The sequence below is a fragment of the Pandoraea cepalis genome, from assembly GCF_902459625.1.
GTDB lineage: Bacteria > Pseudomonadota > Gammaproteobacteria > Burkholderiales > Burkholderiaceae > Pandoraea > Pandoraea cepalis.
The window spans coordinates 169,349-225,540 of the sequence record NZ_CABPRY010000004.1 but is presented as its reverse complement, the minus strand read 5'-3'; the positions used below and the strand labels follow the sequence as shown (position 1 = coordinate 225,540).

53 protein-coding genes (2 of these 53 running past the window's edge) are annotated in these 56,192 nt (G+C 64.5%); 34 read left to right on the top strand and 19 right to left on the bottom strand.

Annotated elements, in window-relative coordinates; genetic code table 11:
* From PCE31107_RS12220 to PCE31107_RS12195, 6 genes are all read left to right on the top strand, one after another.
* On the top strand, positions 1-91 hold the end of the coding sequence (locus PCE31107_RS12220) for an ABC transporter substrate-binding protein (RefSeq protein WP_130025507.1). It extends 1,061 nt beyond the left edge of the window; only the last 91 of its 1,152 coding nucleotides appear in the window; the start codon falls outside the window, past its left edge; its stop codon occupies positions 89-91.
* 130 nt (positions 92-221) lie between these two features.
* Positions 222-1,103, top strand: a complete 882-nt coding sequence (locus PCE31107_RS12215) for a branched-chain amino acid ABC transporter permease (protein ID WP_017234878.1) — start codon at positions 222-224, stop codon at positions 1,101-1,103.
* A 13-nt stretch (positions 1,104-1,116) separates the two neighbouring features.
* Positions 1,117-1,992 (top strand): branched-chain amino acid ABC transporter permease, encoded by an 876-nt coding sequence (locus PCE31107_RS12210; protein ID WP_150608691.1) that lies wholly within the window; start codon positions 1,117-1,119, stop codon positions 1,990-1,992.
* An 18-nt stretch (positions 1,993-2,010) separates the two neighbouring features.
* A complete protein-coding gene (locus PCE31107_RS12205) occupies positions 2,011-2,814 on the top strand; it encodes an ABC transporter ATP-binding protein (protein WP_017234880.1) in 804 nt (267 codons plus the stop codon).
* Positions 2,811-3,524, top strand: a complete 714-nt coding sequence (locus tag PCE31107_RS12200; protein ID WP_017234881.1) for an ABC transporter ATP-binding protein — start codon at positions 2,811-2,813, stop codon at positions 3,522-3,524. The genes PCE31107_RS12205 and PCE31107_RS12200 overlap by 4 nt, the downstream gene beginning before the upstream one ends.
* Before the next feature lie 382 nt (positions 3,525-3,906).
* A complete protein-coding gene (locus PCE31107_RS12195) occupies positions 3,907-5,346 on the top strand; it encodes a sensor domain-containing diguanylate cyclase (protein WP_150608689.1) in 1,440 nt (479 codons plus the stop codon).
* Positions 5,347-5,564: 218 nt separating this feature from the next.
* Here PCE31107_RS12195 and PCE31107_RS12190 read toward each other — a convergent pair whose 3' ends face one another.
* The 3 genes from PCE31107_RS12190 to PCE31107_RS12180 are packed head-to-tail and all read right to left on the bottom strand — an operon-like array spanning position 5,565 to position 8,013.
* Positions 5,565-6,053: a dihydrofolate reductase gene (locus PCE31107_RS12190; protein WP_150608687.1), complete on the bottom strand. Its 489-nt coding sequence runs from the start codon at positions 6,051-6,053 to the stop codon at positions 5,565-5,567.
* Positions 6,050-6,844, bottom strand: a complete 795-nt coding sequence (locus tag PCE31107_RS12185; protein ID WP_130025512.1) for a thymidylate synthase — start codon at positions 6,842-6,844, stop codon at positions 6,050-6,052. The genes PCE31107_RS12190 and PCE31107_RS12185 overlap by 4 nt, the downstream gene beginning before the upstream one ends.
* A 59-nt stretch (positions 6,845-6,903) precedes the next feature.
* A complete protein-coding gene (locus PCE31107_RS12180) occupies positions 6,904-8,013 on the bottom strand; it encodes an ABC transporter ATP-binding protein (protein WP_130025513.1) in 1,110 nt (369 codons plus the stop codon).
* A 301-nt stretch (positions 8,014-8,314) separates the two neighbouring features.
* Between PCE31107_RS12180 and PCE31107_RS12175 the strand changes: the two genes are divergently transcribed.
* The 10 genes from PCE31107_RS12175 to PCE31107_RS12135 all read left to right on the top strand — a co-directional run bounded on the left by PCE31107_RS12175 (position 8,315) and on the right by PCE31107_RS12135 (position 19,850).
* Positions 8,315-10,036, top strand: a complete 1,722-nt coding sequence (locus tag PCE31107_RS12175) for an ABC transporter permease (protein ID WP_130025514.1) — start codon at positions 8,315-8,317, stop codon at positions 10,034-10,036.
* A 65-nt stretch (positions 10,037-10,101) separates the two neighbouring features.
* Positions 10,102-10,257, top strand: coding sequence for a hypothetical protein (locus tag PCE31107_RS23350; RefSeq protein ID WP_157211514.1), 156 nt, complete (start codon positions 10,102-10,104; stop codon positions 10,255-10,257).
* A 370-nt stretch (positions 10,258-10,627) separates the two neighbouring features.
* Positions 10,628-11,539 carry a LysR substrate-binding domain-containing protein gene (locus PCE31107_RS12170; protein WP_150608685.1) on the top strand — a complete coding sequence of 304 codons (912 nt, stop codon included), beginning with the start codon at positions 10,628-10,630 and terminating at the stop codon, positions 11,537-11,539.
* 180 nt (positions 11,540-11,719) lie between these two features.
* Positions 11,720-12,796 carry an ABC transporter substrate-binding protein gene (locus PCE31107_RS12165; protein ID WP_150608683.1) on the top strand — a complete coding sequence of 359 codons (1,077 nt, stop codon included), beginning with the start codon at positions 11,720-11,722 and terminating at the stop codon, positions 12,794-12,796.
* A gap of 128 nt (positions 12,797-12,924) precedes the next feature.
* Positions 12,925-14,943, top strand: a complete 2,019-nt coding sequence (locus tag PCE31107_RS12160; protein ID WP_150608681.1) for an aconitase family protein — start codon at positions 12,925-12,927, stop codon at positions 14,941-14,943.
* 12 nt (positions 14,944-14,955) lie between these two features.
* Positions 14,956-16,239 (top strand): CaiB/BaiF CoA transferase family protein, encoded by a 1,284-nt coding sequence (locus tag PCE31107_RS12155; protein WP_150608679.1) that lies wholly within the window; start codon positions 14,956-14,958, stop codon positions 16,237-16,239.
* Between the two features lie 102 nt (positions 16,240-16,341).
* On the top strand, positions 16,342-17,424 hold the full coding sequence (locus PCE31107_RS12150; RefSeq protein ID WP_150608795.1) for a CaiB/BaiF CoA transferase family protein: 1,083 nt from the start codon (positions 16,342-16,344) through the stop codon (positions 17,422-17,424).
* A gap of 188 nt (positions 17,425-17,612) precedes the next feature.
* On the top strand, positions 17,613-18,326 hold the full coding sequence (locus tag PCE31107_RS12145) for a hypothetical protein (RefSeq protein WP_246181811.1): 714 nt from the start codon (positions 17,613-17,615) through the stop codon (positions 18,324-18,326).
* Between the two features lie 135 nt (positions 18,327-18,461).
* A complete protein-coding gene (gene dinB / locus PCE31107_RS12140) occupies positions 18,462-19,592 on the top strand; it encodes a DNA polymerase IV (protein WP_150608677.1) in 1,131 nt (376 codons plus the stop codon).
* Positions 19,593-19,850 (top strand): MgtC/SapB family protein, encoded by a 258-nt coding sequence (locus PCE31107_RS12135; RefSeq protein ID WP_150608676.1) that lies wholly within the window; start codon positions 19,593-19,595, stop codon positions 19,848-19,850.
* A gap of 251 nt (positions 19,851-20,101) precedes the next feature.
* On the opposite strand, the gene PCE31107_RS12130 is transcribed toward PCE31107_RS12135, so the two are convergent.
* Positions 20,102-20,557 carry a hypothetical protein gene (locus PCE31107_RS12130; protein ID WP_150608674.1) on the bottom strand — a complete coding sequence of 152 codons (456 nt, stop codon included), beginning with the start codon at positions 20,555-20,557 and terminating at the stop codon, positions 20,102-20,104.
* A gap of 97 nt (positions 20,558-20,654) precedes the next feature.
* Between PCE31107_RS12130 and PCE31107_RS12125 the strand changes: the two genes are divergently transcribed.
* The gene (locus PCE31107_RS12125) at positions 20,655-22,151 is read left to right on the top strand and encodes a cryptochrome/photolyase family protein (RefSeq protein ID WP_150608672.1); all 1,497 of its coding nucleotides are present in this window, start codon (positions 20,655-20,657) and stop codon (positions 22,149-22,151) included.
* A 286-nt stretch (positions 22,152-22,437) separates the two neighbouring features.
* On the opposite strand, the gene PCE31107_RS12120 is transcribed toward PCE31107_RS12125, so the two are convergent.
* The 3 genes from PCE31107_RS12120 to PCE31107_RS12110 all read right to left on the bottom strand — a co-directional run bounded on the left by PCE31107_RS12120 (position 22,438) and on the right by PCE31107_RS12110 (position 25,688).
* The gene (locus tag PCE31107_RS12120) at positions 22,438-23,376 is read right to left on the bottom strand and encodes an urea transporter (protein ID WP_150608670.1); all 939 of its coding nucleotides are present in this window, start codon (positions 23,374-23,376) and stop codon (positions 22,438-22,440) included.
* A 286-nt stretch (positions 23,377-23,662) separates the two neighbouring features.
* A complete protein-coding gene (locus PCE31107_RS12115) occupies positions 23,663-25,381 on the bottom strand; it encodes a glutamine--tRNA ligase/YqeY domain fusion protein (protein ID WP_150551386.1) in 1,719 nt (572 codons plus the stop codon).
* A 109-nt stretch (positions 25,382-25,490) separates the two neighbouring features.
* Positions 25,491-25,688 (bottom strand): hypothetical protein, encoded by a 198-nt coding sequence (locus tag PCE31107_RS12110; protein ID WP_150608668.1) that lies wholly within the window; start codon positions 25,686-25,688, stop codon positions 25,491-25,493.
* 154 nt (positions 25,689-25,842) lie between these two features.
* On the opposite strand from PCE31107_RS12110, the gene PCE31107_RS12105 reads away from it, so the two are divergent.
* From PCE31107_RS12105 to PCE31107_RS12065, 9 genes are all read left to right on the top strand, one after another.
* Positions 25,843-26,358 (top strand): hypothetical protein, encoded by a 516-nt coding sequence (locus PCE31107_RS12105; RefSeq protein ID WP_150608666.1) that lies wholly within the window; start codon positions 25,843-25,845, stop codon positions 26,356-26,358.
* A gap of 554 nt (positions 26,359-26,912) precedes the next feature.
* A complete protein-coding gene (locus PCE31107_RS12100) occupies positions 26,913-27,146 on the top strand; it encodes a hypothetical protein (protein ID WP_130025524.1) in 234 nt (77 codons plus the stop codon).
* A gap of 101 nt (positions 27,147-27,247) precedes the next feature.
* Positions 27,248-27,736: a GNAT family N-acetyltransferase gene (locus PCE31107_RS12095; protein WP_150608664.1), complete on the top strand. Its 489-nt coding sequence runs from the start codon at positions 27,248-27,250 to the stop codon at positions 27,734-27,736.
* Positions 27,737-27,822: 86 nt separating this feature from the next.
* Positions 27,823-29,754, top strand: a complete 1,932-nt coding sequence (locus tag PCE31107_RS12090) for an ATP-binding cassette domain-containing protein (RefSeq protein WP_150608662.1) — start codon at positions 27,823-27,825, stop codon at positions 29,752-29,754.
* A gap of 305 nt (positions 29,755-30,059) precedes the next feature.
* Positions 30,060-32,039 (top strand): DNA topoisomerase IV subunit B, encoded by a 1,980-nt coding sequence (locus PCE31107_RS12085; protein WP_130025527.1) that lies wholly within the window; start codon positions 30,060-30,062, stop codon positions 32,037-32,039.
* A 108-nt stretch (positions 32,040-32,147) separates the two neighbouring features.
* Positions 32,148-32,564 carry a DUF4399 domain-containing protein gene (locus PCE31107_RS12080; RefSeq protein ID WP_217425198.1) on the top strand — a complete coding sequence of 139 codons (417 nt, stop codon included), beginning with the start codon at positions 32,148-32,150 and terminating at the stop codon, positions 32,562-32,564.
* Positions 32,548-33,510, top strand: a complete 963-nt coding sequence (locus PCE31107_RS12075) for a lytic transglycosylase domain-containing protein (protein WP_246181810.1) — start codon at positions 32,548-32,550, stop codon at positions 33,508-33,510. Before PCE31107_RS12080 ends, PCE31107_RS12075 begins: the two co-directional genes overlap by 17 nt.
* A gap of 262 nt (positions 33,511-33,772) precedes the next feature.
* Positions 33,773-36,109, top strand: coding sequence for a DNA topoisomerase IV subunit A (gene parC, locus PCE31107_RS12070; protein WP_150608659.1), 2,337 nt, complete (start codon positions 33,773-33,775; stop codon positions 36,107-36,109).
* Between the two features lie 12 nt (positions 36,110-36,121).
* Positions 36,122-36,574: a CopD family protein gene (locus PCE31107_RS12065; RefSeq protein WP_150608657.1), complete on the top strand. Its 453-nt coding sequence runs from the start codon at positions 36,122-36,124 to the stop codon at positions 36,572-36,574.
* A gap of 19 nt (positions 36,575-36,593) precedes the next feature.
* Here PCE31107_RS12065 and PCE31107_RS12060 read toward each other — a convergent pair whose 3' ends face one another.
* Entirely contained in the window at positions 36,594-37,517 is a 924-nt protein-coding gene (locus tag PCE31107_RS12060; RefSeq protein ID WP_130025530.1) for a LysR substrate-binding domain-containing protein, read from the bottom strand.
* 131 nt (positions 37,518-37,648) lie between these two features.
* Between PCE31107_RS12060 and PCE31107_RS12055 the strand changes: the two genes are divergently transcribed.
* Complete coding sequence (locus tag PCE31107_RS12055; RefSeq protein WP_150608655.1) at positions 37,649-38,917, top strand: MFS transporter; 1,269 nt, start codon at positions 37,649-37,651, stop codon at positions 38,915-38,917.
* A gap of 94 nt (positions 38,918-39,011) precedes the next feature.
* Here PCE31107_RS12055 and PCE31107_RS12050 read toward each other — a convergent pair whose 3' ends face one another.
* On the bottom strand, positions 39,012-39,956 hold the full coding sequence (locus PCE31107_RS12050; protein ID WP_150608652.1) for a LysR family transcriptional regulator: 945 nt from the start codon (positions 39,954-39,956) through the stop codon (positions 39,012-39,014).
* A gap of 138 nt (positions 39,957-40,094) precedes the next feature.
* On the opposite strand from PCE31107_RS12050, the gene PCE31107_RS12045 reads away from it, so the two are divergent.
* Together PCE31107_RS12045 and PCE31107_RS12040 are read left to right on the top strand one after the other, a co-directional pair.
* Positions 40,095-40,859, top strand: a complete 765-nt coding sequence (locus PCE31107_RS12045; RefSeq protein ID WP_150608650.1) for an SDR family oxidoreductase — start codon at positions 40,095-40,097, stop codon at positions 40,857-40,859.
* Positions 40,860-40,933: 74 nt separating this feature from the next.
* Entirely contained in the window at positions 40,934-41,725 is a 792-nt protein-coding gene (locus PCE31107_RS12040; protein WP_150608648.1) for an SDR family NAD(P)-dependent oxidoreductase, read from the top strand.
* A gap of 153 nt (positions 41,726-41,878) precedes the next feature.
* On the opposite strand, the gene PCE31107_RS12035 is transcribed toward PCE31107_RS12040, so the two are convergent.
* From PCE31107_RS12035 to PCE31107_RS12015, 5 genes are all read right to left on the bottom strand, one after another.
* Positions 41,879-42,334 (bottom strand): RidA family protein, encoded by a 456-nt coding sequence (locus PCE31107_RS12035; protein WP_150608646.1) that lies wholly within the window; start codon positions 42,332-42,334, stop codon positions 41,879-41,881.
* Between the two features lie 129 nt (positions 42,335-42,463).
* Positions 42,464-43,654, bottom strand: a complete 1,191-nt coding sequence (locus tag PCE31107_RS12030; protein ID WP_150608644.1) for an aminotransferase-like domain-containing protein — start codon at positions 43,652-43,654, stop codon at positions 42,464-42,466.
* 141 nt (positions 43,655-43,795) lie between these two features.
* Complete coding sequence (locus tag PCE31107_RS12025) at positions 43,796-44,692, bottom strand: DMT family transporter (protein WP_150563076.1); 897 nt, start codon at positions 44,690-44,692, stop codon at positions 43,796-43,798.
* 73 nt (positions 44,693-44,765) lie between these two features.
* On the bottom strand, positions 44,766-45,452 hold the full coding sequence (locus PCE31107_RS12020; protein WP_150608642.1) for a VOC family protein: 687 nt from the start codon (positions 45,450-45,452) through the stop codon (positions 44,766-44,768).
* Between the two features lie 54 nt (positions 45,453-45,506).
* On the bottom strand, positions 45,507-45,860 hold the full coding sequence (locus PCE31107_RS12015) for a DUF2917 domain-containing protein (RefSeq protein ID WP_017234917.1): 354 nt from the start codon (positions 45,858-45,860) through the stop codon (positions 45,507-45,509).
* Positions 45,861-46,071: 211 nt separating this feature from the next.
* Between PCE31107_RS12015 and PCE31107_RS12010 the strand changes: the two genes are divergently transcribed.
* From PCE31107_RS12010 to PCE31107_RS11995, 4 genes are all read left to right on the top strand, one after another.
* Positions 46,072-47,517: an aminotransferase-like domain-containing protein gene (locus tag PCE31107_RS12010; protein ID WP_130025537.1), complete on the top strand. Its 1,446-nt coding sequence runs from the start codon at positions 46,072-46,074 to the stop codon at positions 47,515-47,517.
* A 239-nt stretch (positions 47,518-47,756) separates the two neighbouring features.
* Positions 47,757-49,643: a molecular chaperone HtpG gene (gene htpG / locus PCE31107_RS12005; RefSeq protein ID WP_150608640.1), complete on the top strand. Its 1,887-nt coding sequence runs from the start codon at positions 47,757-47,759 to the stop codon at positions 49,641-49,643.
* Between the two features lie 213 nt (positions 49,644-49,856).
* Positions 49,857-50,465, top strand: coding sequence for a chorismate--pyruvate lyase family protein (locus PCE31107_RS12000; protein ID WP_150608638.1), 609 nt, complete (start codon positions 49,857-49,859; stop codon positions 50,463-50,465).
* Entirely contained in the window at positions 50,453-50,965 is a 513-nt protein-coding gene (locus tag PCE31107_RS11995; protein WP_150608636.1) for a DNA-deoxyinosine glycosylase, read from the top strand. Before PCE31107_RS12000 ends, PCE31107_RS11995 begins: the two co-directional genes overlap by 13 nt.
* A 102-nt stretch (positions 50,966-51,067) precedes the next feature.
* On the opposite strand, the gene PCE31107_RS11990 is transcribed toward PCE31107_RS11995, so the two are convergent.
* The gene (locus PCE31107_RS11990; RefSeq protein ID WP_150608787.1) at positions 51,068-51,748 is read right to left on the bottom strand and encodes a methyl-accepting chemotaxis protein; all 681 of its coding nucleotides are present in this window, start codon (positions 51,746-51,748) and stop codon (positions 51,068-51,070) included.
* A gap of 411 nt (positions 51,749-52,159) precedes the next feature.
* On the opposite strand from PCE31107_RS11990, the gene PCE31107_RS11985 reads away from it, so the two are divergent.
* The gene (locus PCE31107_RS11985; protein ID WP_150608634.1) at positions 52,160-53,002 is read left to right on the top strand and encodes a class I SAM-dependent methyltransferase; all 843 of its coding nucleotides are present in this window, start codon (positions 52,160-52,162) and stop codon (positions 53,000-53,002) included.
* A 112-nt stretch (positions 53,003-53,114) separates the two neighbouring features.
* Here PCE31107_RS11985 and PCE31107_RS11980 read toward each other — a convergent pair whose 3' ends face one another.
* The 4 genes from PCE31107_RS11980 to PCE31107_RS11965 form a co-directional block, all read right to left on the bottom strand.
* The gene (locus tag PCE31107_RS11980) at positions 53,115-53,453 is read right to left on the bottom strand and encodes a DUF2322 family protein (protein ID WP_150608785.1); all 339 of its coding nucleotides are present in this window, start codon (positions 53,451-53,453) and stop codon (positions 53,115-53,117) included.
* Between the two features lie 94 nt (positions 53,454-53,547).
* Entirely contained in the window at positions 53,548-54,744 is a 1,197-nt protein-coding gene (locus tag PCE31107_RS11975) for a benzoate/H(+) symporter BenE family transporter (protein WP_150608632.1), read from the bottom strand.
* A gap of 79 nt (positions 54,745-54,823) precedes the next feature.
* Positions 54,824-55,999, bottom strand: a complete 1,176-nt coding sequence (locus PCE31107_RS11970; protein ID WP_130025542.1) for a vWA domain-containing protein — start codon at positions 55,997-55,999, stop codon at positions 54,824-54,826.
* A 13-nt stretch (positions 56,000-56,012) separates the two neighbouring features.
* Positions 56,013-56,192 carry the 3' end of an AAA family ATPase gene (locus tag PCE31107_RS11965; protein WP_150608630.1) on the bottom strand. The gene runs 663 nt beyond the window's last position, so the window shows 180 of its 843 coding nt (coding positions 664-843); its start codon lies off the right edge, out of view; it ends in the stop codon at positions 56,013-56,015.

Below are 56,192 nucleotides of genomic sequence, written 5' to 3'. Positions count from 1 at the left end.
GGGCAAGAACGGCAAGCCGGCCGGGTACGACGCACAACAGGCGCCTATCGTCAGCGTGACGAAGGGCACCAAGTACGTCATCGAGAAGTAAGCAGCCCGGCAGTACTTGAAGAAGTCCGCATGGGCGTAGAGCTGAAAGGCGCTACGCCCATCGGCGTTTCTGGCGCACGCCGTACCCCCGTGCGGCGCGTGTCCCCGTCCCTCAGGCTGGAATAGACACCATGCTGGAACAGCAACTCGTCAACGCACTCTCCCTCGGGTGCGTGTACGCCTTGTTCGCGCTCGGGTTCACCCTCGTGTTCGGCATCCTCGGCGTTATCAATCTCTCGCACGGCGCGGTCTTCATGGTCGGCGCCTATGCGGCGCTGCAAGCCGTCGTGCGTCTTCATCTGCCGCTGTGGGCGGCGATCGTCACGGCGGTCGTGGTGGCTGGCCTGGTCGGCCTGCTCATCGACGTGCTGGTGCTCAAACCGTTGCGCAAACGCGGTGCGCCTCACCTGATTCCGATGATTGCCACCATTGGCGTGGGCATTCTGCTCAACAACGGAGTGCAAGGTATTTTCGGCGCGGAGAACCTGCGATTCCCGTACGAACTCGTGCCGCAGGACACCCTGACGGTGGCCGGCGTGCACATGACGGTACTGGAACTCGCGATCATCTTCATCTCGTTTGCGCTCATGGCCGTGCTCATTGCCACGATCAAGAAGACGCAACTCGGGCGCGCGCTGCGCGCCATTGCCGAGTCGCCGAAGGCAGCCTACCTGCTCGGGATCAACGTCGAGGGCCTGTTCCTGGCGACGTCGTTCGCCGCGGCGGGGCTGGGCGGCATGGCGGGGGTGCTGATCGGGCTTTACTCGAACGCCGTCTTCCCGCTGATGGGGCAGCCGATGTTGCACAAGGGGATCGCGGTCATCATTCTCGGCGGCATGGGCGACATTCGCGGCGCGATGATCGGCGGCCTCTTCCTCGGCTTCGCGGAAGTGTTGTCGGTCGCGTATATCGGCTCGAACATGCGCGACGCCGTGGCATTCGGCCTGTTGTTCCTGATCCTGCTGGTGCGTCCGCAGGGGTTGTTCGGCAAAGTGCTCGAACGCAAAGCGTAATCACGGGGGCGCAATGGACTGGTTTAACAATTTCTGGGCGGTTTATAGCAATCTGGTGCTGACATTCGGCACCAATGCGCTGCTGGCCCTGTCGATTTACCTCACGCTCTCGTGCGGCATGCTGGCCATGGCCAATGCCGCGTTCATGGGCATCGGTGCGTACACGGCGGCGTTGCTCACGATGAACTACGACACGCCGTTTGCGGTGTCGTTGGCCGGTGGCATGGCAGCGCCCGCGCTCATCGCGTTCATCATCGGCAAGCCGACGCTGCGTCTGTCGGGCGTGTATCTCGCGATGGCGACGCTGGGCTTCGGCGAAGTCGTGCGTGTGCTGACGCTCAACGCCGAGGGTCTGACCGGCGGTGCGCTGGGCCTGAACGGCATTCCTCAACTCACGCAGTGGTGGCATGTGGCGGGGGCCGTGGTGATCGCGCTCGCCGTGTTGTGGCGCCTGCGCCGCTCCAAAGTGGGCCGTGCCTTCGAAGCCATCAAGGAAGACGAGACGGCGGCGGGCCTCATGGGCATCAACGTCACGGGCTACAAGATGTTGGCGTTCGTGCTGGGGGCGGTGCTCGCCGGGCTGGCCGGAGCACTCAATGCGCATCTGACGTTCTTCATCGGACCGAACGAATTCGGCTTCGACCGTGGCGTGGAGATTCTCACCATGGCGATTCTTGGTGGTATCAACGGGCTCGTGGGGCCGGTGCTCGGCAGCACGATTCTTACGCTGCTGCCCGAATTGCTGCGTGCGTTCGACGCCTTCCGTCTGGTGGTCAACGGCCTGATTCTGGTGCTGATCGTGCTGTTCCTGCCCAAGGGCATTTGGGATCCGGTGCGTTTTCGCCGTTGGTTCCGTGCCGGCAAGACGCGCTCGGCCTCTTCCACGTAAGCGGACGAGGGATACGACATGCTCAAGCTTTCCAATATTTCCAAACGATTCGGTGGTCTGCACGTTCTCCAGGACGTGAACATCGAGGTGCCGCAAGGCACGATCTTCGGCCTGATCGGCCCGAACGGGGCGGGTAAGACGACCGTCTTCAATCTGATCACCGGACTGTTGCAGCCCACGGGCGGCAGCATTACGTTCGACGGCGAGAGTCTCGTGGGGCAGAAGCCGCACAAGATTACGCAGCGCGGCATTGCCCGCACGTTCCAGAACATTCGTGTCTTCAAGGAGATGACGCTGATCGAGAACGTGGTGGTCGGCATGCACCGGCATCTCTCGTATGGCCCGGCGGGCCTGCTGTTCTCGCTGCCAGGGTATCGAGAGATGGAGAAGCGCTCGCGCGAACGCGCGCATGAGTTGCTCTCTTGGGTGAAGCTCGATCACAAGGCGCATGACATCGCCGACAACCTGTCTTATGGCGATCAGCGCAAGCTCGAGCTGGCACGGGCGCTGGCGACCGAGCCCAAGCTATTGCTGCTCGACGAGCCGGTAGCCGGCATGAACACGGGCGAGAAGGTCGATCTCATGAGCGAGATCGAGAACATCAAGGCGCGCGGTTACACGATCTTCATGATCGAGCACGACATGCGTTTTGTGATGGGCTTGTGCGAGCGCATTGCCGTGTTGAACTTCGGACGCATCATCGCCGAAGGCAGTCCCGACGAAATCAAGCACAACCCGCAGGTCATCGAAGCCTATCTCGGCCGCGATGACGATGACGACGATGCGGCTGCCCTCGCGGCCGGCGCGGAGGACAAGGCATGAGCGCGCTGCTCGAAGTGAAGGGCCTGAAGGTGGCCTATGGGCATATCGAAGCCGTGAAGGGCGTCGATTTTTCGTTGCGCGAGCACGAGATCACCTCGCTCGTCGGTGCCAATGGCGCGGGCAAGTCGACGACGCTGCTCGCCTTGTCGGGTCTCATCAAGAAGCAGGCGGGCACGATTCTCTTCGAAGGGGAGGACGTCGGCGGACTGGCACCGAACAAGATTGTGCAGCGCGGTCTGGTGCAGGTGGCCGAGGGACGCGCCACGCTCACGACGATGTCCGTGCGTGAGAACCTGGAGCTTGGTGCTTATACGCGTCGCGACAAGCAGAACGTGAAGGCGGATCTGGACAAGGTGCTGGGGCGCTTCCCACGGCTTGCTGAGCGTATCGAGCAGATGGCCGGCAACTTGTCGGGGGGCGAACAGCAGATGTTGGCGATTGGTCGTGCGTTGATGGCGCGGCCGCGTCTGTTGCTGCTCGATGAGCCGTCGATGGGGCTCGCGCCGATCATCGTGCAGGGCATCTTCAGCACCCTCAAGGAAATCAACGCTGAGGGGCTGACCATCTTCCTGGTCGAGCAGAACGTGCGCCAGGCGCTGAAGATTGCGCAACACGGCTACGTGCTCGAGACCGGCAAGGTGGTGCTCGAAGACACGGGGCGAAATCTGCTGGGCAATCCTCGCGTGCTCGAGGCGTATCTGGGCGGTTGACGTCTGGCGGTGGGGCGCGGTCGCGTGCGCGCTGCCCGTCGCTTCACCGTAGGACGAGGACGGCGTCGATCAGGCGGCGTCGACGGGCTATCTGACGATAGCGTGTCGACGCCGCTTTTTTTGTGCGAGGCAGCAGACGCAGTGAGCCGGCACGCTTGCGCAGACGGATCGGAGCCCGTTCCTGCCGCCCGTTGGGTTGATGTCCAAGCGACTTGGGCGGGCTTCAATTTGGCTGGAGGGGGAGAACGGACGACCAGACGCATTGGCAGACCAGCGCAATTGGTGCATGCTTCGGCTAACTGGCATAGGGCGGGGGAGAGGTGTACCCAACGCTACCGATTGTTGTTGCCTGCATCGGACATCCAGAATCAAAGGGTATCTCATGGACGCCTTTCTGATGGAGCGTGCGTCGCCCGGGCAGCAGGTTTTTGCCTGTTGCCTGGCGATTGTCATCCTCGCTGCCCTGATATCCACGGCGCCGCGGGCGACCGCTGCATTCCCGGCGGTTGCTGCGTTCCTGCCCATGTGTGGGCTGGCGGTCTTCACGACGGCGACGATCGCTTCGTTCTTGTTGGCGGCACAGTTTCGGGTGAGCCGGCTGCCGGTGCTCGGGCTGCTTGCCGGAGCTTATGCCTTCATGGCATTGACCGTCGCGATGCAATTGCTGACGCTCCCGGGTCTTTTTGCGCCGCAGGGGCTGCTCGGGGCGCTTCCGACGACATCCGGCTGGATCTGGGTCTTCTGGCATGTGGGGTTCCCCGCCCTCGTGCTCATCGCGATGACGGTGCGACGCCGTTTGACTCCGCAGTCCGTGACGGATTTGGCGCCCACCGGTCGTGCGATGTGGCTCTTTGTGGGCCTGCCGCTTGTGATGGGCGTGCTGCTCTGCCTGACGGCGCTGGCCGTGCCACTGCCGCCTGCGTTGTCACCGGCGAGCGCGCCCGGGGATTTCTCCAGCGGCGGTGCTGGCATCGTGCTGCTCGTCGTGAATCTCGTCGCACTGTGCGCCGTACTGGCGATCGGTCGCCTGCACACGGTGCTCGACGTGTGGGTAGCGCTCGCCGTGCTTGCCTGTGTGACGGATACCGTGCTCAGCCTGATGAGTACGGTGCGATTCTCGCTGGGGTGGTACCTGGCGCGGCTATTCAGCATGTCGGCCCCGGGGTTGCTTGTCTGCGTGCTGGTGTGGGAAGTCACGCGGCTATACCGCGAGCTGGAGCGCGCGCACCAGCGTCTGATCGAATACAGCAACCGCGATGCGCTCACAGGCATCTTCAACCGCAGCTACTTCAACGAGCGGTTTCCGCGCGACTTCGATCAGGCCCGCCGCTCGGGTCATCCGTTATCGTTGTTGATGGTCGACGTGGATCACTTCAAACGCTACAACGACGCGTATGGGCATCCGCTTGGCGACGAGTGCCTGGCACATGTGGCGCTGGCCATCATGCGGGCGACGCATCGACCCACGGATCTCGTAGCGCGATACGGCGGGGAGGAATTCGTGGTCGTCCTGCCGGAGACCGACGAGAACGGCGCCAGGTTCGTCGCTACGCGCGTGACGGAAAGTGTTCGGGCGCTGGCGGAGCCCGATCCGGGGCCGCCGGGATACGTGACAGTGAGCGTTGGCTGCGCAACGTATGTGCCGCAGCAGGGGGGGGCAGGCGATACGCCGGCGCGTTTGATCGCCTTGGCGGATGACGCGTTATACGCCGCCAAGCGCCTCGGCCGTGATCGCGTACATGTGTCGGAGCACCTGCCGACAAACGGCGGCGAACGACACGGCGCGCTCGCGCAGGCGCCGCGCGAAAACCTTAGTGCATGAGCGGGGGGAGACGCCATGCGTTCGGCATGACCCACAACTGCCGATTGAACAGTGATGCGGGAATTCTCGCGAAGTGTCCAGCGACGATGGCCGCGTCGATCCGTTGCGAGCGATTGCCGACCTGAAATGCCTGCCGGAGGGCGTCACGGTGCTGATGCTGCTCGCAGCGTCACAGGCGTCGTTAGCGGTGAGCGGTGAGCGGCGTGGGTCTCGTCGCTTCAAATCCGTTCGTAAGTCACGAACGCATAGTCGAAGTCGTTCGGCGCGGGCGAGTGGTGGGTTTCGCGGGCAGCTTCCCGCCATTGGGTCGCGGGCAAATCCGGGAAGTGCGCGTCGCCTTCGAACGCCTTCGCGATCTCGGTGACAATCACTTTGTCCGCGCTTGCCAGCGCCTCCGCGTACAACTGCGCGCCGCCAATCAGGCAGATTTCCTCGACACCTACGCACAGCCGCATCGCGTCGACGAGCGACCCGGCCACGTCGCAGCCGTCGATCTTCAGATCCGGATTGCGCGATACGACGATATTGCGGCGGCCCGGCAACGGACGGCCGATCGAATCGAACGTCTTGCGCCCCATCACGATCGGCTTGCCCAGCGTCGCGCGCTTGAAATGAGCGAGATCTTCCGGCAGACGCCACGGCAATTGATTGTCTCGCCCGATCACGCCATTCTTGGCGCGGGCGACCACCAGCGTCAGAATCGTCATACGGCCACCGGTGCCTTGATATGCGGATGCGCTTCGTATCCGGCGATATGGAAGTCCTCGAAACGGTAATCGAAGATCGAATCGGGCTTGCGCGAGATCTCGAGCGTGGGCAGCGCCAACGGCTCGCGCGCAAGCTGCGTGCGAACCTGCTCGAGGTGGTTGTTGTACAGATGGCAGTCGCCGCCCGTCCAGACGAAATCCCCCACCTCGAGCCCGGTCTGCTGCGCCATCATGTGCGTGAGCATCGCGTAGCTCGCGATGTTGAACGGCACGCCCAGGAAAATATCCGCGCTGCGCTGATAGAGCTGGCACGATAACTTGCCGTCAGCCACATAGAACTGGAAGAACGCATGACACGGCGGCAGCGCCATGCGCGGAATCTCTCCGACATTCCAGGCGGACACGATCAGACGGCGCGAGTCGGGCGTCGTGCGGATTTGCTCGACGAGCTGTGTGATCTGGTCGATATGGCCGCCATCGGGCGTCGGCCACGAGCGCCACTGCGCGCCGTAGACAGGGCCGAGTTCACCCTCGGCATCGGCCCATTCGTTCCAGATGGACACGCCGTTTTCCTGCAGATAGCGCACGTTGGTGCTGCCCTGCAGGAACCACAGGAGTTCGTGCACGATGGACTTGATGTGCACTTTCTTGGTGGTGACGAGCGGGAAACCTTCCTGCAGGTCGAAGCGCATCTGGTAGCCGAACACCGAGCGCGTGCCCGTGCCGGTGCGGTCGGTCTTGTCTGTGCCATGTTCAAGTACATGGCGCATGAAGTCTAGGTACTGTTTCATAGGCCCATCCGTTTTGCCGGATTTTACCAGCCTCCGGGGGACGCCGTGCTGCGCGAGGGTCAGACGTCGGCGACACTCGCGGCGAAAGCCACCGGATGCTCGACCGTCAGGCGTACGCCCACGCGCTCGCCCGCCTCGTGGGCCAGTTCACTATCCACGCGAGCGATCACCTCGCGACCCGACGCCAGACGAAGCGTGTAAAGCTGATCGGCCCCGCGGAACGCACGCCGTACCAGCGTCGCTTCGAACGGGCTGGCCGGGTCGTGGGCAATGTCATCTGCGCGCAGCAAAACGTCGACGCTCACGGGGTACGTGTCCTTGGCGGCGCTGCTCAGCAGCTTGTCGGCGAGCATGGGCGAGACGGCCAGTTCCCCAAGTTCGAGCGAGATGCCGCCACCGTCGGCATTGCCGCGGAAGGTGCCGGGTATCAAGGCGCCGCGTCCGATGAAATCCGCCACCACACGGTTGGCGGGCATGCGCCACAACGCTTGCGCGGGCGACCACTGAGCGATGGCCCCCGCATGCATCACCCCGATGCGATCGGCCATCGCGAACGCTTCATGCTGGTCGTGGGTGACAAGGATCGCCGTCGCGCCGCTCGCCCGGATGATCTCCCGCACCTCGACCGCCAGTCGCTCGCGCAAATCAAGATCGAGGTTCGAGAAAGGTTCGTCGAGCAACAGCAGTGCCGGGGCGGGGGCCAGGGCGCGCGCGAGCGCCACGCGTTGCTGCTGACCGCCGGAGAGTTCGTGAGGGTACTTCTTCAACGCCCCCGCCAGCCCCACGCGCTCGGCGAGCCCCTCCACCCGCGCCTGACGCTCGCCCCGCGCCATGCGCCCGATGCCGAAGCCGATGTTCCGCGCAACGTCCAGATGCGGGAACAGCGCGTAGTCCTGGAACACAACACCGACGTGGCGACGCTCCGGCGGCTCGCTGAACTGCGCATTGGCGACTTCGTGACCATCGAGCACGATGCGCCCGCCCGCCAACGGCTCGAACCCGCACACGGCGCGCAGCACCGTCGTCTTGCCGCAGCCGGACGGGCCGAGCAGGCAGCCGATCTCGCCACGCGCGAGCGACAGCGACAAGTCGCGTACCGCGGTGTGGACGTGGCCGTCAGTCTCGTAATTTACACAGAGATGGTCGAGCAGCAGGTAGGGCAGGGGCATCGGCGTGGAAAAGTGTGAGTCGACGCAAGCACGTCAACGAAGCAGAGTCATGGAAACGAGCCGACGCGAATGGACATGAATGCCCGCAAGGTGGCATTTTCGCGGGAGGCCGGGCACTTTCTGCGGCCGTGCGCGTCAGAGTCGCAATCGCGAATGCGTATAATTTACAACGCTTTAGACCGGTAAGTGTCTACCAGTTCCCCGAAGTCACGCGACGGGGCAACGGCTGTGCGCCGTCGCCCGGGGGTTTTCCCGCCGCTCGCTCGTCCGCCCCATTTCCGCTACCCGTTACGATTTGCCGATGTCATCGACGCCCCCGTTCCGCGCCGCCGCCGATTCTGCCGCCATCGATCCCGTCATGGCCGAGCGTTCGCCTCCCGTCGCCCGCCGCAGGCGCGCTGGCCGTCTTTCCGGCGCCTGGGCGTGGCGGCTGGTCGCATGGGTTCCCGCGCTGGTTGTGCTCGTGCCGATGTTCGGCATTGTGGCGGCGCTCGGCGCGGGCGACGCGGAGACGCATGCCGTGCTGGCGCATATGCTCGATACGGTGCTGCCTGAGTACCTGCTCAACTCGCTTCGTATCTCGATGGCCGTGAGCGCCGGTGTGCTGGTGATGGGCGTGGCCAGTGCCTGGCTGGTCGTGCACTGCGCGTTTCCCGGGCGCCGTGTGCTGGAGTGGGCACTGATCCTGCCGCTGGCGATGCCCGCTTACGTTACCGCTTACGCCTATACCGATTTCCTGCAGTTCGCCGGGCCGGTGCAAAGCGCGTTGCGCACGCTGCTCGCGGTCGAACGTCTCGCCGGCTTCCCGGAAGTTCGCAGCTGGTACGGCGCTGCCTGGGTCTTCGCCGGCGCCTTCTATCCCTATGTCTATCTGCTGGCGCGCACGGCCTTTCTGGAACACAGCCAACGGTACCTCGAAGCCGCACGCACGTTGGGATGTACGCCTGCGCAGGGGTTTTGGCGCGTGGCGTTACCGCTGGCGCGACCGGCCTTGGTCGCGGGGCTGGCGCTGGTGCTGATGGAGACACTCGCCGATTACGGCGCGGTGGCGTACTTCGGCGTGCCGACGCTCACGACCGGCATCTATCGCGCGTGGTTGTCGATGGGCGATCGGGTGGCGGCCGCGCAACTCTCCGCCTGTCTGCTGTTCGCCGTCCTCGTCCTGCTGATCGCGGAAGCGCGCAGCCGGACACGCCTTCGGTTCTACGGGGCGCCGGGCCGGGCGCCGTCGACGTCGCGGCGTGCGCGTCTGTCCGGGGTGCGCGCCGCCCTGGCAACCCTCGCGTGCGCGCTGCCGCTCATCATCGGCTTCGTGCTCCCCGTGCTCATCATGCTGCGGCTGGCGGTCGCCGAGCTCGATCAGGTGCCTTGGCATCGGTACGGCGAGTGGGTCTTCAATACGGTGCGCCTCGCGGCGCTGGCGGCGCTTGTCGCCAGCGTCTTCGCCGTGGTGCTAGGGTACGCACAGCGACTGGCCCCGGGACGCGTTACGCGTATCGCCATCCGGCTCGTGGGCGTGGGCTACGCGATCCCGGGCGCGGTCATCGCCCTGGGCATTCTCACGCCGGTGCTCCGACTCGACACGTGGCTGGGCCACGTGTTCGGCGCTAACGGACTGGTGCTTGCAGGCACGAGCGGCGTGTTGATCTATGCCTATCTCGTGCGATTTCTGCCGGCGGCGCTGCAGAGCGTGGACGCCGGCTTCGCCCGCATCCCGCCAAATCTTGATGCCAGCGCCCGTAGCCTCGGCGTGGGCGGCTGGGCGATGCTACGCCGGGTGCATCTGCCACTGCTGCGCGGCAGCGTGTTGACGGCCGCGCTGCTGGTGTTCGTCGACGTGATGAAGGAGCTCCCCGCCACGCTCGCACTGCGGCCGTTCAACATGGACACGCTGGCGGTCGTTGCCAGTCATCTGGCCGCCGACGAACGCCTCGCCGAGGCGGCCGTGCCGGCATTGACGCTTGTGCTGGTGGGCCTGTTGCCGGTGCTGGTGCTGGCGCGCGCCATCGCGAAGCGCGCCTGAATGGATGGGGCGGCGGCATCGAGGCCGCGCGCGACTTGTGGCGGGAACCCCGATCGAATTCCCGTTTGAAACGTTTCCTGGTTGCCGCTCCGATAGCGCCGCACTATAGTCAAAGCAGGCCCGGCAACGATGCCGGGATGATCGAGCGTCAACAAAATGATTGCGATCGTCATTTGCAAATGTTGGCTGTTCATGGCCTTGGCGTCGGCACCGCCACCTGAGGCACCGCTGAACACGGCAGACGGCGGCTGGGGCGCCGTGCTGCTGGCGGGAGCGATGCGCTAGCGGGTGTCCCGGGAGGGACCGGCACCGGCACTTCGAGACGGATGCGCGACGTCCGATGGGAACGTGTATTCCCGGGGCTTGACGTCGGTTTCACCGCTTCCCGCGCCTGACGAGTCGCTTCGCCCTGATTCGACTCGCCGCTTCCCCGAATGTCGTAGTCGTTTGCCGTCGTTCAGCAGAGTGGTCGTTGTCGCACGTTGACGCTTCGCGGGTGTTTTTCTGTGTCGTCGGGGGCGGTAGACCGTGGCGTTTTCGCCACATGCGCCGCAGAATCGCTGTCAATGCAGTGCCTTTGGGAGACCAGGCATGGCGCTATGGCGGATCGATCTAGTCTCGTTGCGACTGTTCGTCGCCGTTTGCGAAGAAAGCAGCATTGCACGGGCGGCCGAGCGCGAATTCATCGCGCCCTCTGCCGTCAGCAAGCGGATCAATGACCTGGAGTCCCTGGTCGGTTCGGCGTTGCTCCAACGTCACAAGTGGGGCGTGCGGGCGACCCCGGCAGGCGAGGCCCTCCTGCACCACGCGCGCAATGTATTGCGCAGCCTCGAGAAGATGCAGGGCGATCTGTCCGAGTACACCAGCGGTGTGCGCGGCCATATTCGCATCTTCGCCAACGTTTCCTCGATCGTCGAAACCCTTCCCGATGAACTCGGCGCGTTCCTGCGTCGCCACGACGGCGTGAAGGTCGACCTGGAAGATCACACCAGCGCACAGGTCGTGCGCGGGGTGGCGGACGGGGCCACCGACATCGGCATTTGCTGGGACGCCGTGGATACCCGTGACGTCGAGGTCTTCCCCTATCGCAACGACCAGATCGTGACCGTACTGCACCGCGACCACGCGCTGGCCGGCCGTGAACAGCTCGCCTTTGTCGACACGCTCGATTTCGATCACATCGGCGTGCATCCGGACAGCGCCATGTACACCGTACTGCGGCGCTTGGCGGCCGAGCAGGGAAAGACGGTCAAATTCCGCATCCATGTGTCGACGTTCGAGGCGGTGTGCCGCATGGTGCGCGCCAATCTCGGGATGGCCGTGGTACCGCGCGAGGCCGTCGGCAGTTACTCGCAAGCGACTGACGGGGAGGCGCTGCGCATCGTGCCGCTGACCGATCCGTGGGCGCAGCGCCGGCTGATCGTGTGCGTGCGCCGCTACGACGCGTTGCCCGTCGCCTCGCGCATGCTCGTTGACCACCTGTGCGCTCGCAACATTGCGTAAAGCATAGGAACGCCAAAGGTTCGCCCCAGGGCGGCAAGCGTCGCGAACGGCGATGTCTGGCATGCCGAAACACAACTTGTCGGCGCTTCGGGGGCAGCGGATGCTCTCAGAGCCGATAGCGATTCCGGCCGACGAGCTGGAGCGCGCCGATTTCCCGCATAGGGCGGGAGGAGACACGCGATGACACATACCGAAGCGCGCCGCGTGCGCGTTGCCGTAGGACGTTGGGCTCTCGTCTTCTCGCTGGTGGCGTCGGGCCTCGCAGCATTGGGGCTGAGCCCCGGGGCCTGCGCCGCGAGCGCGCAGGGGCTCGAAAAGCCGAAGCTCACGATCGCCGTGGGCGGCAAGCCCGGCCTCTACTATCTGCCGTTGACCATCGCCGAACAACTCGGGTACTTCAAGGACGAAGGACTCGACGTCACCATCGACGACTTCGCCGGCGGCTCCAAAGCCTTGCAGGCGGTCGTCGGTGGTAGCGCCGACGTGGGCGCCGGGGCTTTCGAGCATACCTTGCTCATGCAGACCAAGGGATTGACCTATCAAGCGTTCGTGGTGCTCGGCGCGGCCCCCCAACTGGTGCTCGGCGTGGTCAAGGCCAAGGCCGCGGAGGTGAAATCGGTCAAGGACCTGAAGGGGATGCGCATCGGCGTGAGCGCGCCGGGGTCGAGCACGCATATGCTGGTCAACGTGGCGCTCGCCAAAGCCGGGCTCAAGCCGAGCGACGTGTCCATCGTGGGCGTCGGCAGCAATGCGACGGTCGTCGCCGCCGCACGTGGCGGGCAGGTCGATGCCGTCTCCAACGTCGATCCGATGATGACGCTGTTGCAGTCGTCGGGCGACATCAAGGTACTCGTCGACACGCGTACGCAGGCGGGCACCCGCGCCATGTTCGGCGGGCCGATGCCGGCGGCCGTGATGTACGCGCCGCAGAGCTTCATCGAGAAGAATCCGCACACCGTGCAGGCCGTCGCGAACGCCATCGTGAGGGCGGACAAATGGCTTCAGCACGCGACCGCCGCCGAACTGATCAAGACCGTGCCGGAGTCCTATCTGCTGGGCAACAAGGCACTTTACCTGGAAGCGTTCGCCAACTGCCGCGAGGCGTTCTCGCCAGACGGCATGATGCCCGCCGGCGGTCCGGCCACGGCGCTCAAGGCGCTTGCGTCGTTCACGCCCGAGGTCAAGCCGTCGCAGATCCGGCTCGGCGATACGTGGACCAACGTTTTTGCGGCACAGGCCAATCGGCAGTATCCCTGATGATGTCCAGACGAACGCGCGTCTGGATCTCATGACCTCACGTCCGTCCCGCGGCGGCCAGCGGACGCGGTACGGAACGTGCGATCGAGACGGGTGAACCCCTTAGGGAACATTCGAGGAGCGATCTCATGCAAGCCACTGTGCAACTCCACGGACGTGTGCTGTGGTTGAGCGACCGGGCTGAGGTCATGGCCCGGCAACTGGCGGGCGAATCGTTGACGCGCACCGAAGCCGGACCGTTGCGCGACCAGATATCCACCGACGAGATGACGCCCGCATGGGCGTGTCTGGCGTTCGATGAGACGCTCGGCGACTACGTCTATGTCGGATTGCGATGCAGTGCAGACGCAACGAATCCGGCCGGCGTGTTTCCCGTTAGGCAGAAGGCGGTGCGCGAAGGCGGCTTCGCGTTGTCGGTCGCCGGAATGCGCCGTGGCAAGGGGTCGTCGCGCGAGGCGAGTCCGTTCGCCGAGTGGTGCGCGGGCATCCGGATCGTAATCGCCGAGAGTTTCGAGCGCATTTATGCGCAGAACTGCCAGAACCTCGGGCTGCTGATGTCGACCGACTTGGCGCTCGCGGAGCGGCTGCAAGCGGGGGAGACGGTCGCCATCGACGCCTTTCTCGAAGACTGCGATCCATTGGGCGAGGAGATCGTGCGCAGCGGGGGGTTGTTCGGTTATACGCGGCGCCGGCTGGCGGGAGACGTCGTGGCGCCGCGGCCCGCCCATGCGCCGGGACCGATGACCTACGGCGAGAAGATCATTGCCAGGGCGCTCGGCGTGCCTCGTGTGCGCGCAGGCGACGCCGTGTTCGTCCCCGCCGACTGGCGTTTTTCCCACGAATACGTGACGCCGATGGCCGTGAGCTTCCTGCGTCACGCCTTCGGCGACGCGGTGCCGGCGCTGCATGACCCGGCGTCGATGCTGTGCTTTGAGGATCACCTGACCCATCTCGACACGGTGTCCGTCGGCAGTGGCAGGCCGCCGCCGCTGGTGGATGCGGCGCAGCGTCTGGGTTCGGTCCAGCGCGAGTTCTGCGCGCAGCACGATCTGCGTCTGCATGGACGCGCGGCGGGCGGTGGCTCGGAAGGCATCTGCCATGCCTTGATGCTCGAGCGCTACGCGCTGCCGGGGCAGGTCATCGTTGGCACCGATTCGCATACGCCGCATTGCGGCGCGGTCGGTGCGTTTGCGTTCGGCGTGGGCGCCACGGAGATGGCGAACGCCTGGTTGACGGGCGACGCGCGACTCGCGGTGCCGGGCACCTGTCTCGTGCATCTGCGCTCGCGCTTGCCGGCGGGCGTGGGGGCGAAGGATCTCGCGCTGCACTTGCTGCATCTGCCGTACATCCGCGACGGCCGTGCCATCGGTCAGATCATCGAATTTTCCGGCGAGGCGGTGGCCCACCTGTCGACCGACGAGCGGGCGACGCTGACCAACATGGTGGCGGAAATCGGTGGACTGACCGGGCTCATCGTGCCCGATGCCGAGACCTTGAGATACCTGCGTGAACGGCGCGGCGTCGACGTTGCGTTGGCGCCGTGGATGACAAGCGATGCGCAGGCCGCTTACGCCCACGTCATCGAGATCGATTGCGCCCGACTCGGCGCGATGGTGGCGAGTCCCGGCGATCCGGGCAACGGCGTGGCGCTCACCCAGTTGTCGGCGGAGGTGCCGATCGATATCGCGTACGGGGGATCGTGTACGGGCAGCAAGCGTGAGGACCTGCGCGCATGCCACGAAGTGCTCGCATGGGGCCTGTCGCAAGGACACAAGGTCGCCGATGGTGTGCGCTTCTACCTGCAGTACGGCAGCGAAGATGTCCGTGCGTGGTGCGAGGCACAGGGCTACGCGGACGTGTTCGCGGCGGCCGGCGTCAAGGTGCTCTCGCCGGGGTGTGGCGCGTGTGTGAACGCTGGCCCGGGCGTGTCGCGTGCACCCGACGAGGTGGTCATCAGCGCGCAGAACCGAAATTTCCCGGGTCGTTCGGGACCCGGGCAGATGTGGCTGGGCAGTCCGGCCACCGTGGCCGCGAGTGCCTTGGCGGGGTACATCGTCGGCTTCGATCAATTACGACGCAACGGCTTCGCGGCGCATGCCGCGCGCCTGCCGGATCGGCGGCGTGGCGACGCGTTGCGCGCGGGTTGAGGAGAATCGCCGATGCCGGACGTGTCCGCTGCAACGCCTATGCCGTTGAAAGGCATTCGGGTTGTGGAGTTTTCTCATATGGTCATGGGCCCGACCTGCGGTATGGTGCTCGGCGATCTCGGTGCCGACGTCATCAAGGTGGAACCGGTCGGCGGCGACCCCACGCGGTGCCTGCTGGGCACGGGCGCGGGCTTCTTCCGGGCGTTCAATCGCAACAAGCGCAGTCTTGCCGTGGATGTCACACGGCCGGAGGGGCGCGAGCTGATTCTGCGCCTGGTGAGCACGGCGGACGTGCTGACCGAGAACTTCAAGCCCGGGCGCATGCGCCAGTTCGGCCTGGATTATGCGACGCTATCACGCTTGAATCCGGCGCTTGTCTACGTCTCGCTCAAGGGGTTCCTGCCCGGCCCGTACGCCGCACGCACCGCGCTCGACGAAGTCGTGCAAATGATGGCGGGGCTCGCGTATATGACGGGACCGCCCGGTCAGCCGCTGCGTGCGGGGGCCTCGGTCAACGACATCATGGGGGGCGTGTTTGGCGCGCTCGCCGCGCTGGCCGCGCTATACGAGCGCAAGAGCACCGGGCGCGGACAGGAGGTGCAGGGTGCGCTGTTCGAGAACTGCGTGCTGCTGGCGGCGCAACACATGCAGCAGTTCGCGGTGACGGGCGTGGCGCCCGACCCGATGCCCGCCCGCTTGTCGGCCTGGGGGATTTACGACGTGTTTACGGCGCGCGACGGCGTGCAAATCTTCCTCGCGGTGGTGAGCGACACCCAGTGGCGCATCTTCTGCGACGTGTTCGGCCGGCAGGATCTGGCGGACGACGCGCGACTCGCGACGAACAACGATCGGGTACTCGCGCGTGACTGGCTGCTGCCTTTGCTGCGCGAGATGATGTTGGGGTTCGACGCCGGTTATCTGGCGGCCGCGTTCGAGCGGCACGGTTTGCCGTTCGCGCCGATCGTCACGCCCCAGGCGCTGTTCGACGACCCGCATTTGCGCGCGAGCGGCGGACTGGGCGATCTGGTGACCGAGCAAGGCGAGCACACGCAGGTGCCGCTGCTGCCGGTCGCGATGGCGGGGCAGCGCTTGCCCGCGCGCCGGCCGTTGCCCGCGGCGGGCGAGCATACGTTTGAAATCTTGCGGGATCTGGGGTATCTCGACGGCCAGATCGCGCGGCTGCTGACGGACGCGGTGGTGGCCGGTCCGCTGCGCGAGGGTTCGGCCGGCGAGACGCCGAGGCGCGGCGACGCCACCGGTCCCGTTTTGCGGGAAGACGGCACGGATCGGGGCTGATTTCGGAAGTGTCCGAGCAAAGAAGGCGTGCCGTCCGCTTGCCCGCGGACAGTGCGGCGCGGTACGGTGTGGACATCCTCCTTCATCCCTTGCTCGCTCGCCATGACCGAATCGCTCGATTTGCCTGAAAGCCCCGACGCCCGTGAATCGTCTGTCGTCGCCGACGCACCGCTGGCCGGCGTCACGGTGCTGGATCTCACGCGCTTGCTGCCCGGTCCGCTCGCGGGACTGCGCCTCGCGGAACTGGGGGCGCATGTCGTCAAGATCGAAGACACCGGGGCCGGCGACTACGCCCGCGAGATGATGCTCAACGATGGCGAGCCGCCGCCAAGTGCATTCTGGCGTTTGCTCAATCGCGGCAAATCGGTCGAGCGACTCGATCTCAAACGCGATAGCGACCGCGCGTCGTTCCTCGACTGGGTCGTTCGCGCCGACGTGTTGCTGGAGGGGTTTCGCCCAGGGGTGATGGCGCGGCTCGGTTTCGATTACGAGACGCTGGCGCGCCTCAGGCCGTCGTTGGTGATGGCATCGATCACCGGGTACGGACAGCAGGGGCCGATGGCGCAGGCCGCCGGACACGACATCAATTACATCGGCTACGCGGGCGTGCTCGACCAACTGGGTGATTCAAACGACGCGCCGATCGTGCCGAATTTCCAGATTGGCGACTTGTACGGCGGCGGGCAGGCGGCGGTCCAAGCCGTGCTGGCGGCGCTGGTCGCGGCGCAGCGCACCGGCCGCGGCCGGTGGCTGGACGTCTCGATGACGCACGAGGTGTTCCGCGCGAATCTCATTCCCGCCGTCGCTCTGCATCGGCAAGGGCATGCGCCGCGGGCGGGCGCGGACTTGCTCAACGGCGGCGTGCCTTGCTATCAGGTCTATCGCACGCGGGACGGACGTTACATGGCCGTGGGCGCTCTCGAACTCAAGTTCTGGCAAACGTTGTGCGACGTACTGGGGCGCAGCGAATGGAAGGTGCGGCATTGGTCGCTCGGACAGACGATCGGCGGCGACGACGCACGTGCGCTTCAGGCTGAACTGGCGGCGGTATTTGCGAGCGCGTCGCAGGCCGACTGGACGTTGTGTTTTGCCGATGCCGACTGCTGCGTGACGCCAGTGCTTCGCCTGGAGGAGGCCATGAACCACGCGCTGTTCACGCAGGCCCGCGAGGCGCTGACGCCCTGACGTCGGGCGAGGCTGCGTTACCGAATGTCACAACTTTTCAAGGGGCAACGACACGAAGTGTGGCCTTTGTTCGCGTAGAGTCATCGCTTGCCCACCCTGATACCGCCATGACACGACGGCTCGCCTTGCGCCAAGCACGAAACGGGATCGCCCATGCCGCGGCAGGGCGAATGACGGCGGTGGTGGTTATGGTTGCGGTAGTGATGGCGGCGATGTGTACGGGATGCGTCTCCTATGAAGACGCGCCCACCGATCATGGCAAAGTGCGCTCGACTGCCATGACGACCGCCGATCTCGCACAGACAGACATCAATCGCATGGCGACGCTGGGCATGCGGGCCAACCTCGAGGGCTTGTACCGGCTTGCCGACAAGCTCTACAAGCGCAACCCGCGCGAATGGCGCAAGGGCGGGGCTGCGACACAGGCGCAGGCGATGACGCAATTGCGCGCGGACATCGAAGGGCGACGAAACCTGCCGGCGCTGCGGAATTTGCGCGACGTGAAGGCATTATCCCTCTCGCTTGACCCGGCGTTCAGTGGCGATCGCGTGGCCGCGTTCGTCTACAGTCTTTCTGACACGATCGTCGCGGCGCATGGCGGGACGACGGTCTTCTACCTGAGCGATGGCCTCGACGCACAGCGAATCTACAATGCGGCACGCAACGTCGAGATCGCGGCGTGGCTGCTGTCGAGTCGTCACGACATGACGGGCAAGCCGCTGCTGCTGGCTAACGAACTTACCGACGTGCGCAACGTGAGCTTCGAACGGGAGTTCGGCAAGATCATCGGTCGGCTCGATCTGCTCGCCGAGATGCTCGACGAGAAGTATCGGCGCGCCGGCATCGGGTACGTCCAGAATGTGCTCGGCGCACAGTTCCTCCAGTTCCTGCCTGTGCGATGAGGCGCTGGGGTGGAGCGTTGCGGACGTGCAGATGTGTGGCGTTGCTGAGGCGGTGAGGCGCTGACGCAATGTCACGCGTCGGGCGCACATGCGGCGTAAATGCTGTATATTTACACAGTGTTTTCGTTGCGAGCCATGTCCTCCTCTACACGCAAGATCATTCACTGCGACGCCGATTGCTTCTACGCCTCTGTCGAGATGCGCGATGACCCGTCGTTGCGGGGAATTCCGCTGGCCGTCGGCGGCCAGCCCGATCAGCGAGGTGTGGTCGCAACGTGCAACTACGAGGCACGCGCCTTCGGGGTGCGCTCTGCCATGCCCTCGGCACAGGCGCTCAAGCTCTGTCCCGAGTTGCGCATCATTGCGCCGACGATGCGCCGTTATCAAGAGGCATCGCAGCGCATCATGGCGATCTACCGCGATTACACGGATCTCGTCGAACCGCTTTCGCTCGACGAGGCGTATCTCGATGTCACGCACAGCGAGCGTTGCGACGGCTCGGCCACATTGATCGCCCGCGAGATTCGCGCACGGGTCGCAGAGGAGGTCGGGCTCACCGTCTCGGCCGGCGTCGCCCCCAACAAGTTCATCGCCAAGATCGCCAGCGACTGGCGCAAGCCCGACGGCATGTTCGTCGTGAGACCGGCGGAAATCGACGCCTTCGTGGCCGCGCTCCCGGTCGAGCGCCTGTTCGGCGTGGGGAAGGTCACGGCGGAGAAGCTCCGGGCGCTTGGAGTGCAGTCCTGCGGCGATCTGCGCAGCCATTCGATGGCCGATCTTGCCGAGCGTTTCGGCGTGTTCGGTCAGCGCTTGTATGAGCGCTGCCGCGGCATCGACACGCGCGACGTCAGCCCGGACCGGGAACGCAAGTCGATCAGTGTCGAGACCACCTACACGCGCGACCTGCGCACGCCGGCTGACTGCGAGGCGGCGCTTGAGCCACTGCTTCGTCAGTTATCCGAGCGGATCGAGCGGGCGCGCCGCAGCGAGCCGCTGGCGATCGCCAAGGTGTTCGTCAAGATTCGTTTCGCCGACTTTTCAAGAACCACGGCAGAAGCCGGCGCGCTGAGTGTCGATGCCGCGCAATGTCGTGAATTGCTGGCCGAGGCCGTCGGCCGGAAACGCCGGCCGGTGCGCCTGATGGGCGTGGGGGTGCGCCTGCTCGAAGCCCAGGCCGCGCGCCAACTGCGCTTGTTCGACGACGACGTCGACACGACCCGACTCACCCTGCCCGGGACGGGCGATAATGCATCAACGCAGGCATAGATCGTTCGGCCGAACCGCAGCGCGTCGGTGCACGGATTCACCACGGCGGCGGCGCTCTGGAGTACCACGGGGATCGGCATTATCTGCGGCTTGGGCCGTTGGCATATCGCGCTGGCGGCGATGGTCCTGCTGCTCGTCGTACTGGCGATCGGCGGGCGTATCGAGGACGTCGCGCATCGATGGCTGGGACACGACGAGTTGCCGGGGCCGCCGTCCGACACGGACACGCCGGCGCCGCGCGAGCCCGACGACAAGTAAGCGCCATCCGGCGTGACCGGGACGGGGCACGTCGACCTCGCTCCCCGGTGGACGTCATTGGAAGATCCTGCGGATACCAAAGAAAATGCCCGCCGAGGCGGGCAAATGACGTTGTCGCAGTACCCCCAAAAGGACGTAAGAGGGCGATTGCATTTTGGTCAGCGGCCGGTCGTTCGCCAATCGGGGCTTGCCCGATTAGGGAAAGCACGCCCATGAGACGCCGTCGGTTCGACGCGAGACCGGCGAGCCGCTTACCGCAGCGCGCGCAATTCCCTGGCACGTGCGCGCGCCACGCGCAGGCCGTCGGCTTGAAGCGTGAGCGTGGCGGCATCGGCTTGCTGCGAGGCGTCGGTTGCTGAGGTGTACGTCACAACAGCAGCCTGTCGCTCACGTCTGAAGCGCCCGGTGATCGGGGCGCACTCGGCGGCGGCTTCGTCCGCCAGCCGGATCGGGTCCGGCACGAGGTCGATGTAACGGGCGACGTGGCCGTATAGGCATGTGCGGTACTGGTCGGCAGCGGCGTCGGCAGCCGCCAGATGATGTTCGCGCAACTGGGCGGCATCGGGCGCGCCAGAACGCGCCGAGGTCGATGCGCCGCGCGGCGCTGTCGAGGTGGCGCAGGCGGTCACGAGCAGCGCGGCCGCGAGGCAGAACAGGGCCGGCACCACCCCGCGAGTGCGAGCCAAAATCGGAAGCTTCCGAATCATAAGGTAATCGAGGCCGATGGCATAAAGTCCGCGATATCGCTATGGTACGGGATTGGACAGAACCTACAATGGCGCACATGTGTTGCGCCGATCTGACATGAGCGAATTCCAGAAGGGGTTGGTTTGGATCCGGCGCGATTTGCGCTGCACAGACAATGCAACGCTTGCGCACGCACTCGCCACGTGCCGAGAGGTGTACGTCGTGTTTGTGTTCGACACAACGATTCTCGACGTCCTGCCGCGCGACGATCGTCGTGTCGCGTTCATCCACGACAGCGTGGGTGAATTGGCCACCACGCTGACGCATGCCGGAGGCGCATTGATCGTGCGGCACGGGGATCCGGTGACCGAGATTCCGTGGCTGGCGAAGTCGCTCGGCGTACAGGCCGTTTTTGCCGGGCGCGATTACGAGCCCGCCGCCGTGGCACGCGATCGCTCGGTGGCGCGCTCGCTCGACGAACGCGGCATTGCCTTCGAAGGCATCAAGGATCAGGTGATCTTCGAGGCGAGTGAGATTCTCACGGCGCAGGGCGAGCCCTACAGCGTGTTCACCCCGTACCAGCGCGCTTGGTTGAAGCAGGTGAGACCGGTGGATTTGGCGCCGCACGGGCGCGACGCCGATCGGCAGCGATTGGCCGTGCCGCCGCCGGGCAGCGGTGCGCTCCCGTCACTGGCTTCGTTGGGTTTCGAGTTATCCGACGCGCGCCGGATGGCCATCCCTGCCGGGGAGTCTGGCGCCCGTCAATTGCTGGACGATTTTCTGCCGCGCATGGCGCATTACCATGAGCGACGCGACTACCCTGCCGTACGCGGGCCGAGCTATCTGTCGGTACATCTGCGTTTCGGCACGATTTCGATACGCACGCTCGCCCGCGAGGCGCATGCCGCCATGTTGCAAGGGGGGGACGCCGGTCGCGGCGCGCAAACATGGCTCAGCGAGCTTATCTGGCGTGAGTTCTATTTCATGATCCTGCACCATCATCCGCGCGTCGTGGCCCAGGCATTCAAACCGGCCTACGATGCCATCGAATGGGCTGCCGGCCAAGCGGCCGATGCCGATTTTCAGGCCTGGTGCGAGGGACGCACGGGGTATCCGCTCGTCGATGCCGCCATGCGCCAGATCAACCAGACCGGCTATATGCACAACCGCCTGCGCATGGTAACGGCGAGCTTCCTGGTCAAGGATCTCGGTATCGATTGGCGGCGCGGGGAAGCGTACTTTGCGCACGCGCTCAACGACTTCGACCTCGCAGCGAACAACGGCGGCTGGCAGTGGGCGGCGTCGACCGGCTGCGACGCGCAACCGTATTTCCGCATCTTCAATCCGGTGACGCAGTCGGAGAAGTTCGATCCGCAAGGGCGCTTCATTCGGAAGTACGTGCCGGAGCTGGCCAATCTGCCCGACAAGGCGCTGCATGCTCCCTGGCGGGCCGACGCGCAGACGCTGCTCGATGCCCACGTGGAGCTGGGACGCGACTATCCGCCGCCGCGGGTGGCGCACGACGTGGCGCGCAAGGAAACGCTGGCACGATATGCGGTCGTGAAGACGCCGGCGGTTTCCGGCAAGCGCGATGATGGTTCGGATGCCGACTGAGCAACGATCGGTGTATACCCCCGTCAACTTTTCACGCGTCTCACCGTTGATAGAGGTAAGGCACGCGAGAGGGCCGGGCTTCGGTGGTGCATCGGCAACGTCGGGGGGCGTTTGCGGGTGTCGGGGGAGAAGTCACACAATAACGACGGCACGGCTCGGGAACGAGCAAGGGCAAGCCAAAACCACACGGGACAGCGAGCGGATGCTTCGCCGCGCAGACGGCAGTCTCGCAATACGGGGTTAGCGATGAGCGAGTGCCCGGAACGTTAGCGTTTCGGGCATTTTTTTATGCGGAGATCGGTGGCCTTGGCCGGGCCGTCGCGCGTAGCATGGCCCATACCGCCAGATTGAACGGCAACGTAAAGTACGGCCAGCCGAACGGACCGAACACGGTGCCGAGCGCAACGCAAATGATGGAGGCCAGAAAGGCGCCCGCGAAACGTACGGTTGGGCGATGTCCGAACATCCCTAGGCCGAGTGCAGCGAGAAACGCGTTGATGCCAATGCCCCCTGCCTGCGTGGCCATTGCCGGCCAAAGTGTCGCCAGTGCGGCGAGACCCGACCAGACGGTGACGCCCGCCGCGAGCGCCCACTGCGTGGCGCGGGGGTTCCAGAGGGCCAGGACGTACCAGGTCAGCAGGCCCAGCACCAGTGGGGCGACGAAAACGACCTGACCGACCGAGCAGAAGACGAAACCCGGCGTGCCGGTGTCGCAGGCGAGTGTCCCGGCCCGCGGTAACCAATGCAGCCACGGCTGCATCGCCCAGGTGAGTGCCATCACACCCACGAACGGGCCGGTGAGGGCAGGCAGTGCGTAACGCGAGAGGATCGCGGTTGCGATCACGGTCAGGCAGACACAGACCGCCAGCCATGCGACGAACGTGGCGTCGGGTTGCCATAACGCGCCGAATGCAATACCGGTGAGGGTCGCGTTGTATCCCAATCGCCCGTTACGAAGCAGTGCGTGTGGCAGTCGTAGCGCGACCGCGAGGCACGACGCGGCGACGCTCGCCGCCAGTCCTGTGATCGCAGCCGAGAGGTTGGCGAGGGCGAGTAGGACGAACAGCAACAATCCGACCCTTGCCGAAGGGACGAAATAGATCTGCGCAAAATTCGCCGCCATGCCGGGCAACGCATCGATCCATCCTCGGCGCTTGGCAGCGGCACGCGGCAGGGCCAACGTCGCGGGCGATGCAGTGGGCGGCGAAAGGTGAGGGATTGACATGGGCGATCGTGGAGAATCGGGCGAATCGGGCGAATCGGGGGGGGGCTCGCGGCATCCGGTGCACAGCGGCTGAGCGGTGGGCGAACAATGGGCGCGAGCTTACGCCGAACCGGCGTTTTCGGGCGCGTCGGCGCCTTATAGTGGGTATAGCGTTGGCATTGTGTCGGTAGTGCTCCGATAGCGCGCAGGTATGGCGGCGAGGCTGCGTCTGACCGGCGCCCCAAAAAACAAAACCCGCGCACGAGGGCGCGGGTTGAGTGCTGCGCGGAGCTTTTCCGCGAAGCGTTTACTTGCCGCCGCCCTTGGCCGGCTTGACCGCCCAACTGTCCTTAAGCGAGACGATGCGATTGAACACCGGCTTGCCCGGTGCCGAGTCCTGACGGTCGGCTACGAAGTAGCCGTGACGCTCGAACTGCACGCGATCTTCCGGCGCAACACTCATCAGGCCCGGTTCGACGTAGGCCTGCGTGACGCGCTTGGCGTTCGGATTGATGGCGTCGAGGAAATTCTTGTCTCCCGCATCCGGATTCGGATCGACGAACAGACGGTCGTAAATGCGCACCTCCGCCGCAAGCGCGTGCGGCGCGCTCACCCAGTGGATGTTGCCCTTGACCTTGTAGTTGTCGGCGCCCGGCGTACCTGATCGGCTGTCCTCGAAATACTGGCAATGCACGGCAGTGACGTTGCCATCGGCGTCGGTATCGAAGCCCGTGCACTCCACCACGTAACCGTAGCGCAGTCGCACCTTGTTGCCGGGGAACAGACGGAAGAAGCCCTTGACCGGCTCGGCCTGGAAGTCTTCGCGCTCGATCCAAAGCTCGCGCGAGATCGGGAACGTGCGCATGCCTCGCTCCGGCGCGTGAGGATGCACCGGCGCCTGGCAGTCTTCCTGCTTGCCTTCCGGATAGTTGTCGATGATCAGCTTGAGCGGGTCGAGCACCGCCGTCGCACGCGGTGCCTTCGGGTCGAGGTCATCGCGCAGGGCTTGCTCGAGAACGCTCATGTCGATCCACGACGCCGACTTGGCCACGCCGATGCGCTCGCAGAACAACTGCAGGCTTTCCGGCGAGAAGCCGCGACGGCGCAGGCCGACGAGCGTGGGCATGCGTGGGTCATCCCAGCCGTCGACGTGCTTTTCGTCGACCAGTTGGCGCAGCTTGCGCTTGCTCGTAATGGCGTAGGTCAGTTGCAGGCGCGCAAATTCGATCTGCTGCGGCATCGGCCGCTTGAACATGCCCGCGTCGGCCAGCTCGCCGAGTACCCAGTCGTAGAACGGACGCTGATCTTCGAATTCCAGCGTGCACAGGCTGTGCGTGATGTTCTCGATGGCATCCTCCAGCGGATGCGCATAGGTGTACATCGGGTAGAGGCACCACGCGTCGCCGGTGCGGTGGTGGTGCGCGTGACGGATCCGATAGATCGCCGGGTCGCGCAGATTGATGTTCGGCGAAGCCATGTCGATCTTGGCGCGCAGCACATGCGTGCCGTCGGCGAACTCGCCCGCGCGCATGCGACGGAACAGATCGAGGTTCTCCTCAACCGAGCGGTTGCGGAACGGCGAATCCTTGCCCGGCTCGGTGAGATTGCCGCGGCTGGCGCGCATGTCGTCGGCGCTTTGGCTGTCAACATACGCCTTGCCGCGCTGGATCAGGATCTCGGCGCCCTGATACAACTGCTCGAAATAGTCGCTCGCAAAGTAGAGGTGTTCCTTTTGCGGCGTCTGGTAGCTGAAGCCGAGCCACTTGACCATGTCGATGATCGAATCGACGTATTCGGTCTCTTCCTTCTCGGGGTTGGTGTCGTCGAAGCGCAGATGGCACACGCCTTCGTAGTCGCGCGCCACGCCGAAGTTCAGGCAGATGGCCTTGGCGTGGCCGATGTGCAGATAACCGTTCGGCTCCGGCGGGAAGCGCGTTTCGACGCGTTGCCCCCATTTGCCCGAGCGATTGTCTTCGTCAATGATGTTGCGGATGAAATTGGATGCCGCGTTCAGCTCTGTGCTCATGCCAGTCCAGTGTTCGGAGTTTGGCGAATATTCTACCGTACCGCACTGCACCACGGGCAGGCGTCGACACGCCCTGTCGACAAAGGCAAGTGATCTCGGTCCGCAGGCGTTACCCGTTGGACGCTTGGACCGGTGTCCGCTGGCCCGGCCAAGTGGCGTAGGACAACAGCCAGAGGGAGATGATATTGACGACGGGGATGAAGGCCAGCACCGTGAACCAGGGGGACAGGCCGAGGCGGGTCAGAATCCGCCAGACGGGAACACCCACGAGCACGATAGCGACGAGCAAGCCAATGAGACTGGACATAAGATATCTCCCGATAGCCCCGCCGGCGGCGGGGCGTGGCGCCACGTCCAAGTATATCGCGCGGATCCGCCGTCGCCGCGTCTGGATTGTTCTATCCTGAAAGCACTGCCGGCCCTGCCGGCGGCTCCAAGAGTCACCCTCAAGGGAGAACATCATGGAACTGCATCTCCATTCGCATCGCTACACGCACCGCTCGCCCGACTGGGCCGCCGCCGCCGTTTCCGGTTTTGTCGCCTGCGCCTTCTTCTCGGCGGTGGAAATGCTGATGGTGCTGCTGGTCTCCGGCCAGAGCCCATGGGTGCCACCCCGCATGGTCGCGGCCATCGCGCTGGGGCCCGGCATTCTGTCGCAGCCTGCCACGTTCGATCTGTCCATCGTCGCGATGGCGCTCATTGTCCACGCAGTCATCGGTGTCGTGCTGGGCGTGGTGCTTGGCGCGATCGTCGCCCCCTTCCGGCTGGATTCGGATGTGGTGACGGTGTCGGTGGCGGGGGCGATCTTCGGGCTGGCCGTGTACGCCGTCAATTTTTACGTCATGACGCAGTGGTTCCCATGGTTCGTCGCCTCGCGCGGCTGGACGATGGTGGCGGGACACGTGATCTTCGGCGCGTTCGCGGGCTATATGTATTGGGTGCTCGCCCAAATCGACGACCGCGCCGCCGCGTCGTAGCCTGACTTCGGCATGGGACTGCTTTGGTGTCGAGACAGTAATTTTCTGTTATCATTCGCCATCTGCACCGTTTTTTTCGTTAATTTCGAATCAAGCGGTTGGCAGTCACGCGAGGCATGAATGGCGGGACCGGCTGAGAGCTTGTCCCGAGGCGGCTGGCGTGTGGCACGATTATCACTACAAATGTGCCGCACGACTTTGCTACCGCATGTCACGCTGAACGCTTGGCGTGAATCCTCGCGTCCAACGTTCTTGCCGTCGCCCCCGATTGGGCGACAGCGCATCGTTCCCCGAAACTGGAAGTCGTACAGAACGCCCTCATTGCGCCCGCACTGCGCAATGCCGGTGCGCACGTGGCCTTGCGCTACGTGACGCGTTCACCTGCACCGCCTGTCGTATGTCAGTCACGCGAATGTCGTGCGTTTGTCATATGGAGCAGATAGGCTGCGTGCACTTCACGGAAACATTTGTGCAGATTTGCACTCTCATCACCGTAAGCCGATTCGAGAGGGATAGTTATCAGTCATATTTTTTGCAGTAAGAAGGATTCAAAAATGAAAACAACACAATTTCAAGAATTTCAGTACATCGTGCGTGCCGTCGAGCGCGACAACGCTCGTTGGGACGCGTTTTACGAGATTCACCGCCCGACCCATGGCGGGTTGGAAAAAGTCGGGGCCTACCAGGTCCAGACCGCCTACGGCTTTGCCACGCAAGGCAACGCCCTCGATGACGCCGAGCGTAATGCCCGTGCCGACATCGAGCAGGGCATCGTCTACTTCCAGTAAGTCGATTTCCCCCATTCATTCCCTGTGCGCGATACCGGCATCGTTGTGTGGCGACGGTGCTATAGTCCCGCCTTTCGCAACGTATGGCGGGAGAGTCGGGAATGGAATGGATGTGCGAGTCTTTCGATGCGCTGGGCAGCTCCCTGCTTTACCGTATTCTGGCCGCGAGAAATGCCGTGTTCGTGGTCGAGCAGCAATGCCCGTATCAGGACATCGACGGACGCGACCCTCACAGCCTGCATCTCGTCGCGCAAGTGCGCGATGCGGCGGGTGCGCTGCAGATTGCCGCGTATTTGCGCCTGTTGCCGCCCGGACTGGCCTACGACGAAGCGTCGATCGGGCGTGTGATCACGGCGGCGTCGCATCGGGGCACCGGCCTCGGGCGCGAATTGCTGGCGCGGGCCGTGGCGATCGCCGAAGAGGCATGGCCGTTGGCCTCGCTGCGCATCGGGGCCCAGGCGCATCTCGAAGCATTCTATGGCGCCTTCGGTTTCGTCAAGGCCAGTGAGCCGTATGACGAAGACGGCATTCTGCATATCGAAATGCTGCGTCCGCCGGCGGGGTCCAACAGAACAACCTTCAAGCCATAGCCAAGCCGTAGCCGTGCATTATCGGCCGTGCCCTCGCGCCCGGCACTACAATATCTCCCATCGTAGTTCTCCCGTTCCCCCGACACATGGCCTTGTATTCCATTTCGGGCGCCCAATTGGCGTTCGGTCACGTGGCATTGCTCGACAATGCCGATTTTTCGCTCGAAGCCGGTGAGCGCGTTGGGCTTATCGGCCGCAACGGCGCCGGTAAGTCGTCGCTGCTCAAAATCGTGGCGGGGCTGATGGTCCCCGACGACGGCCTTGTGGCACGGCAGGCCTCACTCAATACCGTCTATGTGCCGCAGGAGCCTGTGTTCGATCCCGACCTGACGGTCTTCGACGCCGTTGCGCTTGGCCTCGGCGAATTGCATGGGCTGCTCTCCGACTACGAACACACGGTGGACGCGCTTGCCGATGCGCCTGAGGGCGCCGAGCACGACGCGCTGCTCGCGCGGTTGAATACGTTGCAGGCGTCGCTCGACAACGCGAATGCGTGGCAACTCAAGACACGGGTGGAAACGACGGTCGCGCAACTCGGCCTCGATGGACACGCGCGCGTCGGGTCGCTCTCCGGCGGTATGCAAAAGCGTGTCTCGCTCGGGCAGGCCTGGGTGGCCAAACCCGACGTGCTGCTGCTCGACGAACCGACCAATCACCTCGATTTCGAAGCGATTCGCTGGTTGGAGGATTTGCTCATCGGCTATCGTGGCGCGCTGTTGTTCATCACCCACGACCGTAGTTTCCTGGATCGTGTGGCCACGCGTATCGTCGAACTGGATCGTGGGCGTCTGCTCTCCTATCCGGGCAATTTCACCCAGTTTCAAGAGCGCAAGGCTGCGCAGCTCGAGATCGAGCGCGTGGAGAACGAGAAGTTCGACAAGCTGCTCGCGCAGGAAGAAGTGTGGATTCGCAAAGGTGTCGAAGCACGCCGCACGCGCAGCGTGTCGCGCATCGAGCGCCTGAAGACGATGCGTAGCGAACGTGCCGATCGCCGCGAGATTCAGGGCAACGTGCGCATGGATGTGGCGCAGACCGAGAAGTCCGGAAAGATCGTGGCGGAGCTGACCCATGTCACGAAGGCTTACGGCGAGCGTGTCATCGTGCGCGACTTTACGGCGACGCTCATGCGCGGCGACAAGGTCGGTCTGGTGGGCCCGAATGGTGTGGGCAAGACGACGATGCTCAAACTCATTCTCGGCGAGATCGCGCCGGACAGCGGACAGATTCGTGTCGGTACCAATCTTCAGGTGGCGTACTTCGACCAGATGCGCGCGCAACTCGATCCCGAGAAGAGTCTGCTCGATACGATCAGCCCGGGCAGCGACTGGATCGAAATCAATGGCGCGCGCAAGCATGTCATGAGCTATCTCGGCGACTTCCTGTTCTCGCCGGAGCGCGCACGCTCACCGGTGAAGTCGCTCTCGGGCGGCGAGCGCAATCGTCTGCTGCTCGCGCGCCTGTTCGCGCGTCCGGCCAACGTGCTCGTGCTCGACGAACCGACCAACGATCTGGACATCCCGACGCTCGAACTGCTCGAAGAGTTGCTCGAGGAATACAGCGGTACGGTGTTCCTCGTGAGCCACGATCGCACGTTCCTGGACAACGTCGTGACCTCGGTCATCGCGGCCGAAGGCGACGGAAACTGGCGCGAGTATGTCGGCGGGTTTACTGATTGGCAGGTACAGAGCCATCGGTCCGCTGCGCTCGCCGCGCAACGCGCCCCCGTCGAAGTCGCCGCGAAGGACACGGCAGCCGCATCAAAGCGCAGTACGAACCGCACCGTCAAACTGAGCTACAAGGAGCAGCGCGAACTCGACGGCCTGCCGGCGCGCATCGCGGCGTTGGAAGCCGAGCAACAGGAAGTGGGGGCAAAGCTCGAAGACGGTTCGATCTATGCGAAAGATCCGGCCGCCGGTGCGGCGTTGTCCGAACGTTTCGACGCGATTGAACTGGCGTTGCTCGAAGCGCTCGAACGCTGGGAAGTGCTCGAAGCCAAGCAGCGCGGCGAGGGCGCATAAGCGTCGGCATCCAGTCAGCGAGCGGCGAGCGGCCGGGTCCCCGACCGCGTTGCATTGGCCCCTTGGTGTTCTCGCCCGATCACGTCGCGAGTGACAGTACAATAGGCCGCGATGCATCGGGCGCGGCTCGCCTCCGGACAACGCATGCCGGGCGCTGGCCGTGTTCAGCGTGCCCATTCTGTGGGCGCCGCAACTCAAGTCGTTGATACGGCGTCACTTTTGTCATGTGTTCATGGGTTTTCCCCGTGGTTGTCCACAGGAACTGTGGATAATCGCCGGGCCTCGTACCCTAATTCAGTCACGCTATGTCGAAAAAAAATACGCCTGCCCAATACAGCGAAGCGTCCATCAAGGTCCTGAAGGGCCTTGAACCGGTCAAGCAGCGCCCGGGCATGTACACCCGCACCGAAAATCCGCTGCACATCATCCAGGAAGTCATCGACAACGCCTCTGACGAAGCGCTTGGCGGTTACGGCAAGCAGATCCTCGTCACACTGAACAAGGATGGTTCGGTGAGCGTCGAGGACGACGGCCGGGGCATTCCCGTCGGCATTCACCCGGAAGAGGGCGTGCCGGTCGTCGAGATCGTCTTTACGCGCCTGCATGCGGGCGGCAAGTTCGACAAGGCTGCCGGTGGCGCCTACACGTTTTCGGGCGGCTTGCACGGGGTTGGCGTGTCGGTGACGAACGCCCTGGCAACGCGACTGGCCGTCACGGTCTGGCGCGACGGCCAGGTCTCCGAGCTGGAATTCGCCGATGGCGGTAATGTCGACGTGGCATTGCACTCGCGCGCCGCACAACGCGGCGAGAAGAAGAGCGGCACGCGCGTCACCGTCTGGCCCGATTTGAAGTACTTCGATAATCCCACGCTGCCGCTAAGCGAGCTGCAACGTTTGCTGCGCTCGAAGGCGGTGCTGCTGCCGGGCGTGCGCGTCACGTTGCGGCAGGAGAAGACCGGCGACGAGCAGACGTGGTGCTATGAGCATGGCTTGCGCGGCTATCTTGTCGAATCGCTGGGCGGCGCCGAGCCGCTGATCCCGCTGTTCGAAGACGAGCGCTATGCCGATGGCAACGAGGAAAGCTTCGCCGAAGGCGAGGGCGCGGCCTGGGTCGTGGCATGGACCGAAGATGGCGCGCCGGTCCGCGAGTCATACGTCAACCTGATTCCGACACCGGCAGGCGGCACGCACGAATCGGGTCTGCGCGAAGGGTTGTTCCAGGCGGTGCGCGGTTTCATCGAACTGCACAACCTGCAGCCCAAGGGTGTGAAGCTGCTGCCGGAAGACGTCTTTTCGCGCGTGTCGTTCGTGTTGTCCGCGAAGGTGCTCGATCCGCAGTTCCAGGGCCAGATCAAGGAGCGCCTGAACAGCCGCGACGCCGTGCGTCTGGTGTCGTCCTTCACGCGCCCGGCGCTCGAGCTGTGGCTCAACCATCATGTCGAGCATGGCAAGAAGCTGGCCGAACTCGTGATTCGTCAGGCGCAGGCGCGCACGCGCGCGGGCCAGAAGATCGAGAAGAAGAAGAGTTCCGGCGTGGCGGTGCTCCCGGGCAAGCTGACGGATTGCGAGACCGAAGACATCACGCGCAACGAACTGTTCCTGGTCGAGGGCGACTCGGCGGGCGGCTCGGCGAAGATGGGGCGCGACAAGGAGTTTCAGGCGATTCTGCCGCTGCGCGGCAAGGTCCTCAACACGTGGGAGACCGAGCGCGACCGACTTTTCGCGAACAACGAAGTGCACGACATCGCCGTGGCCGTCGGTGTCGACCCGCATGGCGCGAACGACACGCCTGACTTGTCGAATCTGCGCTACGGGAAGATCTGCATTCTCTCGGATGCCGACGTCGACGGCTCGCATATCCAGGTGCTGCTGCTCACGCTGTTCTTCCGCCATTTCCCGCAACTGATCGCGAAGGGGCATGTGTATGTGGCACGCCCGCCGCTCTATCGCGTCGATGCGCCGGCCCGTGGCAAGAAGCCCGCACAGAAGCTCTACGCACTCGACGAAGGCGAACTGGAAGCGATCCTCGACAAGCTGCGCAAGGATGGCGTACGTGACACCGCATGGTCGATCAGCCGCTTCAAGGGGCTGGGCGAAATGAGTGCCGCACAGTTGTGGGAAACCACCATGAATCCCGACACCCGCCGGTTGAGCCCCGTGGCGCTCGGGGGACTCGATTTCGATGCGACCGTGGCGCGCATGAACATGCTCATGGGCAAGGGCGAGGCGGCGCAGCGACGCAGCTGGCTCGAAGCCAAGGGCAATGAGGTGGAAGCCGACATCTGAGCGGATTCCCGGCATCGGTGCAGTGGCGGGTGCCTCACGCGCTGGCAGGCCAGCGTGAGCGCTCACATCGTGGGATAATCCACCCTTCACCCTTCCGGGAGTCGCGTTATGTTGCGTTCCATGCGTTGCATTTTTGTGTCGCTGTTGGTTGTCGGCGCAAGCACCACCGCGCTGGCGCAGTCGCCTCAGCCGCGCGTCTTCTTTGCGGCGCCGACGGACGGCGCAACGGTGTCGAACCCGGTCGCGGTCAATTTCGGCGTCGAGGGCATGGCGATCAAACCGGCAGGCGACATGACGCCCAACACCGGTCATCACCATCTCATCATCGACGGCGATCCCATTCCCGCAGGTCAGGTTGTCCCCACGGACGACACGCACCTGCATTTTGGTAAAGGCCAGACCGAAACGAGCGTCAATCTCACGCCCGGCGATCACACGCTGACGTTGCAGTTCGCCAACGGTGCTCACCAATCGTACGGTCCCGCCATGAGCCAGACCATCAAGGTGCATGTCAAAGGTCGGTAACTTCACCGTTTCGATGGCGCGCCGCATTCGAGCGATCTGCCGACATTGCGTGCCGCAACGTTTCGTTGGGCCCGCGCTGGCCGCCGTGCTGCTTGTCGCGACGCCATTCGCACACGCGGAACTCTACGGTTATGTCGATGAGAACGGCGTCGCCCATCTCGCGGCACGCAAGCTCGACGCGCGTTATCGTCCGGTCGTCGGGGCGGGCGGCAACGTCGACCTGCGTGCGCCGCATGGCGATACGGCCGGTGGCGTGGATCGCTCGCGCCTGTACGATGCCCTCGCCCGACATCCCAATCTGAAGACGCTGGCTCCCGTGATCGCGCAGGCTGCGCAGCGTTATCACGTCGATGTGGCGTTGCTCAAAGCGGTCATTGCGGCGGAGTCGGGATTCGATAGCGCCGCAGTGTCACCCAAAGGCGCCGTTGGCTTGATGCAAGTGCTTCCGTCAACGGGCGAGCGCTACGGCGTGCGCGCAGACGCGCGGCGCACAGTCGCCGACAAGCTCGCCGATCCGCGGACGAATGTGCTGACCGGAGCCCGCTATCTGCGTGATCTGCAAACGCGTTATCCCGACCGTCTCGAACTGGTGCTCGCGTCGTACAACGCGGGCGAGGGGGCGGTGGCGCGTCACGCCGACCAGATCCCGCCGTATGCCGAGACGCGCGACTACGTGGCGACCGTGCTCGCACTTTATCGACGCTTCGATCCCGATGCGCCCGCGCTGGGGCAGGGCGGCGGGGCGTTACGTATGAGCGGGGCGAGCCCGGGCGGCGCTCACGTGGGGCGCGTTGGCGGCGCGCGCGTGAGCGGCTCGCGCGACGGTCGCATCCACGTCATTCTGGGGGCGCCGTCCGGACTGCCCGTCGTGCCGGCTGCTATGCCGAATGCGTCGGTCAGAGAATCGGCGCAAGGGGCGCTGTCGTCTTCGCCAACGATTGATTGAGGCACCCCAGCAACGCTGCCAGGGGCGGCGTCACGAAGGCGCCGGCGGCGCCGTCGCCTGTCGATTGCCACGGTCTGACGCTCGGATTTGTCCGAAATGCGTGCGCAATTCTGCCGATTCCCGCGTCCTCTGATCCGAAAACACGTCTCGCTTTGCCAATCGGACGTGTTTTTGCCGAAATGTGCCGACGAGCTTGGTATGATCTCGCGGTCAACGTCTCCTCGAACTCTCGTCAAACGTTCGCAGCAAACCCATAGGTTTTATGGAACAAGTAGAAGATCTCTTTACGCAACCGTCGGATGACGACACGCTGACGCTCGGCGCATATGCCGAGCGTGCCTATCTGGACTATGCGATCAGTGTGGTCAAAGGCCGCGCACTACCGGATGTGTGCGACGGCCAGAAGCCGGTGCAGCGCCGGATTCTGTTTGCAATGAATGAAATGGGCCTCGCGGCCGACGCCAAGCCGGTGAAGTCGGCGCGCGTGGTCGGCGATGTGCTCGGCAAGTTTCACCCGCACGGCGACCAGTCCGCCTATGACGCGCTGGTGCGTCTCGCGCAGGATTTCTCCATGCGCTATCCGCTCATCGACGGTCAGGGTAATTTCGGCTCGCGCGACGGCGACGGCGCGGCGGCCATGCGTTACACCGAAGCGCGTCTGACGCCGATTGCGAAGCTGCTGCTCGACGAGATCGACGCGGGCACCGTCGACTTCGTGCCGAACTACGACGGCTCGACGCAGGAGCCGCGACTATTGCCGGCGCGCCTGCCGTTCGTGCTGCTCAACGGGGCGTCGGGGATTGCCGTGGGTCTCGCGACGGAAATTCCGTCGCACAATCTGCGCGAAGTCGCGTCGGCGGCGGTGGCCCTGATTCGCAACCCGAAGCTCGACGATGCCGAATTGATGGCGCTCGTGCAGGGACCGGACTTCCCCGGCGGCGGCCAGTTGATTTCGAGTGCGGCGGAAATTCGCGCGGCCTACGAAAGCGGCCGTGGCAGCCTCAAGATGCGCGCGCGCTGGAAGATCGAAGAGATGGCGCGAGGTCAGTGGCAGGCGGTGGTCTATGAGCTGCCGCCGAACACGTCGGGTCAGAAGGTGCTCGAGGAAATCGAGGAAATCACCAACCCAAAGGTCAAGCTCGGCAAGAAGACGCTCACGCCCGAGCAGCAGAATCTCAAGCAGTCGATGCTCGGCATGCTCGACGCGGTTCGCGACGAATCGGGCAAGGACGCCCCCGTGCGACTGGTGTTCGAGCCGAAGTCGAGCCGCATCGACCAGCAGGAATTCATCACGATGCTGCTCGCGCACACGAGCCTTGAGTCGAGCGCGTCGGTCAACCTCGTGATGGTCGGCGCCGACGGCCGCCCGACGCAGAAGTCGCTGCGCGACATTCTGTCCGAGTGGATCGGATTCCGCTTCGAGACGGTCACACGTCGTTCGCGCCACCGTCTGGGCAAGGTCGACGACCGGATTCACATTCTCGAAGGCCGGATGATCGTCTTCCTGAATATCGACGAAGTCATTCGCATCATTCGCGAGTCCGACGAGCCAAAGGCCGCGCTGATGAGCGCGTTCGGGTTGAGCGAGCGTCAGGCGGAAGACATTCTGGAAATCCGTCTGCGTCAGCTCGCGCGTCTGGAAGCGATCAAGATCGAGCAGGAGCTGGCGTCGTTGCGCGACGAGAAGGCGAAGCTCGAAGAATTGCTCGCCAACGACAGCACGATGAAGCGTTTGATCATCAAGGAAATCGAAACCGACGCGAAGCAGTTCGGTGACGATCGTCGCACGCTGATTCAGGAGGAGAAGCGTGCGGTGGCCGAAGCGCGTGTGGTCGACGAGCCGGTAACGGTCGTGGTGTCCGCCAAGGGGTGGGTGCGCGCGCTCAAGGGCCATGGCCTCGATGCACAAGGCTTCTCGTTCAAGCAGGGCGACGCGCTGTATGGCGCGTTCGAATGCCGCACCATAGATCCGCTGATCGCGTGGGGCAGTAATGGCCGCGTCTATTCGGTGGCCGTGGCGCTATTGCCGGGCGGGCGGGGCGATGGCGTACCGCTCACGTCGTTGATCGAACTGGAGTCGGGCTCGCGCTTGCTGCATTACTACGCGGCGTCGGGCGAGCAACCGCTGCTGCTGGCAACGTCGACGGGCTTCGGTTTCACGACGAAGCTGGGCGATATGGTCAGCCGAGTGAAGGCCGGCAAGTCGTTCATGACCATCGACGAAGGCGCGGCACCGCTGGCTCCCACGCCGATCTGGCAGGGTGCCAGTGCGGTGGCGTGCCTGTCGAGCGACGGTCGACTGCTCGTGTTCGGCATGGACGAGATGAAGTCGCTTACCGGGGGCGGACGCGGTGTCACGCTGATCGGGCTCGATGACAAGCAGACGCTGGTGTCGGCCGTGCCGATCGGCGAAGCGGGCGTTACCGTGTATGGCGAAGTGCGCGGAGGCAAGCTTCAGGCCGAGACGCTCTCTGGGCCGTCGCTCGCCCCGAACATCGGCAAGCGCGCCCGCAAGGGACGTGCGCCGGCAGTCAAGTTCGCGACGTTCAAGCCGCGTTCGCTCGAGCCGGTACTGCCGGCCGCCCCTTTGGCATCCTGACGGGAGTCACGCATGAACGTTTATGCCTTGAGCTTGTTCTTGCATCTGGTGAGTGTGGCGGTCTGGATCGGGGGGATGTTCTTTGCGCTCGCCTGCCTGCGTCCGGCGTCCTCCGAATTGTCGCCGCAGCAACGACTGCCGTTATGGGAGGCGGCGCTCTCGCGCTTTTTCACCTGGGTCGGCGTGGCCATCGTTCTGATCCTGCTCTCGGGCGGACACATGATGCTCGGGATGGGCGGCATGCACGCCCGTTGGCCCGTGCATGCGATGGCCGGCATTGGCGTGGTGATGATGCTCGTCTTCGGTCACATTCGCTTTGCGCTGTTTCCGCGTCTGCAACGCGCGGTGCAGGCGCAGTCGTGGCCGGACGGCGCTGCCGCGGTCAATGGGATCCGGCGGTTGGTGATCGTGAATCTTGTATTGGGCGTCGTCGTCATCGGTCTGGCAGCGTCGCTGCGCGGCTGATTGCGGACCTCGCGGGATCTCATGCGCCTGGCGGCGTCGTCTCATGAAGGCGGCCTGCCACTTCGCGGCAAATCGCGACGAACGCCTGCACCAATGGGCTCGTGTCGTCGCGACGCTTGGCCAGCAGCAGGGGCGTGTGCGCGTCGGGCTCGCTAAGGTCCATGAAGCATGCGCCCTCGATCTGGATGCATCGTACGGCGGCCGGGAGTATCGCCACGCCCAGCCCGCTCGCCGCGAGTGCCACGATGGTGGTCGACTCGCGGGCTTCCTGTACGACGCGTGGCGAAAACCCTGCGCGCTCGCACATCCGCCGTATTTTTCCATCGATCGCCGTGCCCACATCGTGCGGATGCATGATGAACGCCTCATGGGCGAGGTCGGCCATGGACAGGCTTGCGCGCCCTGACAGCGCATGACCCTGGTGCAAGACCACGACGAGCGCTTCGTCGATCAATGTCTCGAAACTGAGCCCCGCGATTGGCGGCGCGTCGTCCGCCTGACGCACCAGGCCAATGTCCAGCGTGCGCTCGGTGAGCGCGTCCCGTTGCCGCTCCGAAGGCGATTCGATCAACGTCAGCGTCACGCGCGGATATCGCAGGCGATAGCCGGTGAGGACCCGTTTCATCAGGTTCGTCATCGGTGCGGACGTCGTGAACGCGATGCGCAATTCCCCGGCGTCGAGTCCCGCAATCTGTTGCACCTCCTGGCGGGCGGCTTCCGCGTCGGCGAGGATCTGACGCGCCCGCACGAGGAACGCCCGCCCGGCGGTGGTCAGGAAGACGCGTCGCTGTGAGCGCTCGAAGAGCGCCACGCCCAACTCGTCCTCCAGCGCGCGGATCTGCATGGAGAGCGGCGGCTGGCCGATATTGAGCTTCTGCGCCGCACGGCTGAAATGCAACGCTTCAGCGACGGCCACGAAGTAGCGCAGATGGCGCAGTTCCATTCCTCAGTCCTCGATTGATCTTTTTTATATATGGAAATATCGCTTAAATATATATTGGACGTGGGGTAACGGCAAACCTATCATTCGCTGTATACATTTCCCCCCAGACTCGCGTGAGCCGGTCCAGCGTCATGGCATCAACGAACTCCCTTCCGCTCCCCAATGGCATGGCCTCGGGTGCCGGTACGTCGGCATCCAAGCTTCCGGCGGGTGTCGCGCGCGGTACACGTGAATACGCCGTCATCAGCCGGGCCCTCTTTTTCGGCGGGTTCTCGACGTTTGCCCAGCTGTACTGCATGCAGTCGCTGTTGCCGCTGCTGACCACGACCTTCGGCATCACGCCGGCACAGGCGAGTTGGTCGGTCTCGGCAGCCACGATGATGATGGCGCTGGGTCTGCTCGTGACCTGTGTCGCCGCAGATCGTGTGAGCCGCAAGCGGATGATGACCATTGCGCTGCTCAGTTCGTCGGTGCTCACGCTTGCGAGTGCGTTTTCTACCAACTTCGAGACGATCGTCATCCTTGGCGCCCTCAAGGGCCTGGCGCTCTCTGGACTGCCCGCGATCGCAATGGCATACCTGAGCGAGGAAATCGATCAGCGCTCGCTCGGAATGTCGATGGGGCTCTACATTGGCGGGAACATTCTCGGTGGCATGGCCGGACGCGTGCTGTCCGCGTTGATTGCCGACCTGTTCTCGTGGCGCGTGTCGGTGGCGGTAATCGGGCTGGTCTGTCTGGCGATGGGGCTGGAGTTCGCCCGCAGCCTGCCGCATTCGCGTCGTTTTTCGCCGCGCGACATGACGGTGCGCGAAGCGATCGGACATGCGCGGCGGCACCTCTGTGATCCGGCGCTGCTCGGCCTGTACCTGTTCGCCGGCCTGATGATGGGCAGCTTCGTGAGCGTCTACAACTATCTGGGCTTTCACCTGTCGGCGCCGCCATTTCATTTGCCGCACGCCGCCATTGGCGCAATCTTTGCGATGTATCTGATCGGCGTGATTGGCTCGTTCATCGCGGGACCGCTCTCGGACCGCGTGGGACGTCCCCGGCTGCTGTGGGTGCTGGTGGCGTTGGCGTTCGTGGGACTGGTGACCCTGCTGGCGTCGCAAGTGCTGGGCGTGGTGATCGGTCTCGCGATCTTGACGTTCGGCTTCTTTGGGGCGCACACCGTCGCCAGCAGTTGGGTGGGGCGCCGCGCGACCGAAGGGCGGGCGATCGCCTCGGCGCTATACCTGTTTTTCTACTACATGGGCTCCAGCCTGCTCGGCAGCTACTCGGGCGTCATGCTCAAGTCGCACGGCTGGCACGGCGTGATTGCGCTGCTGGCGGTGGCGGTTGTGATATCGCTTGCTGTCGCGATAGCCATGCGGCGCGCTTACGGCAGCGGCAAGCCGCGCTGATCGTCACCGGCAACGCGCACCAACGCGCAGAACGATTCCCCGGTCCCTGAACCGGAACGTCCGAGCACGCCGAACATAGGCGCGTGACGCGCGATCAGCGCGTCGCCGGCGCGATGCCTGCCTCGTTTGCGTCACCCCGATCCCATGGGGGCACACCGCCGAACGCACCGACCAGAAAGTCGATCATGACGCGCACGCGTGCGCTGAGGTGTCGGCGGCTCGGGTACATGGCAAGTATGTCGATTTCAGGCAGACGATAGTCGGGCAGCACCTGAACGAGCGTGCCCGCACGCAGATCGTTGCCGATCAGGAACGTGGGTTGCCAGATGATGCCTTGTCCGGCCAACGCCGCCGCGCGCGCCGTATCGCCGTTATTGGTATGCATGTGGCAGTCGACCCGCACGGCGTGGGTCTTGCCGCCACCGTCGATCAGTTGCCACTCGTCGCCGGTAGCCGCATACGTGTATCCGATGCAGCGATGCGTGATCAGGTCCGCCGGCACGGTTGGACGTCCGACGCGGTCCAGGTAGGCCGGCGACGCACACAGGATGTTTTGCGATGTGGCCAGTTTGCGGGCGGCGTGGCTGGTCGGACCGGCACGCGAGATGCGGATCGCCAGATCGTAGCCTTCGTCGACGATATCGACGACGCGGTCGATCAGCGCAACGTCGAGTTCGATGCCGGGATAGGTCTGCGTGAACCGAGGCCATAGCGGTGCCAGATATTGAATCCCAAAGCTCACGGGCGCATTGATGCGAAGTCGTCCACGCGGTTCGACCGCTGCGGAGCTCACAAGTCCTTCGGTCTCCGCGACATCGTCAAGGATGGACTTGCAGCGGGCGTAGAGCGTCTCTCCGCCTTCGGTGAGCGACAGCGTACGCGACGTGCGATTCAGCAGGCGCGTGCCCAAATGCGCTTCCAGTTCGTTGACATAGCGAGTGACGTTTGCGGGCGACGTGCTGATCGCCTCCGCCGCGCGCCCAAAACCCCCCCGACTGACCACGGTCACGAAAACCTCAAAGGCGCGAAGACGGTCCATACCCATTCGCAATCATTCATAAAAGATGAATGATATAAACATTTTCTATGCCTTTTTGCAATCAAATATGAAGCCTATAGTCTCTTCACGGGCCAGGGCATATCGCACTGGCCGACACAGCGGTTCAGGAGATTGAACATGCAACGCTTGACAGGGAAAGTCGCCATCGTCACGGGGGCCAGTGCGGGTATCGGACGAGCCACCGCTAGGCTTTTCGCGAAGGAAGGCGCCAAGGTGGTGATGGCGGCGCGCCGCTCGGCGGAACTGGAAACGCTCGCGGCGGAGATCGTCAGCGAAGGTGGCGAAGCCGCGTATCTGGCCGGCGACGTGCAATCGGAGGACTTTGCGAAGGCGCTGGTCGCGCTTGCGGTAAGCCGCTTCGGCCGTCTGGACATCGCCTACAACAACGCCGGCACGCTCGGTGAGATGGGACCGACCACCGGCATTTCCGAAGCGGGCTGGAACGCCACGCTGGCGACGAACCTGACGAGTGCCTTTCTGGGCGCGAAGCACCAGATTCCCGAGATGCTGAAGCAAGGCGGCGGATCGATCATCTTCACGTCGACGTTCGTGGGTTACTCGTTCGCGTTTCCCGGCACGGCAGCCTACGCGGCGAGCAAGGCCGGGCTGATCGGGTTGACGCAGGCGCTTGCCGCCGAGTACGGTGCGCAGGGTGTGCGCGTCAACGCCGTGTTGCCCGGCGCCGTGGACACGGAGATGTATCGCGACATGAACGATACCGACGCGTCGCAGGCATTCGTGACCGGGTTGCATGCGCTCAAGCGCGTCGCGAAGCCAGAAGAACTGGCGCGTTCGGTCCTCTATCTTGCGTCGGACGATTCGTCTTTCGTGACCGGTACGGCGTCGCTGGTGGATGGCGGCGCCTCGATCACCCGTACGTGAACCTGTGGGTGACGTCCCGTTGTTCATGACGGGACGTCGTCATCTCAATGCATTCACTGAAAAGGAAGTCACTCATGGACCTGCAATTGAAGGGCAAACTCGCGCTGGTCAGCGCAAGCACGGCCGGCATCGGTCTCGCCATTGCCAGCACACTGGCGCAGGAAGGCGCGCGCGTGATCGTCAATGGTCGCGCCCAGTCATCGGTCGACGACGTGGTTGCGCAACTCAAAGCGAACACCGGCGGCGACGTGTACGGATTTGCGGGGGATCTGAGTACCGCGGCGTCAGCGGACGAACTCGCGCGGCGCTATCCGAATGTGGAGATTCTGGTCAATAACCTGGGCATCTTCGAGCCCAAGCCGTTTGAAGCCATTCCCGACGAGGACTGGCAGCGCTTCTTCGACGTCAACGTGCTGAGTGGCGTGCGTTTGGCGCGTCTGTTCCTGCCGGCGATGCGGCAGGCCAACTGGGGCCGCATTATTTTCATTTCAAGCGAAAGCGCCGTACAGATTCCCACGGAAATGATTCACTACGGGATGACGAAAACCGCGCAGCTTGCAGTCTCGCGCGGGCTGGCGGAAGCCGTTGCCGGCACGGGCATTACCGTCAATAGCGTTCTGCCGGGGCCGACGAAATCGCGGGGCGTGGGGGAATTCGTGGAGACCCTTGCCAAGGCCGACGGCAAGTCGTTCGAGGTGTTTGAAAAAGAATTCTTCGAGACGGTCCGCCCGACATCGCTCATCAAGCGATTTGCTTCGCCGCAGGAAATTGCGTCGCTCGTGGCATACGTCGCCAGTCCGCTGTCGTCGGCGACGACAGGCGCCGCGTTGCGAGCCGATGGGGGCGTGATCAAGAGCGCCTTCTAGACCCACACGAGCATTGGGCCGGCGCTGCCCAGTGCTGGCTCGATGACGGATCGGCGGGGAGCGGTTGTGGTTGGGGGAGGAAGACGGCCGCAAGGCGGCACGCCTCCCATCACAACGCCATGCGCCGAGCGTCAGGCGGCCATCGAACGATGATCAGGCGAGTTCGGCGATCAGCTCGATCTCGACACACGCTCCCAGCGGGATTTGCGCGACGCCGAACGCCGAACGCGCATGCTTGCCGGCCTCGCCAAAGACTTCGGCGATCAGTTCCGATGCGCCGTTCGTCACCAGATGCTGATCGGTGAAGTCCTGCGTGGAATTGACCAGGCTCATCAGCTTCACAACGCGCTTGACCTTGTTCAGGTCACCCGTGTGCGCGTGCAGCGTGGCGATCAATTCGATGGCGACGGCACGCGCCGCGGCCTTGCCTTCGTCGACGCTCACGTCTTGACCGAGCTTGCCGGTCCAGATCTTGCCGTCTTTCTTGGGCAGGTGGCCCGAGAGGAAAACGGTGTTGCCGGTCTGCGCGCTCATCACGTAGGCGGCAGCGGGCGCGCCGGCGGTCGGCAGTTCGATACCCAGTTGCTTCAGTTTGTCGTAGACGGACATGTACGGCTTCCTTGCAGATGCGTTGAATCGGACCGAGCCATCGGCCCGATAGGTTGGTTGAGTGCGAGCCTGTCGATCGCGTCGACGACCGGCCTGAATCGCTTCAGGCCGGCAGGGGCGACAAACGGATCAGGCGGCGCGCCGCGCGAGCGCTTCGGCGACGAGCGCCCCGAGGCGCGCAACGCCCACCTCGATCTTCTCGGGCGGCACGGTGACGAACGACAGCCGGAGCGTATTCGCGGGCGGCGTGCCGACATAGAACGGCGAGCCGGGCACGAACGCCACATTCTGCGCAATCGCTTTTTCCAGCAACTGCATGGTGTCGATGCCGGCGGGCAATGTCAACCAGACGAACATGCCGCCGGCCGGTGGGGTCCAACGGGTGCCTGCCGGCATGTGCTTCGCCAGCGATGCCAGCATCGCGTTGGCCTGCGCGGCGTAGAGCGTGCGGATCGACGGGATGTGCGTGTCGAGGAAGCCGTCCTTCACCACCTCGTAGGCGATGCGCTGCGTGAGACTCGGTGTGTGTAGGTCGGCGGCCTGTTTGGCCTGCACCAGCTTGGCGATCACTGCCTGTGGGCCGATGATGAAGCCGAGGCGCAGCCCCGGCGCGAGCACCTTCGAGAACGATCCCATGTAAAGCACATGCGCCGGGGCGAGCGACATGAGGCTCGGCAGGCGCTGGCCTTCGTAGTCGAGTTCGCCGTACGGATCGTCTTCGATGATCGCCAGGCCGTCGCGCTTGGCAACGGCGGCCAGCGCTTCGCGGCGCGCCATCGGCAGGCGGCGTCCGGTCGGGTTCTGGAAGTTCGGCATGGCATACAGGAAGCGCGCACCCTTTGTTTGCTCGGGCGTGAGCGCCTCGGGCAGCAGACCGTGGTCGTCGGTCGGCACCGGCACATACGTCGGGGCGAACAGCGAGAACGATTGCAGCGCGCCCAGATAGCTCGGCGCTTCGACCAGCACGCGGCTGCCTTCGTCGATGAAGATCTTGCCGATCAGGTCCAGGCCCTGCTGCGACCCCGTGGTGATCAGCACGTTCTCGGGCGCGAGCGTCAGGCCGTCTCGCGAGTAGCGCTTCGCGATCCATTCGCGCAGCGGGGCGAACCCTTCGGTGGCGCTGTATTGCAGAGCGGCCTGCGGCGAGTCGGTCAGTACGCGCTCGGCGGCCGCGCGCATGCGCTCGACGGGGAAGGTCGCGGGCGACGGCAGGCCGCCGGCGAACGAAATGACGTCCGGGCGCTCCGTGACCTTGAGGATTTCGCGAATCGCCGAGCTGGTCAGATGGCGGGCACGTTCGGAATATTGCCAATCATGCATGAGGGTCTCGCTTTGAGAGGGCGGCCGGATCGACCGGCCGCTGATATCGGGCGTTGCGCATGCCGAGCGCGTGGGGGCTGGCGCAAACGCCGGGGGGGAGACGCGTCGCGGCGCAGGGATCGCATGCGCCGTGGCGTGCCTTCAGACCGGTTTGCCCGTGAGTCGCGAGGCGCCGATCTTCATGTGCTTGCCGAGTGCGATAGTCAGGACGACGCCCGCGGCGAAGAGCCACGTTGCCGTGTCGACGTGTTCGCCGAAAAAGAGGGCGGACAGCGCAATCGTAAAGAAAATCTGAAGCAATTGTACTTGGCCCACGCGTGCGATGCCGCCCATGGCGAGACCCGCATACCACGCGAAGAAGCCGATGAACTGCGAGAAGAGCGTCACGTAGGCGAACGCACCCCATGCCTTGCCGCTGACCGGCCACGGCTGATGCCACGCCAGCCAGCCCACCGGCAGCACCAGCACCGGCGCCGACACTACGAGCGCCCAGCAGATCACCTGCCAGCCTCCCATCTCGCGAGCGAGCTTGCCACCCTCGGCATAGCCGAGCGCACCGATGACCACCGCCAGCAGCATCAGCCCGTCGGCCGCATGCAGGCTGCCGCCCCCGGCGCGCAGCGCGAAGGCCATCACCAGCACGCTGCCGGCGAGGGCACAGCCCCAGAACCCGCGCGACGGACGTTCACCGCCGAGCCAATAGGCATAGATCGCGACACAGAACGGCTGCAAGCCGTTGACGACCGCGCCGTGCGACGCCGGAATCGTCTTCATCGCCCATGCGGAAAACACCGGGAACGCAATGATCACGCCCAACGAGGTGATGGCGAGACTCTTGATCTGGCGTGGCGTGGGCCATGCCTCGCGACGCCACCAGAGCAGGGCGCCCGCGAAGACGGAGGCGACCAGCGCGCGCCCCAGCCCATTGAGCAACGGGTTGACTTCCGCGACGACAATGCGTGTCATCGGCAACGTCAGGCTGAAGATCAGCACACCGATCAGTCCGATCAGCATGCCCCGGGATTCACGCGAATTCATGGTGTCGCCTCGTATGTCTGGTCCTGCGTCATCGGCCCGTCATGCGGTGTGCCGGGCGTTCGGTGCGGCGGGCCTAGCGCAACGTGCGCGGCCCGTCGGGGGTTTCGATTTCGGCGGTGAGCGACGGCTCGACCAGCGTGGCTTCGACGTTGACGAGCGCGTCGGCCCCAAGCCACTGCAATTGCGCCTGGATCGCCGCCGCCTGCGGATGGAAGCCGCGCAACGCGGTAACGGCACAATCGGCGCTCGGCAGCGCATCGCTCGGGTGCTGCGCCGAATCCCATTGGATCAGCGTCGGCAGCAGACCTTGTCCGGCGCCTTGCCAAGCGGGCAGGCTGCCGTCGTCGGGCACGCCGATCCGCCACGACAGCGCGCCGCGCTGCATCGCCATGACTGGCGCCAACCGCTGCGGATACTGCGCTTGCCAGCGTGGCAGCGAGCGCGGACGCTCCACGCGCGCCACCCAGTGCGCGAGGTAGGGGCCGGCCTCGAGGCGCGCCTGAACGGCCTCGTCGTCGAGGCCGAACCAGCGCGGCCGGTTTGGCGGCGGGGCTTCCGGATCGATGGCGATGATCTCTAGGTAAGCGCCACCCCACAGGCCCAGCAAACTGTTGTGCGTGCCCATGCGGGCGTGCTTGCCGCCGCGCTGCGGTACGACCTCGGTGAGGCCGAGCTGCTCGATGACATGGGCTTCGCCCGCCTCCAGCGTTTGCGCGGCAACGACGAGATGATCCAGTTTCAGGGCTTGGGGTGCGGTCATGGCGGGTTCGGGCGGCAAAATCGATAGCTTACTCCGCCTCGTTCCTTCCTCGGGTCATCCACGCGAGAGTCGCGTCATCGTCCGATTGGCCATGCGCACGGCGAGATCGCGCCACGCCAGTCGCCACCCGGCGCGCACGAGGCGCTTGCCGGCAGACGCGGTGAGTGTGGCCGCAGGATGGCTCACGCGCAGACGCACGCCGTCTTGCCATGTGCCCAGCCACACGCGCTGACCGGCCCGAATCTCAAAACTTTCGCCGGCGTGCAACCAATGGTCGGCGGGCTCACCTTCCACGGTCAGCCACAGGACACCTTGCAGCACCTGAAGCGATTGCGGCAGGTCGGCAGCCGGGGCCTGCCAGAAGACGGTCTGTTCCCGGTCCAGTTCGAAGAGTCGGATTTCACGCATGGCGGTCTCCAGTTGAGAAGACACTTTATCGGTTAACTCCGGTACAGTACCGGTACAGATGACAAAGTAATCTTCGGTACAGTTAAGGATTGACAGAGAATTTGGCGCGCGTAGAGTGGCGACCGATGGACAATCCCCGCAATACCGGGCCGACGCGCAGCAGACACTTTGACCGCGAAGCGGCGCTCAGCTTTGCCCAGGTGGATAGACGATGACGACAACGACCCCCATTTCTCCGCTGGTGCTGGCCGACAACGCCGCGCTCGACACGTCGCGCATGACGCTTGTCGATCAGCTCGTGCATTGGGCGAGCCTGCGCATCGAGGAGCGCGTCTTCCTGCCCGGCATGCGCATGCCGTCGATTCGCTCGCTGGCGGAAGACAAGCGTGTGTCGCGCTTTTCCGTCGTCGAGGCGTACGAGCGGCTGGTCGCGCAGGGCTATCTCGAGGCGCGGCGCGGCTCGGGCTTTTACGTGCGCGAGCGGCCTGTGATGCCCGCGCAGAACGCGGCGGCGCCGATGGTCGCGCAGGGGCCGATCGACGTGGCCTGGCTCGTGCGCAGCATGCTTCACTCGGTCGCGCCGGAGCGCGGTCCGGGCATGGGCTATCTGCCGCCGAGCTGGCTCGATGCCGACATGATGACGTCGGCCATGCGCTCGATGAGCCGTCAGTCGAGCGCGCATCTGCTCCAAAGTGGTAACCCGCACGGCTTCCTGCCACTGCGCGTGCAACTTCAGACGCAACTCGCGGAACTCGAAATCGGCGCGCGCCCCGAGCAAATCGTGTTGACGTCAGGCATTACGCAGGCGGTGGACTTTCTGCTGCGCCTGTACGTGCGCGCGGGCGATACGGTGCTGGTGGGGGACCCGGCGTGGTTCGTCATGTTCGGACGCATCGCGTCGCAAGGCGCCCACACCATCGGCGTGCCGTACACCCCCGACGGACTCGACATGCCGGCGCTGGAGCGCCTGGTACAGCAGCATCGGCCCAAGTTGCTGATCCTCAATTCGATCCTGCAGAATCCGACCGGAACGTCGCTGACGGCGGCGCGCGCCTTCCAGATCCTGCGTCTGGCCGAGCAGTACGACTTCATGGTGCTCGAAGACGACATCTACTGCGATCTGTGCCCGTCTCACCAGCCGGTGGCGCGACTGGCGAGTCTCGATCAGCTCAAGCGCGTGATCTACATGGGCAGCTTCTCGAAGACGCTCGCCGCGAACCTTCGGGTGGCGTTCGTGGCGTGTTCGCCGGCGCTGGCGAAGACCTTCGTCGATCACAAGATGCTGTCCGGCTCGACGACGCCGGAGATCAACGAGCGGATCGTCTACAAGGCGCTGACCGAGGGGCATTACCGGCGTCACGTAGAGCGCTTGCGTACGCGTCTCGACGAGGTGCGCGACACCACGCGCCGGCGTCTGGAGCGCATCGGCCTGCGCATGTTCGGCGAACCGACGTCGGGCATGTTTTTCTGGGTCGACACCGGCGTCGATACCAGCGCGGTCGCCGCTGCGGGGCACGAAGCGGGCTTCCTGTTTGCACCGGGGGCGTTGTTCTCGCCGCGGCAGGCGCCGAGTACCTGGATGCGCATGAATATCGCCTGTTCCAGCGACCCCGCCATGCTGACCTTCCTCTCGCGGCAGCTCGAACTGGCCGCCTGAGCGGGTGTGGGCGCGGTTCGACCGTCTCGCTGGCACGGCGCTTCGCCAGGTTTTGCCGTAATTTCACGTATCGTCGCGCAAGCTGCCGCGAAATAACCCTTCTGCCGGCCTTGAAATGCCGGCCCGCCGTCCCTATTTTCATCGGGTACCGCCGCTCCGGCAGCGCGCGCGCAAGTGCGCCGGCCGGCGGTCAGTGTCGATATTCCATCCATCTCACCGATTCACGAGGATTCCCGACCATGGCGCAAGACACCATGAGCTTTCAGGCGGAAGTCAAACAGCTTCTGCAACTGATGATTCATTCGCTGTACAGCAACAAGGAAATCTTCCTGCGCGAACTGATCTCCAACGCTTCGGATGCCGCCGACAAGCTGCGCTTCGAGGCGATCAACGACGCCGCGCTGTACGAGCAGGATCCGGAACTCAAGATTCGCGTGTCGTTCGACAAGGACGCCCGCACCGTCACCATCGAGGACAACGGCATCGGCATGAGCCGCGAGGAAGCCATCGCGCATCTCGGCACGATCGCCAAGTCCGGCACCAAGGAGTTCTTCTCGCGCCTGTCGGGCGATCAGCAGAAGGACGCCGCGCTCATCGGCCAGTTCGGCGTGGGCTTCTACTCGGGCTTCATCGTGGCCGATCGCATGACGGTCGAGTCGCGCCGCGCCGGGCTGCCGGCTTCGGAGGGCGTGCGCTGGTCGTCGGCGGGCGAGGGCGACTTCACGGTCGAGACCATCGAGCGCGCCCCGCGCGGCACCGCCATCACGCTGCATCTGCGCGAGGGCGAAGACGAACTGCTCTCGTCGTGGCAACTCCAGTCGATCATCCGCAAGTATTCGGATCACATCTCGCTGCCGATCGTCATGCGCGGCGAAACATGGGACGAAGAAAAGAAGGCGATGGTGCCCGCCGAGTCCGACGAGACCGTCAACCAGGCGAGCGCGCTGTGGACCCGCAGCAAGAGCGAAATCACGGACGAGCAGTACACGCAGTTCTATCAGCACATCGCGCACGATATGCAGGTGCCGCTGGCGTGGACGCACAACCGCGTCGAAGGGCGCAGCGAATATACGCAACTGCTGTATGTGCCGGGCCATGCGCCGTACGATCTCTGGGATCGCAATTCGCAGGGCGGGCTGAAGCTGTATGTCAAGCGCGTGTTCATCATGGACGACGCGGAACAACTGCTGCCGAACTACCTGCGCTTCGTGCGCGGGGTGGTCGACTCCGCCGATCTGCCGCTCAATGTGTCGCGTGAAATCCTGCAGGAAAGCCGCGATGTGAAGGCGATCCGCGAAGGCTGCGCAAAGCGTGTGTTGGGACTGCTGGAAGATCTGGCCGAGAACCAGAAGGACAAGTACACGCAGTTCTGGGGCGCGTTCGGGCAGGTGCTCAAGGAAGGTACCGGCGAGGATCAGGCGAACCGCGAGCGCATTGCCAAGCTGTTGCGCTTTGCGAGCACGCACAACGATTCGGCCGAGCAGAACGTGTCGCTGGCCGACTACGTGAGCCGCATGAAGGACGGTCAGGACAAGATTTACTACGTCACGGCCGAGAGCTGGGTGGCGGCAAGCCACAGCCCGCATCTGGAAGTGTTCCGCAAGAAGGGCGTGGAAGTGTTGTTGCTGACCGATCGCGTCGACGAGTGGATGCTCTCGTACGTGCACGACTTCGACGGCAAGGCGCTCGTGAGCGTGGCGCGTGGCGATCTGGATCTGGGCGCGCTGGAAGATGCGGGGGAAAAGGCCGCCCAGGAGAAGACCAGCGGCGACCTCAAGCCGCTCATCGAGAAGATGAAGGAAGTGCTCGGCGACAAGGCCAAGGACGTGCGTGTGACGTTCCGTCTGACCGATTCGCCGTCGTGCCTGGTGTCGGATGAGAACGACATGAGCGGCACGCTGCAGCGCTTGATGAAGGCGGCGGGGCAGAAGATGCCGGAATTCCGTCCGATTCTCGAAATCAACCCGGAGCATGCGTTGATCCAGCGTCTGACGGCAGAGCGTGCCGATCTGGCGGACTGGGCGCAACTGCTGTTCGATCAGGCGCTGCTGGCCGAGGGCGGCAGCCTGGAAGACCCGGCGGCGTATGTGAAGCGTACGAACGCGTTGCTGCTCGCCGCGCAGTGAGCGCGCCAGTGCAGAGCGCGCAGCGCTGACCATGGTGTTGCCGATGGGCCCCCGCGTCGATATGTCGCGGGGGCCTTTTTGCTTTTTGGGCGCGAGCGTTACGGGGCGGCGGATCAAGGGTGTCGGACCGGTGTCCGGAGACCGGCTTCAATGCCGCCGCTGCATGACGTGTGGGCGGTGCGCCGTCGCCTTGCGCCTTTATAATGCCGAGCCATGACTTTCCGATTTGATGTGGGGGGGCGGCGCTGGCAGGCTGTCCCGGCGCCGGCGCTTTCGCGTCGTCATAAAGATTGGCTTACCCGGGGCGGCGCGCTCACGCGCCATCTGTCGACCCTGGGGCGCGTGAGCGTGCGCGTCGTGGCGGAGCGAGTGATGCCCGCCGACGCGGACCAGTGCCGCGCCATCGGTGTGCCATTGCGCACGCCGATGTGGGCCCGCGATGTCATCCTGTTGGTCGACGGCGAACCAGTGGTCGTGGCGCACAGCGTCACGCCGCTCGCCTATAGCCGCTCGATCTGGCAGGCCATGCGCCGTTTGCGTACGCGGCCGCTGGCCGATCTGCTCTATCACGATCCCACCGTCACGCGGTCCATGCTGGTGTCGTGCCCGCTCGCGCCACGCCACCTGTTGCACGGCCGCGCGCGTCACGATGCGCGCGACCCGCTCGTCGGTGCGAATCCACGTGCGCGGTTGTGGGCGCGTCGTTCGGTCTTCGTACGCCGTGGCGCGCCGTTGCTTGTCACCGAAGCGTTCCTGCCGCGTTTCTGGCGGCGTTTGGAAGCGACGCACGGTGCGCTGGCTCACGACGGATGCGTGGCATGACGACGGACCTCATCCCCGAACGCAAACGCAACTTCCCCCCGGTGGTGGATGCGCAAACGCGCGTCCTGATTCTCGGCAGCCTGCCCGGCGACGTCTCGCTCGCGCACCAGCAGTATTACGCGCATCCACAGAATCGCTTCTGGCATCTGGTGGGCGATACGATCCGCGTCGACCTGCCGTCGCTCGCCTACGATGCGAAGCTGCAGGCGCTGCTCACCCATCGCATCGGGTTGTGGGACGTGGTCGCCGAGGCCCGGCGCGAAGGCAGCCTCGACAGCAATATCCGCGACCATACGGGCAACGACCTGATGGGGCTCATCGAGACGCTACCGGATCTCGAGGTGATCGCGTTCAATGGCGGCACGGCGGCCCGGTTGGGCATGAAAGCGCTGGCGCATCACGCGCAGCGGTACCGGATCGTGATGCTTCCCTCCAGCAGCCCGGCCTACACATTGGCCTATGCGGAAAAGCTGCGCATGTGGCAGGCATTGATCGCGTGAAGGCCTGTCGAGCGGCGCGTCCGGGGTCGCTCGGTCATGCCCGCGCGTGGCTGCACGCCACTGTGCGAGGCGCGGGGGGAGCGATCCACGGGTGTCGGCGCATCAAATCCTGGCCGAACCTTTGGACTTGTCGTTCGAACCGACGACGTTGCGGATCAACTGATCCATCTCCTTGATGATGTCGGCAAGCACCTGCGTGATCACCGCGAACTCCCTGCCATGCTCTCCCGCCCGAGCCGCCGAGATGCGCGCATTGAGCGCAACGATGTTGGCTTGCATCGAAATACCGCTGAGGCGCTCCACGAGGTCGGTCTGGCGTTTGCGCACGGCAACTTCGCAACGGTGCATTTCCTCCTGATAGGCCTGCGTGACGGTCTGTAGCAGGTCAAGTAGCGGGGTGGCCTGTGCGACCAGCGCATCGAGGGATGACGCTTGCCGATGCGGGTCCGCCAAAGGGGCGTCTATCGCGGCTCTGACCTGGGCGATGAAATCACGGATACGTGCGTCGGCGCGCGGACTGCCGAAATAAAGCTGCTGCAAGGCGCTGGAAAACGCGCCGGGGAAGCGCTCATTGCCCGTCGCGAGATCCGAATGCGCCGACTCGAACATCGACAGACACTTGCGTGCGATATCGAGCGCGGCCGTGTCCCCACGCGAAGCGAGTAACAACTGAAGGATGATTCGTTGCGACAGCATGCGCTGCCTGCCGGAGAGGTTGATCAATGTGCCGAGGGTTTCGGCGGACACTTCGGCCTCGGTTGACTGCGTGGAGAAAGCGTTCATGCCATGCCTTACAGAGAGTGTCGACGCAGAGGCACGCCGCGCTGACCGGCAAAGCAAAAGCGCCCCGAAGCGAGATGCCTGCGAGCCGGTTGCCCGGTGCTTGGTCATCTCGCTTCGGGGCGCCATTGCCCGGGACGCTCCTTGCCGGAGCGCGTCATCGCGACTTGCCAGTTTGTTTTCAGGCCGCCGTTGGCCTGTGCGTGTCCTCTGCAATATCCATGCCATCGCTCATTGCGGCGGCCCTGAGCGTCGGGGCGCAGCGAAATGGTGCGGCGGATCCTGCCCGGGGCACTGATCTTGTGCCGGATGCGTCATCGCGACGCGTGCGTTGCGGCGTCTCGACGGGGGACGGGAAGCGAACCCGGTACAATGCGTTCCCATCGGAATCTCCCGAGTTTCATTGAAGGACACATGACCCTCATCAAACGCAAATCCATCGAAGCCGAAGCGTTCGTCAGCGACGAGCGCACCGCCCGTTCCCCGCGTCCCGCGTACAAGCCGCGTTTCGCGCCGGTGACGTTTTCCGAAATGGGTGGCGTGCGTTACCTGCACTTCGGCACCCCGTGGGTGCAAGGGGCAATGCGTCTGTCCAAGCCTGACCGGATCGAGCTGGAATACGCGCAACAGATGATGGCGTGGCTGCTGTTCATGCGTGCGCCCAAGCACGTGGTGCAACTGGGTCTCGGCACTGGGTCGCTCACCAAGTTCTCGCATCGCCAGTTCCCGCGTACACAGGTCACCGCCGTGGAGCTGAACCCGGCCGTGGTCGTGGCGGCGCGCACCATGTTCAGCCTGCCGGATGACTCGCGCCGATTGAAGGTGCTGGAAGCGGATGCCTGGGATTTCGTTACCGACCCGGCGAGGCACGGCACGGTCGACGTGTTGCAAGTCGATCTCTACGACGCGACCGCACGTGGCCCGGTGCATGACACGCCCGCGTTCTACAAGGCTTGCCGCGCCACGCTGAGCGCACCCGGCATGCTGACGACGAACCTGTTCGGCGATCACGACAGCTATCCGAAGAACATCCGTCGCCTGCGTCAGGCCTTCGACAATCGTGTGATCGAATTCCCGGAAGTGCACGACGGCAACGTGATCGTGCTGGCCTTCAACGGTCCGCTGCTCTCGGTGCAGTGGAAGGATGTGGAAGCCCGCGCGAAGGTGGTGGAAGCCGCCACGGGCCTGCCGGCCAAGCGTTGGGTCAAGCAGCTTCGCTCGGCCAACGGCGACGGTGGTCCGGTGCTGACGATCTGACCTCAGAGCGTCGGCGCACCTCTGCGCATCTCGGTGCGGCGATGCCTGTCGTGGATGTAAAAAAGCCAGCCGCGAGGCTGGCTTTTCATTGGGTGCGACGGAGGTGGCCTTCTCAGGCTGCGACTTCCTCGATGCTCAGTGTCTCGCCGCCGGCCACGATCGCCAGCAGGCGGTCGACGTTGGGGTGCGCGCCCGGACGATTGCGCGCATCGGCCGTGTGTTCGCCGAAGACCGCCAACCCATGCTCGGCCGCCTTGGCGTCGAGCGTGCCGAAGGCCTGCTTCAGATAGTGGTACACGGCGAGCGAGCCTTGCTTGCCCGGTGCGTTCTCGATGCTCGCCACGACGGCGCCCGTGACGTCGCGAAGCGCAATGCGCGCGATGCCCTCGATGCTGCCGATGGCGGCCATCCGTGCGAGGTTGTCCTTGAAGACCGGGGTCGGTTCGATCATTGCCATGGGGGTGCGGCTCCTGCGGTGACGTTGCGTTCGAAAAATGTTGCGGGCCGAATGGTATCACTCCGGCCCGCGCGGCTTCACACAACGCTCACGCGCGCCGCCATTGCAGGATCGTCAGCGTCAGCACGCCTGCGATCAGGCCCCAGAACGCCGAGCCGATGGACAACAGCGTCAGGCCCGACGCCGTCACCATGAACGTGATGAGCGCCGCTTCGCGCTGGCGCATGTCGTGCATGGCGTTGGCCAGGCCGTTCATGATCGAGCCGAACAGGGCGAGCGCGGCAATCGAGACCACGAGGGCCTTCGGAAACGCCGCGAACAAGGCGGCGATGGTCGCCCCGAACGTGCCCGCGATCAGATAGAACGCGCCGGACCACACGGCGGCCGTGTAACGCTTGGCCGGGTCCTCGTGGGCTTCGCGTCCGGTGCAGATGGCTGCCGTGATGGCCGCCAGATGGATACCGTGCGAGCCGAACGGCGCGAGCAGTACCGAGGCGATGCCCGTCGTCGAGATGAGGGGAGAGGCCGGCACGGTGTAACCGTCGGCACGCAGCACGGCGAGCCCGGGCACGTTTTGCGAGGCCATCGCCACCACGAACAGCGGGATCGCGATGCTGATCGCGGCCGACAGCGAGAACGAGGGCGTCGTCCACACGGGCTTCGCCAGCGCGACGTGGAAGTGGCTGAAATCGAGCAGGCCCGCGCCGCCCGCGACCGCCGTGCCAACGATCAGCGCCAGCAGAATGGCGTAACGCGACGCGAAGCGCTTGACGACGAGATACGTGAAGAACATCGCGAGCACGAGCGCCGTCTGGTGCTGCGCGGCGACGAAGATCTCCAGCCCGATGCGAAACAGGATCCCCGCGAGCAGCGCAGACGCCAGCGCCGGCGGTACGCGGCGCATGATCGTCTCGAAGCCCCCGGTCAGCCCGCACAGGGCGATGAGGGCATTGCAGACGATGAACGCGCCGATGGCCTCGCCATAGGGCACGCCCGGTAACGAGGTGATCAGCAGCGCGGCGCCCGGCGTGGACCACGCCACGACCACCGGCGTGCGATAGCGCAGCGATAGCCCGATGGTTGTCACGCCCATGCCGATGGAGAGCGCCCAGATCCACGACGAAATCTGCGCGGGGGTGAGATGGGCGGCCTGTCCGGCCTGGAACATCAGGACGAGCGAGCTGGTGTAGCCCGTCATCATGGCAACGAAGCCGGCGACAATGGCCGAAGGCGACGTGTCCGCCAACGGCCGGAGCGGTGGCAGGGGAGTCGTGCTGGACGTCATGATGGGAAGCGGTCTCTGGGTTCTTGTTACGTTGTTGGTGCGTTGCCTTGCCGCGCCCTGCGACGTCGGGCGGCGAGCCTTACTTGCTCAGCGCGCGCATGGCCGACTCCAGTCCTGCGAGCGTGATCGGATACATGCGGCCGGCGAATACCTGACGAATGACCGAGATCGACTGGCGATATTGCCATATCGCCTCGGGCTCCGGATTGAGCCAGGCGTGACGCGGGTAGCGGTCGATGAAGCGGCGTAGCCACACCGCCCCGGCTTCTGCGTTGTTGTACTCGACCGAGCCGCCTGCCTGCAGCACTTCGTAAGGACTCATCGTGGCGTCGCCCACGAAGATCAGCTTGTAGTCGGGCGGGTATTTGCGCAGCACGTCCCAAGTGTCGAAGCGCTCATTGTGGCGGCGTCGGTTCTGGCGCCACAAATAGTCGTAGACGCAGTTGTGGAAGTAGTAGAACTCGAGATGCTTGAATTCGGATTTTGCCGCGGAGAACAGCTCTTCGGTACGCGCGATGTGGTCGTCCATCGAACCGCCCACGTCGAGCAGCATCAACACCTTCACGTTGTTATGACGCTCCGGCACGAGCTTCAGGTCGAGCCAGCCGGCGTTGGCTGCCGTCGAGCGAATGGTGTCGTCGAGGTCCAGCTCCTGCGCGGCGCCCTCGCGCGCGAACTTGCGCAGGCGCCGCAGCGCCACCTTGATGTTGCGCGTGCCGAGTTCGACGGCGTCGTCGTAGTCGCGGTAAGTGCGCTGGTCCCACACCTTCACCGCCGTGCGATTGCCGTTGCTCTCGCCGCCGATGCGGATGCCTTCGGGGTTGAAGCCGCCATTGCCGAACGGCGAGGTGCCGCCGGTGCCGATCCACTTGTTGCCGCCTTCGTGGCGGCCTTTCTGCTCGTCGAACAGTTGCTTCAGGCGCTCCATGAGCTTGTCGATCCCCCCCAAAGCCTGAATGCGCGCCTTGTCTTCCGGCGACAATTCGCGTTGCATGCGCTTCTTGAGCCATTCGAGCGGCACCTCGCCCGAGGCGTCGACGATGTGTTGCACGCCTTTGAAATACGCGCCGAAGGCCTGATCGAATTTGTCGTAGTGCTTCTCGTCCTTGATCAGCGATAGACGCGCCAGATAGTAGAACTCGTCGAGCGAGGGCGCGATGACCTGACGCTGCAGCGCTTCGAGCAGCGTCAGGTATTCCTTGACCGAGACCGGCAGCTTCGCCGCGCGCAAGGTATAGAAGAAGTCGATCAGCATGACGGCGGCGCCTTTACCGATTGGCGCGATTCATGAAGACGAGGCGCTCGAACAGGTGCATGTCCTGTTCGTTCTTGAGCAGCGCACCGGCCAGCGGCGGGATCGCGAGCTTGTTGTCGGCGCTGCGCAGCGCTTCCGGGCCGATCTCCTCGGCCATCAGCAGCTTGAGCCAGTCGATCAGCTCCGAGGTCGA

Excerpts from the sequence above, each read along its gene's own strand:
- PCE31107_RS12215 (WP_017234878.1), top strand. The coding sequence starts at position 222 with ATGCTGGAACAGCAACTCGTCAACGCACTCTCCCTCGGGTGCGTGTAC.
- PCE31107_RS12210 (WP_150608691.1), top strand. The coding sequence starts at position 1,117 with ATGGACTGGTTTAACAATTTCTGGGCGGTTTATAGCAATCTGGTGCTG.
- PCE31107_RS12205 (WP_017234880.1), top strand. The coding sequence starts at position 2,011 with ATGCTCAAGCTTTCCAATATTTCCAAACGATTCGGTGGTCTGCACGTT.
- PCE31107_RS12200 (WP_017234881.1), top strand. The coding sequence starts at position 2,811 with ATGAGCGCGCTGCTCGAAGTGAAGGGCCTGAAGGTGGCCTATGGGCAT.
- PCE31107_RS12195 (WP_150608689.1), top strand. The coding sequence starts at position 3,907 with ATGGACGCCTTTCTGATGGAGCGTGCGTCGCCCGGGCAGCAGGTTTTT.
- PCE31107_RS12190 (WP_150608687.1), bottom strand. The coding sequence starts at position 6,053 with ATGACGATTCTGACGCTGGTGGTCGCCCGCGCCAAGAATGGCGTGATC.
- PCE31107_RS12185 (WP_130025512.1), bottom strand. The coding sequence starts at position 6,844 with ATGAAACAGTACCTAGACTTCATGCGCCATGTACTTGAACATGGCACA.
- PCE31107_RS12180 (WP_130025513.1), bottom strand. The coding sequence starts at position 8,013 with ATGCCCCTGCCCTACCTGCTGCTCGACCATCTCTGTGTAAATTACGAG.
- PCE31107_RS12175 (WP_130025514.1), top strand. The coding sequence starts at position 8,315 with ATGTCATCGACGCCCCCGTTCCGCGCCGCCGCCGATTCTGCCGCCATC.
- PCE31107_RS12170 (WP_150608685.1), top strand. The coding sequence starts at position 10,628 with ATGGCGCTATGGCGGATCGATCTAGTCTCGTTGCGACTGTTCGTCGCC.
- PCE31107_RS12165 (WP_150608683.1), top strand. The coding sequence starts at position 11,720 with ATGACACATACCGAAGCGCGCCGCGTGCGCGTTGCCGTAGGACGTTGG.
- PCE31107_RS12160 (WP_150608681.1), top strand. The coding sequence starts at position 12,925 with ATGCAAGCCACTGTGCAACTCCACGGACGTGTGCTGTGGTTGAGCGAC.
- PCE31107_RS12155 (WP_150608679.1), top strand. The coding sequence starts at position 14,956 with ATGCCGGACGTGTCCGCTGCAACGCCTATGCCGTTGAAAGGCATTCGG.
- PCE31107_RS12150 (WP_150608795.1), top strand. The coding sequence starts at position 16,342 with ATGACCGAATCGCTCGATTTGCCTGAAAGCCCCGACGCCCGTGAATCG.
- PCE31107_RS12145 (WP_246181811.1), top strand. The coding sequence starts at position 17,613 with ATGGTTGCGGTAGTGATGGCGGCGATGTGTACGGGATGCGTCTCCTAT.
- dinB (WP_150608677.1), top strand. The coding sequence starts at position 18,462 with ATGTCCTCCTCTACACGCAAGATCATTCACTGCGACGCCGATTGCTTC.
- PCE31107_RS12130 (WP_150608674.1), bottom strand. The coding sequence starts at position 20,557 with ATGATTCGGAAGCTTCCGATTTTGGCTCGCACTCGCGGGGTGGTGCCG.
- PCE31107_RS12125 (WP_150608672.1), top strand. The coding sequence starts at position 20,655 with ATGAGCGAATTCCAGAAGGGGTTGGTTTGGATCCGGCGCGATTTGCGC.
- PCE31107_RS12120 (WP_150608670.1), bottom strand. The coding sequence starts at position 23,376 with ATGTCAATCCCTCACCTTTCGCCGCCCACTGCATCGCCCGCGACGTTG.
- PCE31107_RS12115 (WP_150551386.1), bottom strand. The coding sequence starts at position 25,381 with ATGAGCACAGAGCTGAACGCGGCATCCAATTTCATCCGCAACATCATT.
- PCE31107_RS12110 (WP_150608668.1), bottom strand. The coding sequence starts at position 25,688 with ATGTCCAGTCTCATTGGCTTGCTCGTCGCTATCGTGCTCGTGGGTGTT.
- PCE31107_RS12105 (WP_150608666.1), top strand. The coding sequence starts at position 25,843 with ATGGAACTGCATCTCCATTCGCATCGCTACACGCACCGCTCGCCCGAC.
- PCE31107_RS12100 (WP_130025524.1), top strand. The coding sequence starts at position 26,913 with ATGAAAACAACACAATTTCAAGAATTTCAGTACATCGTGCGTGCCGTC.
- PCE31107_RS12095 (WP_150608664.1), top strand. The coding sequence starts at position 27,248 with ATGGAATGGATGTGCGAGTCTTTCGATGCGCTGGGCAGCTCCCTGCTT.
- PCE31107_RS12090 (WP_150608662.1), top strand. The coding sequence starts at position 27,823 with ATGGCCTTGTATTCCATTTCGGGCGCCCAATTGGCGTTCGGTCACGTG.
- PCE31107_RS12085 (WP_130025527.1), top strand. The coding sequence starts at position 30,060 with ATGTCGAAAAAAAATACGCCTGCCCAATACAGCGAAGCGTCCATCAAG.
- PCE31107_RS12080 (WP_217425198.1), top strand. The coding sequence starts at position 32,148 with ATGTTGCGTTCCATGCGTTGCATTTTTGTGTCGCTGTTGGTTGTCGGC.
- PCE31107_RS12075 (WP_246181810.1), top strand. The coding sequence starts at position 32,548 with ATGTCAAAGGTCGGTAACTTCACCGTTTCGATGGCGCGCCGCATTCGA.
- parC (WP_150608659.1), top strand. The coding sequence starts at position 33,773 with ATGGAACAAGTAGAAGATCTCTTTACGCAACCGTCGGATGACGACACG.
- PCE31107_RS12065 (WP_150608657.1), top strand. The coding sequence starts at position 36,122 with ATGAACGTTTATGCCTTGAGCTTGTTCTTGCATCTGGTGAGTGTGGCG.
- PCE31107_RS12060 (WP_130025530.1), bottom strand. The coding sequence starts at position 37,517 with ATGGAACTGCGCCATCTGCGCTACTTCGTGGCCGTCGCTGAAGCGTTG.
- PCE31107_RS12055 (WP_150608655.1), top strand. The coding sequence starts at position 37,649 with ATGGCATCAACGAACTCCCTTCCGCTCCCCAATGGCATGGCCTCGGGT.
- PCE31107_RS12050 (WP_150608652.1), bottom strand. The coding sequence starts at position 39,956 with ATGGACCGTCTTCGCGCCTTTGAGGTTTTCGTGACCGTGGTCAGTCGG.
- PCE31107_RS12045 (WP_150608650.1), top strand. The coding sequence starts at position 40,095 with ATGCAACGCTTGACAGGGAAAGTCGCCATCGTCACGGGGGCCAGTGCG.
- PCE31107_RS12040 (WP_150608648.1), top strand. The coding sequence starts at position 40,934 with ATGGACCTGCAATTGAAGGGCAAACTCGCGCTGGTCAGCGCAAGCACG.
- PCE31107_RS12035 (WP_150608646.1), bottom strand. The coding sequence starts at position 42,334 with ATGTCCGTCTACGACAAACTGAAGCAACTGGGTATCGAACTGCCGACC.
- PCE31107_RS12030 (WP_150608644.1), bottom strand. The coding sequence starts at position 43,654 with ATGCATGATTGGCAATATTCCGAACGTGCCCGCCATCTGACCAGCTCG.
- PCE31107_RS12025 (WP_150563076.1), bottom strand. The coding sequence starts at position 44,692 with ATGAATTCGCGTGAATCCCGGGGCATGCTGATCGGACTGATCGGTGTG.
- PCE31107_RS12020 (WP_150608642.1), bottom strand. The coding sequence starts at position 45,452 with ATGACCGCACCCCAAGCCCTGAAACTGGATCATCTCGTCGTTGCCGCG.
- PCE31107_RS12015 (WP_017234917.1), bottom strand. The coding sequence starts at position 45,860 with ATGCGTGAAATCCGACTCTTCGAACTGGACCGGGAACAGACCGTCTTC.
- PCE31107_RS12010 (WP_130025537.1), top strand. The coding sequence starts at position 46,072 with ATGACGACAACGACCCCCATTTCTCCGCTGGTGCTGGCCGACAACGCC.
- htpG (WP_150608640.1), top strand. The coding sequence starts at position 47,757 with ATGGCGCAAGACACCATGAGCTTTCAGGCGGAAGTCAAACAGCTTCTG.
- PCE31107_RS12000 (WP_150608638.1), top strand. The coding sequence starts at position 49,857 with ATGACTTTCCGATTTGATGTGGGGGGGCGGCGCTGGCAGGCTGTCCCG.
- PCE31107_RS11995 (WP_150608636.1), top strand. The coding sequence starts at position 50,453 with ATGCGTGGCATGACGACGGACCTCATCCCCGAACGCAAACGCAACTTC.
- PCE31107_RS11990 (WP_150608787.1), bottom strand. The coding sequence starts at position 51,748 with ATGAACGCTTTCTCCACGCAGTCAACCGAGGCCGAAGTGTCCGCCGAA.
- PCE31107_RS11985 (WP_150608634.1), top strand. The coding sequence starts at position 52,160 with ATGACCCTCATCAAACGCAAATCCATCGAAGCCGAAGCGTTCGTCAGC.
- PCE31107_RS11980 (WP_150608785.1), bottom strand. The coding sequence starts at position 53,453 with ATGATCGAACCGACCCCGGTCTTCAAGGACAACCTCGCACGGATGGCC.
- PCE31107_RS11975 (WP_150608632.1), bottom strand. The coding sequence starts at position 54,744 with ATGACGTCCAGCACGACTCCCCTGCCACCGCTCCGGCCGTTGGCGGAC.
- PCE31107_RS11970 (WP_130025542.1), bottom strand. The coding sequence starts at position 55,999 with ATGCTGATCGACTTCTTCTATACCTTGCGCGCGGCGAAGCTGCCGGTC.